Source organism: Klebsiella sp. w6 (assembly GCF_033100215.1).
Classification (GTDB): domain Bacteria; phylum Pseudomonadota; class Gammaproteobacteria; order Enterobacterales; family Enterobacteriaceae; genus Klebsiella; species Klebsiella variicola.
Genome location: NZ_CP136907.1, coordinates 5,418,732 through 5,476,101, shown reverse-complemented (window position 1 = coordinate 5,476,101; position 57,370 = coordinate 5,418,732). Strand labels below are relative to the sequence as shown.

General features: G+C 58.3%; 52 protein-coding genes (2 of these 52 only partly in view). 22 read left to right on the top strand and 30 right to left on the bottom strand.

Annotated elements, in window-relative coordinates; all coding sequences use genetic code 11:
• The 3 genes from R0140_RS26595 to R0140_RS26585 all read left to right on the top strand — a co-directional run.
• Positions 1–758, top strand: partial view of a substrate-binding domain-containing protein gene (locus R0140_RS26595; RefSeq protein WP_012969229.1) — the 3' portion only. It extends 238 nt beyond the left edge of the window; the window shows 758 of its 996 coding nt (coding positions 239–996); the start codon falls outside the window, past its left edge; the stop codon is at positions 756–758.
• A gap of 115 nt (positions 759–873) precedes the next feature.
• On the top strand, positions 874–2,997 hold the full coding sequence (locus R0140_RS26590) for an alpha-galactosidase (RefSeq protein WP_032741516.1): 2,124 nt from the start codon (positions 874–876) through the stop codon (positions 2,995–2,997).
• 41 nt (positions 2,998–3,038) lie between these two features.
• Complete coding sequence (locus R0140_RS26585; RefSeq protein ID WP_023323425.1) at positions 3,039–4,304, top strand: MFS transporter; 1,266 nt, start codon at positions 3,039–3,041, stop codon at positions 4,302–4,304.
• Positions 4,305–4,341: 37 nt separating this feature from the next.
• On the opposite strand, the gene rhaM is transcribed toward R0140_RS26585, so the two are convergent.
• The 9 genes from rhaM to rhaB all read right to left on the bottom strand — a co-directional run bounded on the left by rhaM (position 4,342) and on the right by rhaB (position 14,394).
• Positions 4,342–4,656, bottom strand: a complete 315-nt coding sequence (gene rhaM / locus R0140_RS26580; RefSeq protein WP_002882870.1) for an L-rhamnose mutarotase — start codon at positions 4,654–4,656, stop codon at positions 4,342–4,344.
• Entirely contained in the window at positions 4,653–5,801 is a 1,149-nt protein-coding gene (gene fucO / locus R0140_RS26575; protein WP_032741517.1) for a lactaldehyde reductase, read from the bottom strand. Before fucO ends, rhaM begins: the two co-directional genes overlap by 4 nt.
• A gap of 157 nt (positions 5,802–5,958) precedes the next feature.
• Positions 5,959–6,963 (bottom strand): ABC transporter permease, encoded by a 1,005-nt coding sequence (locus R0140_RS26570; RefSeq protein WP_016162046.1) that lies wholly within the window; start codon positions 6,961–6,963, stop codon positions 5,959–5,961.
• Complete coding sequence (locus R0140_RS26565) at positions 6,960–7,967, bottom strand: ABC transporter permease (protein ID WP_172601084.1); 1,008 nt, start codon at positions 7,965–7,967, stop codon at positions 6,960–6,962. Before R0140_RS26565 ends, R0140_RS26570 begins: the two co-directional genes overlap by 4 nt.
• On the bottom strand, positions 7,964–9,475 hold the full coding sequence (locus R0140_RS26560) for a sugar ABC transporter ATP-binding protein (RefSeq protein ID WP_012543274.1): 1,512 nt from the start codon (positions 9,473–9,475) through the stop codon (positions 7,964–7,966). Before R0140_RS26560 ends, R0140_RS26565 begins: the two co-directional genes overlap by 4 nt.
• Before the next feature lie 146 nt (positions 9,476–9,621).
• On the bottom strand, positions 9,622–10,608 hold the full coding sequence (gene rhaS, locus R0140_RS26555) for a rhamnose ABC transporter substrate-binding protein (RefSeq protein ID WP_008807884.1): 987 nt from the start codon (positions 10,606–10,608) through the stop codon (positions 9,622–9,624).
• 81 nt (positions 10,609–10,689) lie between these two features.
• A complete protein-coding gene (rhaD, locus tag R0140_RS26550) occupies positions 10,690–11,520 on the bottom strand; it encodes a rhamnulose-1-phosphate aldolase (RefSeq protein ID WP_008807883.1) in 831 nt (276 codons plus the stop codon).
• Between the two features lie 151 nt (positions 11,521–11,671).
• Positions 11,672–12,931: an L-rhamnose isomerase gene (rhaA, locus tag R0140_RS26545; RefSeq protein WP_032741520.1), complete on the bottom strand. Its 1,260-nt coding sequence runs from the start codon at positions 12,929–12,931 to the stop codon at positions 11,672–11,674.
• Entirely contained in the window at positions 12,928–14,394 is a 1,467-nt protein-coding gene (gene rhaB / locus R0140_RS26540; RefSeq protein WP_032741523.1) for a rhamnulokinase, read from the bottom strand. The genes rhaA and rhaB overlap by 4 nt, the downstream gene beginning before the upstream one ends.
• 310 nt (positions 14,395–14,704) lie before the next feature.
• Here rhaB and rhaS (R0140_RS26535) point away from each other — a divergent pair, with 310 nt between their 5' ends.
• Entirely contained in the window at positions 14,705–15,541 is an 837-nt protein-coding gene (rhaS, locus tag R0140_RS26535) for an HTH-type transcriptional activator RhaS (protein ID WP_008807880.1), read from the top strand.
• A gap of 73 nt (positions 15,542–15,614) precedes the next feature.
• Complete coding sequence (gene rhaR, locus R0140_RS26530) at positions 15,615–16,460, top strand: HTH-type transcriptional activator RhaR (RefSeq protein WP_008807878.1); 846 nt, start codon at positions 15,615–15,617, stop codon at positions 16,458–16,460.
• A gap of 32 nt (positions 16,461–16,492) precedes the next feature.
• Here rhaR and rhaT read toward each other — a convergent pair whose 3' ends face one another.
• A complete protein-coding gene (gene rhaT / locus R0140_RS26525; RefSeq protein WP_032741526.1) occupies positions 16,493–17,527 on the bottom strand; it encodes an L-rhamnose/proton symporter RhaT in 1,035 nt (344 codons plus the stop codon).
• A 288-nt stretch (positions 17,528–17,815) separates the two neighbouring features.
• Here rhaT and sodA point away from each other — a divergent pair, with 288 nt between their 5' ends.
• Positions 17,816–18,436, top strand: coding sequence for a superoxide dismutase [Mn] (gene sodA, locus R0140_RS26520; RefSeq protein WP_004203668.1), 621 nt, complete (start codon positions 17,816–17,818; stop codon positions 18,434–18,436).
• A gap of 72 nt (positions 18,437–18,508) precedes the next feature.
• Positions 18,509–19,183 (top strand): 6-hydroxyaminopurine reductase, encoded by a 675-nt coding sequence (yiiM, locus tag R0140_RS26515; RefSeq protein WP_032741527.1) that lies wholly within the window; start codon positions 18,509–18,511, stop codon positions 19,181–19,183.
• Between the two features lie 63 nt (positions 19,184–19,246).
• Here yiiM and cpxA read toward each other — a convergent pair whose 3' ends face one another.
• Positions 19,247–20,620: an envelope stress sensor histidine kinase CpxA gene (gene cpxA, locus R0140_RS26510; RefSeq protein WP_008807874.1), complete on the bottom strand. Its 1,374-nt coding sequence runs from the start codon at positions 20,618–20,620 to the stop codon at positions 19,247–19,249.
• On the bottom strand, positions 20,617–21,315 hold the full coding sequence (gene cpxR, locus R0140_RS26505; protein WP_002882901.1) for an envelope stress response regulator transcription factor CpxR: 699 nt from the start codon (positions 21,313–21,315) through the stop codon (positions 20,617–20,619). The genes cpxA and cpxR overlap by 4 nt, the downstream gene beginning before the upstream one ends.
• A gap of 149 nt (positions 21,316–21,464) precedes the next feature.
• Here cpxR and cpxP point away from each other — a divergent pair, with 149 nt between their 5' ends.
• From cpxP to pfkA, 3 genes are all read left to right on the top strand, one after another.
• Positions 21,465–21,968 (top strand): cell-envelope stress modulator CpxP, encoded by a 504-nt coding sequence (gene cpxP, locus R0140_RS26500; protein ID WP_004178004.1) that lies wholly within the window; start codon positions 21,465–21,467, stop codon positions 21,966–21,968.
• Between the two features lie 158 nt (positions 21,969–22,126).
• The gene (gene fieF, locus R0140_RS26495; protein ID WP_008807873.1) at positions 22,127–23,029 is read left to right on the top strand and encodes a CDF family cation-efflux transporter FieF; all 903 of its coding nucleotides are present in this window, start codon (positions 22,127–22,129) and stop codon (positions 23,027–23,029) included.
• 196 nt (positions 23,030–23,225) lie between these two features.
• Positions 23,226–24,188 (top strand): 6-phosphofructokinase, encoded by a 963-nt coding sequence (gene pfkA, locus R0140_RS26490; protein ID WP_002882911.1) that lies wholly within the window; start codon positions 23,226–23,228, stop codon positions 24,186–24,188.
• A 61-nt stretch (positions 24,189–24,249) separates the two neighbouring features.
• Here the strand turns inward: pfkA and rraA are convergent, their stop codons facing one another.
• The 7 genes from rraA to priA form a co-directional block, all read right to left on the bottom strand.
• Positions 24,250–24,735 (bottom strand): ribonuclease E activity regulator RraA, encoded by a 486-nt coding sequence (rraA, locus tag R0140_RS26485; protein WP_002882913.1) that lies wholly within the window; start codon positions 24,733–24,735, stop codon positions 24,250–24,252.
• Between the two features lie 92 nt (positions 24,736–24,827).
• Positions 24,828–25,748, bottom strand: a complete 921-nt coding sequence (gene menA / locus R0140_RS26480) for a 1,4-dihydroxy-2-naphthoate polyprenyltransferase (RefSeq protein WP_032741529.1) — start codon at positions 25,746–25,748, stop codon at positions 24,828–24,830.
• Positions 25,749–25,817: 69 nt separating this feature from the next.
• Positions 25,818–27,152, bottom strand: coding sequence for an HslU--HslV peptidase ATPase subunit (gene hslU / locus R0140_RS26475; RefSeq protein ID WP_008807871.1), 1,335 nt, complete (start codon positions 27,150–27,152; stop codon positions 25,818–25,820).
• Positions 27,153–27,161: 9 nt separating this feature from the next.
• Positions 27,162–27,692: an ATP-dependent protease subunit HslV gene (hslV, locus tag R0140_RS26470; RefSeq protein WP_002882918.1), complete on the bottom strand. Its 531-nt coding sequence runs from the start codon at positions 27,690–27,692 to the stop codon at positions 27,162–27,164.
• Positions 27,693–27,783: 91 nt separating this feature from the next.
• Positions 27,784–28,746, bottom strand: a complete 963-nt coding sequence (gene ftsN, locus R0140_RS26465) for a cell division protein FtsN (RefSeq protein WP_071599441.1) — start codon at positions 28,744–28,746, stop codon at positions 27,784–27,786.
• Between the two features lie 93 nt (positions 28,747–28,839).
• Positions 28,840–29,868, bottom strand: coding sequence for a DNA-binding transcriptional regulator CytR (gene cytR / locus R0140_RS26460; protein ID WP_004203676.1), 1,029 nt, complete (start codon positions 29,866–29,868; stop codon positions 28,840–28,842).
• Positions 29,869–30,018: 150 nt separating this feature from the next.
• A complete protein-coding gene (gene priA, locus R0140_RS26455) occupies positions 30,019–32,214 on the bottom strand; it encodes a primosomal protein N' (protein WP_016162052.1) in 2,196 nt (731 codons plus the stop codon).
• Between the two features lie 252 nt (positions 32,215–32,466).
• Here priA and rpmE point away from each other — a divergent pair, with 252 nt between their 5' ends.
• Positions 32,467–32,679 (top strand): 50S ribosomal protein L31, encoded by a 213-nt coding sequence (rpmE, locus tag R0140_RS26450; RefSeq protein ID WP_008807868.1) that lies wholly within the window; start codon positions 32,467–32,469, stop codon positions 32,677–32,679.
• A gap of 102 nt (positions 32,680–32,781) precedes the next feature.
• On the opposite strand, the gene metJ is transcribed toward rpmE, so the two are convergent.
• On the bottom strand, positions 32,782–33,099 hold the full coding sequence (gene metJ / locus R0140_RS26445) for a met regulon transcriptional regulator MetJ (RefSeq protein ID WP_004107547.1): 318 nt from the start codon (positions 33,097–33,099) through the stop codon (positions 32,782–32,784).
• Positions 33,100–33,366: 267 nt separating this feature from the next.
• Here metJ and metB point away from each other — a divergent pair, with 267 nt between their 5' ends.
• Together metB and R0140_RS26435 are read left to right on the top strand one after the other, a co-directional pair.
• A complete protein-coding gene (gene metB, locus R0140_RS26440; RefSeq protein WP_008807867.1) occupies positions 33,367–34,527 on the top strand; it encodes a cystathionine gamma-synthase in 1,161 nt (386 codons plus the stop codon).
• Between the two features lie 2 nt (positions 34,528–34,529).
• Positions 34,530–36,962: a bifunctional aspartate kinase/homoserine dehydrogenase II gene (locus tag R0140_RS26435; RefSeq protein WP_032741533.1), complete on the top strand. Its 2,433-nt coding sequence runs from the start codon at positions 34,530–34,532 to the stop codon at positions 36,960–36,962.
• A gap of 38 nt (positions 36,963–37,000) precedes the next feature.
• On the opposite strand, the gene R0140_RS26430 is transcribed toward R0140_RS26435, so the two are convergent.
• A complete protein-coding gene (locus R0140_RS26430; RefSeq protein ID WP_008807865.1) occupies positions 37,001–37,372 on the bottom strand; it encodes a carboxymuconolactone decarboxylase family protein in 372 nt (123 codons plus the stop codon).
• Between the two features lie 91 nt (positions 37,373–37,463).
• On the opposite strand from R0140_RS26430, the gene R0140_RS26425 reads away from it, so the two are divergent.
• Complete coding sequence (locus R0140_RS26425; RefSeq protein WP_049153279.1) at positions 37,464–38,372, top strand: LysR family transcriptional regulator; 909 nt, start codon at positions 37,464–37,466, stop codon at positions 38,370–38,372.
• A gap of 2 nt (positions 38,373–38,374) precedes the next feature.
• On the opposite strand, the gene R0140_RS26420 is transcribed toward R0140_RS26425, so the two are convergent.
• Both R0140_RS26420 and R0140_RS26415 read right to left on the bottom strand, forming a co-directional pair.
• The gene (locus tag R0140_RS26420; RefSeq protein ID WP_032731553.1) at positions 38,375–39,391 is read right to left on the bottom strand and encodes a substrate-binding domain-containing protein; all 1,017 of its coding nucleotides are present in this window, start codon (positions 39,389–39,391) and stop codon (positions 38,375–38,377) included.
• A gap of 91 nt (positions 39,392–39,482) precedes the next feature.
• On the bottom strand, positions 39,483–40,982 hold the full coding sequence (locus R0140_RS26415; protein WP_032736927.1) for a PTS transporter subunit EIIC: 1,500 nt from the start codon (positions 40,980–40,982) through the stop codon (positions 39,483–39,485).
• 356 nt (positions 40,983–41,338) lie between these two features.
• On the opposite strand from R0140_RS26415, the gene metF reads away from it, so the two are divergent.
• The gene (gene metF / locus R0140_RS26410) at positions 41,339–42,226 is read left to right on the top strand and encodes a methylenetetrahydrofolate reductase (protein WP_002882952.1); all 888 of its coding nucleotides are present in this window, start codon (positions 41,339–41,341) and stop codon (positions 42,224–42,226) included.
• 90 nt (positions 42,227–42,316) lie between these two features.
• Here the strand turns inward: metF and R0140_RS26405 are convergent, their stop codons facing one another.
• The 3 genes from R0140_RS26405 to R0140_RS26395 form a co-directional block, all read right to left on the bottom strand.
• Positions 42,317–43,420 carry a bifunctional L-1,2-propanediol dehydrogenase/glycerol dehydrogenase gene (locus R0140_RS26405; RefSeq protein ID WP_016162055.1) on the bottom strand — a complete coding sequence of 368 codons (1,104 nt, stop codon included), beginning with the start codon at positions 43,418–43,420 and terminating at the stop codon, positions 42,317–42,319.
• Positions 43,421–43,474: 54 nt separating this feature from the next.
• Positions 43,475–44,137 carry a fructose-6-phosphate aldolase gene (gene fsa, locus R0140_RS26400; protein ID WP_012543262.1) on the bottom strand — a complete coding sequence of 221 codons (663 nt, stop codon included), beginning with the start codon at positions 44,135–44,137 and terminating at the stop codon, positions 43,475–43,477.
• 205 nt (positions 44,138–44,342) lie between these two features.
• Entirely contained in the window at positions 44,343–45,329 is a 987-nt protein-coding gene (locus tag R0140_RS26395; protein WP_162494413.1) for an AraC family transcriptional regulator, read from the bottom strand.
• 24 nt (positions 45,330–45,353) lie between these two features.
• Between R0140_RS26395 and zinT the strand changes: the two genes are divergently transcribed.
• Positions 45,354–46,004 carry a metal-binding protein ZinT gene (zinT, locus tag R0140_RS26390; RefSeq protein ID WP_032731556.1) on the top strand — a complete coding sequence of 217 codons (651 nt, stop codon included), beginning with the start codon at positions 45,354–45,356 and terminating at the stop codon, positions 46,002–46,004.
• Between the two features lie 48 nt (positions 46,005–46,052).
• Here the strand turns inward: zinT and ppc are convergent, their stop codons facing one another.
• Together ppc and argE are read right to left on the bottom strand one after the other, a co-directional pair.
• Positions 46,053–48,704, bottom strand: a complete 2,652-nt coding sequence (gene ppc, locus R0140_RS26385; protein WP_032741540.1) for a phosphoenolpyruvate carboxylase — start codon at positions 48,702–48,704, stop codon at positions 46,053–46,055.
• 258 nt (positions 48,705–48,962) lie between these two features.
• Complete coding sequence (gene argE, locus R0140_RS26380) at positions 48,963–50,114, bottom strand: acetylornithine deacetylase (RefSeq protein WP_032741542.1); 1,152 nt, start codon at positions 50,112–50,114, stop codon at positions 48,963–48,965.
• Between the two features lie 113 nt (positions 50,115–50,227).
• Between argE and argC the strand changes: the two genes are divergently transcribed.
• From argC to oxyR, 4 genes are all read left to right on the top strand, one after another.
• Positions 50,228–51,232 carry an N-acetyl-gamma-glutamyl-phosphate reductase gene (gene argC, locus R0140_RS26375; protein ID WP_025710967.1) on the top strand — a complete coding sequence of 335 codons (1,005 nt, stop codon included), beginning with the start codon at positions 50,228–50,230 and terminating at the stop codon, positions 51,230–51,232.
• Positions 51,233–51,238: 6 nt separating this feature from the next.
• Positions 51,239–52,015: an acetylglutamate kinase gene (gene argB / locus R0140_RS26370; RefSeq protein ID WP_087805116.1), complete on the top strand. Its 777-nt coding sequence runs from the start codon at positions 51,239–51,241 to the stop codon at positions 52,013–52,015.
• Between the two features lie 98 nt (positions 52,016–52,113).
• Complete coding sequence (gene argH, locus R0140_RS26365) at positions 52,114–53,487, top strand: argininosuccinate lyase (RefSeq protein ID WP_032741544.1); 1,374 nt, start codon at positions 52,114–52,116, stop codon at positions 53,485–53,487.
• A gap of 259 nt (positions 53,488–53,746) precedes the next feature.
• Positions 53,747–54,664 carry a DNA-binding transcriptional regulator OxyR gene (gene oxyR, locus R0140_RS26360; RefSeq protein ID WP_008807853.1) on the top strand — a complete coding sequence of 306 codons (918 nt, stop codon included), beginning with the start codon at positions 53,747–53,749 and terminating at the stop codon, positions 54,662–54,664.
• On the opposite strand, the gene sthA is transcribed toward oxyR, so the two are convergent.
• Positions 54,647–56,047, bottom strand: a complete 1,401-nt coding sequence (sthA, locus tag R0140_RS26355) for a Si-specific NAD(P)(+) transhydrogenase (RefSeq protein WP_032731557.1) — start codon at positions 56,045–56,047, stop codon at positions 54,647–54,649. The two genes, oxyR and sthA, sit on opposite strands and share 18 nt — an antisense overlap.
• Positions 56,048–56,243: 196 nt before the next feature.
• Between sthA and fabR the strand changes: the two genes are divergently transcribed.
• Together fabR and R0140_RS26345 are read left to right on the top strand one after the other, a co-directional pair.
• On the top strand, positions 56,244–56,879 hold the full coding sequence (gene fabR, locus R0140_RS26350; RefSeq protein WP_004151856.1) for an HTH-type transcriptional repressor FabR: 636 nt from the start codon (positions 56,244–56,246) through the stop codon (positions 56,877–56,879).
• Between the two features lie 15 nt (positions 56,880–56,894).
• Positions 56,895–57,254: a YijD family membrane protein gene (locus R0140_RS26345; RefSeq protein WP_004203691.1), complete on the top strand. Its 360-nt coding sequence runs from the start codon at positions 56,895–56,897 to the stop codon at positions 57,252–57,254.
• Positions 57,255–57,307: 53 nt separating this feature from the next.
• On the opposite strand, the gene trmA is transcribed toward R0140_RS26345, so the two are convergent.
• A protein-coding gene (trmA, locus tag R0140_RS26340) for a tRNA (uridine(54)-C5)-methyltransferase TrmA (RefSeq protein WP_004203692.1) crosses the window boundary here: on the bottom strand, positions 57,308–57,370 show its end. Its footprint extends 1,038 nt past the window's final position; the window shows 63 of its 1,101 coding nt (coding positions 1,039–1,101); its start codon lies off the right edge, out of view — the gene reads right to left on this strand; the stop codon is at positions 57,308–57,310.

Sequence of the window (57,370 nt, the reverse complement as noted above, 5' to 3'; positions counted from 1 at the left end):
TGGTTGGGGAGATCAGCCATGAGCTGGCGCGCCATGACATTGATTTGTTGCTGATCGCCGATGATGAACAGGCGGATAAACATGGCTATATGCGCATGGTGCAGGGCCGTCGCGTCGACGCTTTAATCGTGGCCCATACCCTGGATGACGATCCGCGGCTGGCGCAGCTGCAGGCCTCTGGCTTTCCGTTTCTGGCGCTCGGCCGTAGCCGCCTGGCGCAGCCCTACGCCTGGTTTGATTTCGATAACTATGCCGGCACCTGCCGCGCCACCCGCCATCTGATTCAACAGGGCCACCAGCGTATCGCTCTGCTGGGTGAGAACAACAATCAGGCGTTTATTTTGCAACGGCGTAACGGCTATCTCGATGCTCTGCGCGAGGCGGGGTTATCCGATGCATGGCTGCGTAGCGTGCCGGCGACGCGCCGAGGCGGCTATCAGGCCACGCTGGAGTTGCTGCGCCTGCCGGAGCCGCCTACCGCGATTATCACCGACTGCAACACCCATGGCGATGGCGCCGCGATGGCGCTCGCCCATCTGGGGCGTTTGACCGGTGACAACCGCGTCGCCTTAGTAGTGTATGACGGCTTGCCGCAGGACAGCATCATTGAGACCGACGTTGCCGCGGTGATCCAGTCCACGCGGCAGGGTGTGGGACGGCAGATTGCCGATATGGTCCGCCGCTTAATTGCTGGCGAGGATCTGGCCTCGCTGCAGGTGCTCTGGCAGCCCGAATTCATCCCCGGCGAAACTGCCTGACCTGACCCCTTTTTAACCCGTAATTCTGAAGCCGATCACGGATCCGAAACGTTTTGGTTGGCATCCGAAACGTTTCGGATCAACAGTAAGACATTCCTTGTTATGGAGATGTCTGATGTCTGATTTGCTGATTCACCTGCAAAGTGCCGGTGCCGATGTTGTCATTAAAACTCGCCCTTTCGCCGAAATTGTCTACTGGGGGCCACATTTAAGCCACTTTTCACCGCAGGATGCCGACAGCCTGACGCGCCCGGTCGCCAACGGCAGACTGGATGTCGATTCGCCAGTGACCTTAATGGCGGAGCTGGGCCATGGCCTGTTTGGTGCGCCGGGCATTGAAGGCCATCGTCAGGGTCTGGATGCCTCTCCGCTGTTCACCACCAGCGAAGTGCGGCACGAGGGCCAGACGCTGACCTTGGTCAGCGAAGATCCACAGGCCGGCCTGCGTCTGCACAGCGAGATCGCGCTGGATGCCAGCGGCGTGCTGAGTGTGCGCCATGGCGTGACCAATCTGCGCGCCAGCCCATGGCAGGTGGATCGCCTGGCGGTCACATTGCCGGTCGCCGAACGCGCTCGCGAGGTGATGGCTTTCCATGGCCGCTGGATCCGCGAGTTTCAGCCTCACCGCCTGACGCTGGAGCACGACAGCTTTGTGCTGGAGAACCGCCGCGGGCGCACCTCTCACGAACATTTCCCGGCCCTGATCACCGGCAGCCGCGCCTTTAGCGAGATGCAGGGTGAAGTCTGGGGCGTACATCTGGCCTGGAGCGGTAACCATCGCCTGCGGGCAGAGGTGAAAACCGATGGCCGCCGCTATCTACAGGCCGAGGCGCTCTATCTGCCGGGTGAAATGGCGCTGGCGGAAGGGGAAACCTTGTGGACACCGTACCTGTATGCCAGCTACTCGGCGAACGGGCTGAACGGCATGAGCCAGCAGTTCCATCGTTATCTGCGCGAACGGATTATTCGCTTCCCGGGCAACAAGCCGCGTCCGGTGCATCTCAACACCTGGGAGGGGATCTATTTCGACCACGACCCGGACTACATCATGCGTATGGCTGACGAGGCGGCGGCCCTGGGCGTCGAGCGCTTTATTATCGATGACGGCTGGTTTAAAGGGCGCAACGACGACTGGGCGGCGCTTGGGGACTGGTATCTTGATGAGAAAAAATACCCCTACGGCCTGACGCCGGTTATCGATCATGTGAAATCGCTGGGGATGGAATTCGGTATTTGGGTGGAGCCGGAAATGATTAACCCGGACTCCGATCTGTACCGGGCGCACCCGGACTGGGTGCTGGCGCTGCCGGGCTATACCCCGCTGACCGGCCGCCATCAGTTTGTCCTGAATCTCAACATTCCGGAAGCGTTTGATTATCTGCTGGAGCGGATGAGCTGGCTGCTGGGCGAGCACGCGGTGGACTACGTGAAGTGGGATATGAACCGCGAGCTGGTGCAGCCTGGGCATCAGGGACGCGCCGCCGCGGACGCGCAAACGCGCCAGTTCTACCGCCTGCTGGATACGCTGGTGGCCCGTTTCCCGCACATTGAATTTGAATCCTGCTCCTCCGGGGGCGGGCGGATCGATTATGAAGTCCTCAAGCGCAGCCATCGCTTCTGGGCGTCTGACAATAATGACGCCCTTGAGCGCAACACCATCCAGCGCGGCATGAGCTACTTCTTCCCGCCGGAGGTGATGGGCGCGCATATTGGCAATCGCCACTGTCATGCCACCTTCCGCCAGCACAGTATCGCCTTCCGCGGCCTGACGGCGCTGTTTGGTCATATGGGACTTGAGCTGGATCCGGTGAGCGCTGATGAAGAAGAGCGCGCCGGATACCGGAAATATGCGGCCTTACATAAACAGTGGCGCGACGTGATCCATCACGGCGTGCAGTGGCGGATGGATATGCCGGACGCTACCACCCTTGCCCATGGCGTCGTCAGCCCGGATAAAGCGCAGGCGATTTTCCTCGTCAGCCAGCTGGCGATGCCGGACTACACCCTGATGGCGCCGCTGCGCCTGGCGGGGCTGGAGGCGAGCGCCCGCTATCAGGTGACGCTCCTCGATCATCCGAACATTCAGATAACCGGCGAGGGTGGCCACACCATGCGGAAGCTGCCGGCATGGATGACGACGCCGCAGACGGTGAGCGGTGAGTGGCTACAGCAGGCGGGGCTGGCGCTGCCCATCCTCGACCCGGAAAGCGCCATTCTGATTGGCCTGCAACGCGTGTGATGGTATCGGGCCGCGTCGCGGCCCTTCTTGAGGAAAATATAATGAACCCGACCGTCTGTACCCACAAAAACAACCCCAACTTCTGGATTTTCGGGCTGTTCTTCTTTCTCTACTTCTTCATCATGGCCACCTGCTTTCCGTTTCTGCCGATCTGGCTGTCGGACGTCATCGGCCTGAATAAAACCGAAACCGGCCTCGTTTTCTCCAGCCTGTCGCTGTTCGCCATCTGTTTCCAGCCGGTCCTCGGGGTGATCTCTGACAAGCTGGGGCTGAAAAAACACCTGATGTGGATCGTGACTGTTCTGCTGGTGCTGATTGCTCCCTTCTTCCTCTATGTTTTCGCTCCGCTGCTGAAAACCAACATCTGGCTCGGGGCGCTGAGCGGCGGCGCCTATATCGGCTTTGTATTCTCCGCAGGTGCCGGCGCGATGGAGGCCTATATCGAACGGGTAAGCCGCAACAGCGGGTTTGAATACGGCAAGGCGCGCACCTTTGGCTGTCTGGGATGGGCGCTGTGCGCGACCACCGCCGGAATGCTGTTCAGCATTAATCCCGAATGGGTATTCTGGATGGGGTCGGCCGCCGCGCTGCTGCTGGTGGTACTGGTGGCCATCGCCAAACCGCAGGCCAGTCAGTCCGCGCAGGTGATGGATTCGCTCGGCGCCAATCGCCCGGCGATCGATTTAAAAACGGCGGTGCGCATGTTCCGCCAGCGTAAGATGTGGATGTTTATTCTGTATGTCATCGGCGTGGCCTGCGTGTATGACGTTTTTGATCAGCAGTTCGCCACCTTCTTCAAATCGTTCTTCGCGACCCCGGAAGCGGGCACCCGCGCCTTTGGTTTCGCCACCACCGCGGGAGAAATATGTAACGCCATCATTATGTTCAGCTCGCCGTGGATTATTAACCGCATCGGGGCGAAGAATACCCTGCTGATCGCCGGGATGGTGATGGCGGCAAGAATGATTGGCTCTTCCTTCGCCACTACGGCCGCGGAAGTCATAGCGTTGAAAATGCTCCATGCGCTGGAGGTGCCGTTCCTGCTGGTGGGCGCCTTTAAATACATTACCGGTGTGTTTGATGTCCGGCTGTCGGCGACCATTTACCTGGTGGGCTTCCAGTTCGCCAAGCAGGTGGCGGCGATCTTCCTCTCCGCCTTCGCCGGCAATATGTACGATCGGATCGGCTTTCAGGATACCTATATGATCCTCGGCGGTATTGCCCTGACGGTTACCTTAATCTCAGCGTTTACGTTAGCGGGTAAGGCGAAAACCGAGCCGCTTCGGGATAATGCGATGACCGTTTAATCGACCGGCCTCCCGTCTGGAGGGAGGCCGGTTATTTTCACGCCAGATAAAACACTTCTTTGAGCTCCGCGCTCAGCGGGCTGTTATCTGGGTTGCTGGGCATCACCTCGCGCATGTATTTCCACCAGCGCTGGCACACTTCCGTGCTGGCGACCGCCTCCCAGCGGGCTTCCGACTCAATCTCCACCGTCGCGAACAGCAGATGGCGTTCTTTATCGAGATAAATGGCGTAATGGTGCGCGCCGTGGTCCTTCAGCACTGCCTCCAGTTCTGGCCAGATGGGGTTATGGCGGCGCTGGTACTCCTCGTGCGCGTCGGGGTTCACCTGCATGACGAAGGCTTTACGGATCATAAGGCCTCCAGATAGAGCTCGCGAACCTCATCGCGGCTGGCGGAGCGCGGGTTACACGGCGCGCACGGGTCGGCCAGCGCTTTATCCAGCCAGCCTTCGATATCGGCTTTGCTGACGCCAAGCTGGCTGAAACCCTGGGGGATCCCTACGCGTTTGCTCAGCGCGCGGATGGCGTTGATGGCCTCCATGCTGGCAGCCTCATCGTTCATGCCGCGGGTATCGACGCCCATCGCCTGCGCCACGCGGGCGAAGCGCGCCACCGCGTTCGGGCGGTTAAAGTTTTCGATGATCGGCAGCAGGATGGCGTTGCACACCCCGTGCGGCAGGTTGTGGGTGGCGCCAGGCTGATGGGCCAGGGCGTGTACCAGCCCGAGACCGGCGCTATTGAACGCCATGCCCGCCAGGTATTGGCCAAACGCCATCTGCTCGCGGGCCTGCAGATCGTGACCATCGTCTACCGCTTTCGGCAGCCACAGGTTGATCAGGCGAATGGCCTCGAGGGCGTTGGCGTCGGTCAGGGGATGGGCGCCAACGGAGACAAAGGCCTCGATGGCGTGGGTCAGGGCATCCATGCCGGTGGCGGCGGTAACGGCTGGCGGGATGTCGAGCATCACGCTGGCGTCGTCGACGGCGATATCCGGGATCAGGTTCGGGTCGATAATCACCTCTTTTACCTGCCGCTCGCTATCGATAATCACGGCGTTGCTGGTCATCTCCGCCGCCGTGCCGGCGGTGGTGTTGATGGCCACCAGCGGCACGCCAGCGTTTTTCACTTTGCCGACGCCGGAGTATGCGGTGGAGGGACCAGGGTTGGCGGTGAGGATTTTTATCGCCTTGGCGGTATCAATCGGGCTGCCGCCGCCGAAGGCGATCAGGTAATCGCAGCGGGCCGCCTGGTACGCCGCGTAGCCTTGCTGCACCAGCGCTTCGGTGGGATTGGGGTACACGCCGTCAAACAGCTGATAAGCCATCTGCTGTTCATCCAGCGCAGAAAACAGACTGTCCAGCAGGCCCAGCTTCACCAGTTGACCGTCGGTGACGATCAGCGCCTTGCCCCATTGTTTGCCCGCTACCAGCTTGACCATATCACCGATAGCGCCTGCGCCGTGGAGGCTGATTTTAGGTAGTGCCAACATAAAACTCATGATAATTCTCCTTAATGTTGATTTTGGAAAATCCGTTTCCCCTCACCCCAGCCCTCTCCCGCAGGGAGAGGGGGAAAACCGGTCCCGGACTACAGGCTGCCTGCGTGCGCCGGGCAGTCCCCTCTCCCTTGGGGAGAGGGCCTGGGTGAGGGGGAAATTAACATCGTCTTCGCTGCATCATCCGCCGGGTCATAATCGGCAGGGAGATCACCACGATCAGCATGGCGCCGATAATCACCGACATCACGATGCCGGGGACGTTCAGCAGGCTCAGGCCGAAGGTCACCAGCCCCATCAGAAAGGCGGCAATGATCACCCCGGGCATGCTGCCGGAGCCGCCGAGAATATTGACGCCGCCGAGCACCGCCATGGTGACAACCGCCAGCTCCCAGCCCATTGCCAGGGTAGGGCGGGTACTGCCGAGCCGTGAGGTCAGCAGGACCGCCGCCAGCCCGGCCATCAGCCCGACCAGCGCGAACAGCACCAGGTTATGACGCTTAACATTGATCCCCGAAAACCAGGCGCCGGTCGGGTTATTGCCGATGGCGTAGGTCCGGCGACCAAAGTTGGTTTTATGCAGCAGGAAGGTGAAGGCGGCCGCGAGGAGGATAAACAGCGCAAACTCAAAAGAGAGCGCCCCCCACACGTAGCCCTGGCCGAACCAGGCGAAGCTCTCCGGATAGTGATTGAGCGCCTGATCGCCCAGCAGGATATAGGTGATGCCGCGATACAGGCTCATGGTGCCGATGGTGATCACAATGGACGACAGGTTAAAGCGAGTCACCAGCAAGCCGTTGAACAGGCCGCACAGCAGACCTACGCCCAGGCCGATGACCACCAGCAGCGGCGTGTCCACCCCCGCTGCCGCGCAGAGGCCCATCACCGTTGAGCTGAGCGCCATCGTCGAGGCCACCGACAGATCGATTTCCCGGGCGATAATCAGCATCGCCATCGGCAGGACGACGATCGCCTTCTCGGTAAAGGTAAAGGTCGCGTCCGAGAGGTTCCAGATATTGAGGAAGTACGGGGAAGCCACCGCGTTGCCGATAAATACCGCCAGGGTGACCGCCAGTAAAAACCCTTCCCAGCACAGCAGGCGGCGCAGCGGCGACGGCGCGGCCGGGGCGTTTTTCATCTCTTCAGATACCATCATCTTGCTCATGATTTCACCGCCTGTTTCTGTCGGGCTAACGCCGCGTTGCGCAGGATTAACCGCCCGTGACCGCGATTGCCGCGCTCGTTGAGCAGCACCGCCATGACGATCACCGCCCCGGAGATCGCCATTTGCCAGAAGGGCGAGATGCCGATCACCGGCAGGGCGTTATTGATGACCCCGAGGAACAGCGCGCCGCACAGGCAGCCCAGCACCCGTCCGCTTCCGCCCATGGTGCTGATACCGCCGATCACGCAGGCCGCGACCACCTGCAGTTCAAAGCCGTTCGCCACGTCGACATAGGCGACGGCGAAGCGCGAGATCCACAGATAGCCGCAGAAGCCGGCCAGCGCGCCGGAGAGACAGAAGCTGACGAACTGCATTTTTCCGGCGTTAATGCCGGTGTAGTACGCCGCCGTCGCGTTGCCGCCTGCGGTGTACAAGGCCCGGCCGGTGCGGCTGTAGCGCAGGAAATAACCCACCAGCAGCAGCGCGGCGATGGCGCACCAGCTCAGCAGCGGCAGCCCCAGGAGCGTGCTGCGCGGCAGACTGAGAAAATCAGCGCTCATCTGATGTGAGTTAACCCAGCCGCCGTCAGTCAGCAGGAAGATAATGCCGCGATAAATGCTCATGGTGCCGAGGGTCACCACGATGGCGGGAATGCCGAGGCGCCAGACCAGCAGGCCGTTAACCATCCCCATCAGCAGGCCCAGCAGGGTTGCCAGCGCCAGCAGCACTACTACCGGAATACCCGGATAGTGGGCGTTAAGCAGGGCGACGATCATCCCGGTCAGCGCCAGGTTGGCGGCCATCGACAGATCGATGCCTTTGGTGAGCAACACCATCATCTGGCCGAGGGCGAGGATGATAAGGATGGCGGTATCGTTAAACATCTCCACCAGATTGCCCGGTGAAACGAACGACGGCGCCCGGCTGCCGATGGCGCCGATCATCAAAATGATGACCAAAGCCAGCAGCGCTTCGCGATGTTTAAGCCATGCGTGTCCCATCATGCCGCCTCCTGGCCGATGCCGCTGGCCGCGCTAACGATGGTTTCCGCTGTCGCTTCACCGGCCTGGTATTCGGCGACCATCAGCCCTTCGTGCATCACGATAATCCGGTCGGCCATGCCCATCACTTCCGGCAGCTCTGACGAGACCATAATCACCGCCAGTCCCTGGCTGACCAGCTCGGACATAAACTGATGCACGGCGGCTTTTGAGCCGATATCAATGCCTTTGGTCGGCTCGTCGAGGATAATCACCTCGGGATGGGTCGCCAGCCATTTGCCGATCACCACTTTCTGCTGATTGCCGCCAGAGAGGGTCTCCACCGGCTGCCGCCAGCTGAAGGCTTTAACCTGCAGGCGCGAGGCGTACTCGTCCGCCAGCCGCCATTCCCGGGCGTCGTTCAGGACGCCGTTAGGATTGAGCTTGCTGAGCTGCGGCAGACTGATGTTCTGGGCGATGGACAGGGCGATGATCGCCCCCTGTTTCTGCCGCTCTTCCGGCACGCAGACGATGCCCGCGCGGATGGCGTCGGCGGGCTGGCGAAAGCGCATGGGGCTGCCGTTCAGGCGGATCTCGCCGGAGGAGGGACGCGAGACACCGGAGAGCGCCTGCATCAGCTCGGTGCGTCCGGCGCCCACCAGGCCGTAAAAGCCGAGAATTTCGCCCTTGCGCAGGCGGAAGCTGATATGGGCAAACTCGGTAGGATGACAGAGATCGGTCACCTCCAGCACCGTTTCTCCGGGCGTGCAGCCGACTTTCGGGTAGGTTTGGGTGATCGCCCGGCCCACCATCATCGACACCATCCGCTCTTCGGTGATGTCGCTTATCGCCCCGGAGCTGACGTACACCCCATCACGCAGGATGGTGTAATAATCGGCCAGCTCGAAAATTTCATCGAACTTATGCGAGATAAACAGGATCGCTTTGCCGTCCTGCTTCAGACGCTCAACGATGTGATAAAACTCCAGGATTTCATGCTGGGAGAGGGCGGCGGTCGGCTCATCGAGGATCACCACCTGGGCGTCGAAAGCCAGCGCCCGGGCAATCGCCACCATGTGCCGCTGGGCGATGCTGAGGGTTTTCAGCGTGGCCCGCGGGTCGATCTGGACTTCCAGCCGGGTGAGGATCTCGCTGGCTCTGCGGTGCATCGCCGGCCAGTCGAGCGTTTTTAACAGTCCCTTATACAGATACTGGCCGACGAAAATATTTTCACTGACCGAGAGTTCGTCAAACAGCACGGTTTCCTGGTGAATGGCGGTGATCCCTACCTTATGCGCCGATTCCGGCGTTGGCAGATGAATAGGGATCGCTTTATAGAGGATCTCGCCCTCTTCGGGCTGATAAATACCGGTCATCACTTTGACCAGCGTGGATTTCCCCGCGCCGTTTTCGCCGATTAAGGCGGTCACTTTGCCGGGCCAGAGATCAAGCTGCACGTTCTCAAGGGCGCGCACACCGGGAAAAATCTTGGTGATCCCCTTCAGCGACAGCAGTGGCGTTGATGCTGACATGATAGTTCTCCACAAAAATCACCCCTCACCCTAACCCTCTCCCCAAAGGGGCGTGGGTACGGTCCGGCGTCCGCTGGCCACATCGTGCAGAGGACCAGCCTTTCCCCCTCTCCCTCCGGGAGAGGGCCGGGGTGAGGGAACAAGGGTTAGAAAATTTTCGAGAACTTATCGATGTTGCTCGCATCGTAGACGAACGGCTCGGCCATCGCGCCATTCCCCTCAGCATCCAGCTTCACTTTGCCCAGCTTGCCCATACTGGCTTCGGTTTTGGTCGCCGTGCCTTTGACTAAATCGTCGGCCAGATAGGTGGCGGCGTAGCCCAGGTCAATCGGGTTCCAGATGGCGAAGCTTTTGCTGGCGCCGGACTTGATCGCGCCGGCCATTTCCGACGGCAGCCCCAGCCCGGTGACATAGACTTTGCCGATTTTGCCCTGATCCTTCACCGCCTGCGCGGCGGCAACAATGCCCACCGACGACGGCGAAACAATGACTTTCAGGTCCGGATATGATTTCAGCAGGCCCACCGCTTCGCGGTAGCTTTTATCCGACAGATCGTCCCCGTAGGCGACGGTGACCAGCTGTACGGACGGATACTGCGGCAGCACCTTTTTCATCTCCTCAATCCAGATGTTCTGGTTAGTGGAGGTTGGGGTGGCGCTTAACACGGCCACCTCGCCTTTCTCAACGTTCAGCGCCTTCAGCGCATCGGCGGCGAGCTTGACGTTGGTTTCGCCAATTAAGGCGTTATTCGAGGGGTTAAGATGGATCTGGCGGCCTGCCGGCGCCACGCCGGAGTCCCACGAGACCACCTTGATGCCGCGCTGCATCGCTTTTTTCAGCACCGGTACCACGGCGTCCGGATCGTTGGCGGAAATGGCGATCGCATCCACGCCCTGGGCGATCAACCCGTTCAGCACATCGATCTGCGCTTCGGCGGTGGTAGTGGTCGGGCCGGTGTAGATCACTTTGACATCACCTAACTCTTTGGCTGCCTGTTGGGCGCCAACGTTGGCGGCTTCGAAGAAGCCATTTCCCAGCGATTTCGCCACAAGGGCGATCTTAACTTCTGCTAAGGCGGAACCGGACAACGCCAGGGCGGCAACGGTGAGGATCAAGCTTGTCTTTGTTTTCATTGCTTTTACTCCACATGAGTTAGTTTTGTAGGGTTTGCAGGTGATGTTTCGCCCCGTCTCGGTGAGCGGGGCGCGATGTTGTTATGGATAAAGATCTAAAGCGGACTGCAGCGGCTGCACGTTGAAGCGTTTGCCAAGGGCGATAAGCTCTTCGCGGGTGATGGTCTGCTTCATCCCGCCCATGGACAAGACTTTCACCAGCACTTCGGCGGACTTCTCGGCGGTGTCGATCAGGCCGAAGGTCTCATCCAGCGTGGGGCCGCTGCCGAAGACGCCGTGGAATGGCCACAGCACCAGCGAGTGTTTTTGCATGGTTTCGGCGGTCGCCTGGCCGATTTCATCGGTGCCCGGCACCATCCACGGCAGAATGCCGACGCCGTCCGGGAAGACCACCAGACATTCGGTGCTACCTTCCCACAGCTTGCGGGTGAACAGATCGCTGTGGTTCTCCAGAACATAGGTCAGGGCGATCAGGTTGGTGGCATGGCAGTGCATGATCACCCGGTCTTTGCCGCCGGTCAGTTTGATGCGCTCGCTATGCGACAGGAAGTGTGCCGGCAGCTCGGAGGTCGGTACGGCATCCTCGGTGAGGCCCCACAGGATATGGTATCCCGCGCCATCGCTGTCGACCTTTACCACGCCGAGGTTAGCGGCCGGGTCGAGCTGGACGTTACGGAAGAATTTGCCGGAGCCGGTGACGATAAATGGCTGGTTGGCCAGGATTGGCATCGGCTGGCTGAGGGCGATGTAACGCGGTTTGGCGTGGAAATCCGCCGCATAAGGTTCGATATCCGCTTCATCCAGACGCAGCGTCAGGTTGCCGCCGTTGCGTTCGTCCCAGCCTTTCAGCCAGGCGTCGGAGGTGGCTTTGATCATGCCCTGGACGAACCAGGCGTCGATAATGGTCTGCATAGTCTTGTCTTTCCTGTTGATTTGGTGGGGGTAGCCCCTCACCCTAACCCTCTCCCCACAGGGGAGAGGGAACTGTTCGGTGCGCTCTGGCAACATCGCGCAGTTCGTAGCCTGGGTAAGGCGTCAGCCGCGACCCGGGAAAGCCCGTGCATTACCCGCGCTGGCTCAGAACCGCATTCTCATAAGCCCGTACGTTGTCCAGCCACTGACTGCCCGCCGGCGTGTCGTGACGCTGACAGTACATCTCCCAGATGGCCTGCCATGGCAGCGATTTTTGCTCTTCGAGCAGCGCCAGGCGGGCGGTGTAATCGCCGTCGTTCTCCAGCTGACGAAGCTGAGCGGTCGGTTCCAGCAGGGCGCGCAGCAGCGCTTTTTTCATATTGCGGGTACCAATTACCCAGGCCGCGATGCGGTTGATGGAGGCATCGAAGAAGTCGAGGCCGATGTGCACGCGGTCAAACAGGTTGTGGCGAATGATTTCACTGGCGATGGCCTGGGTTTCATCATCCAGCAGCACCACGTGGTCGCTGTCCCAACGTACCGGGCGGCTGACGTGCAGCAGCAGGCGCGGGATGTAGAGCATGGCGGCAGAGATTTTGTCGGAGATCACTTCCGTCGGGTGGAAGTGGCCGGCATCGAGGCACAGCGCCGTCTGGCGGCTGGTGGCGTAGCCCATATAGAACTCGTTGGAGCCGACGGTGTAGCTTTCGGCGCCGATGCCGAACAGCTTGCTCTCCACGGCGTCAATATGGTGCGCCGGATCGAATTTCTCGCTGATCACCTCATCAAGGGCATTCAGCAACCGCTGGCGCGGCGCGAAGCGGTCAACGGTAATATCTTTCATGCCGTCCGGCACCCAGATATTCATCACCGATGGGGTACCCAGCTGTTCGCCAAAATAAGCGGATACGCGACGGCTGGCTTTGCAGTGGTCGATCCAGAACTGGCGGATCTCATCGTTGGCGTGCGACAGGGTAAAGCCGTCGGCGCTCAGCGGATGCGAGAAGCAGGAGGGGTTGAAATCCAGCCCCAGTTTGTTGGCTTTCGCCCACGTAACCCAGTTTTTAAAGTGCTCCGGCTTAATCTCATTGCGCGCTACCGGCGCGTCGGATTCCAGGTAAATAGCGTGCAGGTTGAGACGCTTTGGTCCCGGGATCAGGCTCAGCGCCTGCTCAAGGTCGGCGCGTAGCTCTTCAGCATTGCGCGCTTTGCCCGGGTAGTTGCCGGTCGCCTGGATGCCGCCGGTCAGGCTTCCCGCCGGGTTTTCGAAACCGGCGACGTCGTCACCCTGCCAGCAGTGCATGGAGACGGGCAGACGGTCCAGCTGGCGCAGGGCCTCCTCGACATCCACGCCGACGGCGGCGTAGCGCTGCTTAGCAATTTCCCAGGCTTGTTCAAGTTGAGTGGTCATGCGCAAAGCTCCTTGGTCTGTTGTGGCTGAAACTGCGCCACGAAACGGGCAATTTCACTATCAGGATTGGGGGTAAAAGCGGTGAGCGCCGCGTTGTCGCGCACCACTTGACGAAACTCATCGACATTGGCCAGCTCGTCGAGGGTCATTAACTGGATGCCGATATTGCCGAGGGTGGAGGCCTCCACCGGGCCGGCCACGACGGCGATCCCGCAGGCGTCAGCGCACAGCTGGTTAAGCAGCGCGTTCTGGCAGCCGCCGCCGACGATATGCAGCTGGCTGAAGGGCTGGCCGCGCAGCGCCGCCAGCTCGTTAAGCACCCGGGCGTAGAGCAGCGCCAGGCTGTCGAAAATGCAGCGCGCCAGCTCGGCATCGCTTTCAGGAACGGGCTGCCCGGCATCGCGACAGGCGGCCTGGATCTCGGCGCTCATACTGGCCGGGTTGATAAAGCGGTCATCGTTGCAGTCAATCATGAAGCGGCACGCCGGTAGCGCGGCGGTGCGGGCGATCAGCCCCTGCAGGTCGCTGACGTGTTGTTCTTTCAGCACCCGCTGCAGCAGCCACAGGCCCATGATATTTTTCAGCACCCGGTAGCGGCCTTCGGCTCCGCCTTCGTTGGTGATATTGGCCTGCAGCGCCGCGTCGCAGGTGTATGGAGTCAGGCTTTCAAACCCCATCAGCGACCAGGTGCCGGAGGAGAGATAGGCGGCATGGCGGTCGGCCAGCGGGGAGGCGATCACCGCGCTGGCGGTGTCGTGGCTGGCGACCGCGACCACCGGAATACGGTTGCCCTGCGGGCAGATCCAGTGACCAATCACATTGCCGGGGTGGGTCGGCGTTCCGAACCACGCCAACGGCGCGCCGGTCCAGTTCAGCAGCGTCTCATCCCAGCTATCGCTATTGATGTTAACCAGCTGGGTGGTGGTGGCGTTGGTATATTCCCAGTTCAGATTGCCGGTCAGGCGGAAGCTGAAATAGTCGGGGATCAGCAGGGCATGCGCGGCCTGACTGACCAGCTCCGGCTGCTGCTCCACCAGGGCGCGCAGCTGGTAAAGGGTGTTAAACGGCAGAAACTGAATACCACTGCGGCGATAGATCTCCGCCCGGCCCAGCTGTTCTTCAGCGTGACGTAGCAGGCCCTGGGTGCGGTCGTCGCGATAGGAGATCGGCAGTCCGACGCGCTGGCCCTGCTTATCCAGCAGGACATAATCCACCCCCCAGGTATCGATGCCGATACTGTCGATCAGGATGCCCTGCTCACACACTTTCTCCAGCCCGCGACGGATCTCGCCTTCCAGGCTATCCACATCCCAGCAGTCGAAGCCATCCACCTTCTGCAGGCTGTTGGTGAAGCGATGAATTTCCCGCAGGGTCAGGGCGCGTGGCCCGGACTGATAGCTGGCGAGCATCACCCGCCCGCTGGAGGCGCCTAAATCGACGGCGACACAATGACGAATACTCATGGAAAGACCCTTCTTAAAATCATTGTCCGCAGTCTAAAAAAGGCCGCTTACTGACACCTTCTCGCTACGGACAGTCAAAACTGGCCGCTGGCAAGAAAGCAAAGGTGACCGTGAGGGAAATCACAATTTGCGGTTTTAGGGGGTGGCGAGGGGGATGTGATGGCGTCCGCAGTTCCGTATCTTTCCGGCTGATTCTTGAAAAAGCGGCAGGATTTACGAATTTCATGGTCAAAAATTGAAGGCCGGATAGCCAACCCTTCATTACTATCAGCCGGTGACTGATAATTTTTCTCATTACGAGGGTGGCATCATGACCATATTGCACAGTACGGATTTCTTTAAGGCCGGGATCTCGACGGTGGCTATTGAACCCCGCCTCCCTCAGTCGGCCTTTCCGGAACATCACCATGATTTCCATGAAATTGTCATCGTGGAGCAGGGCACGGGTATTCACGTCTTCAATGGTCAGCCCTATACCATCGGCGGCGGTTCGGTCTGCTTTATTCGCGATCACGACCGGCATCTGTACGAGCATACGGATAACCTGTGTCTGACCAACGTGCTCTATCGCGCGCCGGATGCGTTTCGTTTTCTCGCCGGGGTCAGCCAACTGCTGCCCCAGGAGCAGGAGGGGAACTACCCATCGCACTGGCGGGTGAACCAGACGGTCCTGCAGCAGGTTCGGCATATCGTGGCGCAGATGGAGGCCATGGGGAGCGAAACGGATACCCATGCCGTCGCCAGCCGTGAGATCCTGTTTATGCAGCTGCTGGTGCTGTTGCGTAAAAGCAGTCTTGCGGAAGAGGCTACCAACAATGATGCGCGGCTGAATCAGCTGCTGGCCTGGCTGGAAGATCATTTTGCCCAGGAGATCTGCTGGGAGGAGGTGGCGGCGCAGTTTTCGCTGTCGCTGCGTACCCTGCACCGCCAGCTGAAGCAGCAGACCGGCCTGACGCCGCAGCGCTATCTTAATCGGGTGCGCCTGATGAAGGCCCGGCATCTGCTGCGCCACAGCGATGAAAGCGTGACTGATATCGCTTTTCGCTGCGGCTTCGGCGACAGTAACCACTTTTCGACGCTTTTTCGCCGCGAATTTGACTGGTCGCCGCGCGATATCCGCCAGGGCCGCGACGCCATTCTTCAGTAACGCGAGAAGAGTCAACGTATTGCGGGCTAAAAACGCGAATAATGCGCCCTTATCCGCGTTTGGAGTGTGAGCCGTGGCCGGTCTGATTCTACGTAAAGAGGAGTTTTTCCCTTCCGCCACGCAGGCAGTGGCGGTGGCTGACCGCTACCCGCAAAATGTTTTTGCCGAGCATACCCACGAGTTCTGCGAGCTGGTGCTGGTGTGGCGCGGCAACGGGCTGCACGTCCTTAACGATCGCCCCTGGCGCATTACCCGCGGCGATCTGTTCTATATTCGCGCCGAAGATAAACACTCCTATGCTTCGGTTAATGATTTAGTCCTGCAGAACATCATCTATTGCCCGGAGCGGCTGCAGCTCAATTTTGACTGGGCGGGGACGATCCCTGGCCTCTTTGGCACGCCGTGGAAGCCCCACTGGCGCATGGGCAGCACAGGTATGGCGCAGGCGCGCCAGGTGATTAGCCAGCTTGAGCATGAGTGCGCCCGGCGCGACGCGCAGGGAAATGCGATGGCCGAACTGCTTTTTGCCCAGCTGGCGCTGACGTTGCAGCGCCATCGCTACGCGACGGATGATCCCGCGGCGACGCAGCGCGAAGCGCTACTGGACAAACTGCTGGCCGCGCTGGCGGCCAGCCTCAGCCGCCCCTTTGTTCTGGAGCGTTTCTGCGAGCAGGAGGGCGGCAGCGAGCGGGCGCTTCGCCAGCAGTTTCGCCAGCAAACCGGGATGACCATCAATCACTATTTACGCCAGCTGCGGATCTGCCATGCGCAGTATCTGCTGCAGCATACCGAGCGCTTAATCGGCGATATCGCCATGCAGTGCGGCTTTGAGGACAGTAACTACTTTTCGGTGGTTTTTAGCCGGGAAATCGGCATGTCGCCGGGGCAGTGGCGGCAGCGCAGTCGCGCCGCCGCCTGAAGACCGTCGTTGTCTGGCTGATGACCCGGTGGTTAACTGGCCATCCCCAGACCGACGATATTGGCGGCGATGATGATCACCACGCAACCGAGGCTCAGGACGCTCACCGGACGACGACCGGCGTTGTTCCACTCCTTCAGCACCAGACCCACCAGACCGCCGCACAGCACGTAGAAACTCATGTGCAGCATCCAGCTCATATAGTCATACTGCGCCGGAATGCTGGCGTGGCCCCAGGCATAGAAGAAGAACTGGAGATACCACATCAGGCCGCCGAGGGCGGAGAGCAGAAGGTTGCTGATGATGAGCGGTTTGGCCAGCGAGAAATCGGCTTTGACTGACAGGTTCTTCACTTTCGCCAGACGAATAAAGCAGAAGCCGAGGTTGACCAGCGCCCCGCCGCCCATAATGACTACGTAGCTTGGCAGCGCCGCGTACAGCGGGTCGACGCCGAGCGCTGTGGCGGCGTCATGCATCGGTTTGGCGGCGTTCATCGCGAACGACATCCCTGCGGAGAAGATACCGCACATCACCGCCAGCAGAAGTCCTTTCTTCAGATTGAACTCTTCGGCTTTGATGCCCATTTTGCGCTCTTTCAGCTGGCCTGCGCGGGTGACGATGCCGACGCCAATCACCGCCACCAGCACGCCGAGCAGCGTCATTTGACCGCCCTGGGTGTGCATCAGCACCGAAAACTGACCGTTAATAATCGGCGTCATCAGCGTGCCGACAATCAGCGTGATGCCAATGGCGATGCCAATCCCCATCGACATGCCAAGATAGCGCATGGTCAGGCCATAGTTGATATTACCGATGCCCCACATAGCGCCGAACAGGAAGACCGGCAGCAGCGTGGAGGCGTTAAAGGAGCGGTAGTAGGCCCAGAAGTCGGGTAACAGCGTGGCGCTGATGGCCCAGGGCAGGATCAGCCAGGAGACGATCCCTCCAACCGACCACATGGTTTCCCACGACCAGTGTTTTACTTTTTTGAACGGGGCATAGAAACAGGCGGCACTGGCGGCCCCTATCAAATGCCAAAAAATACCCATCGTAATCGCGTGGTTCATTGATTTTATCCTCATCTTTTTTATCGGAGACGGCGGCTTCCGATGTGATGAGTGTAAAAATTAGCCGCTTTGGCCGCCTTCAAGCCGTTGCCACAGGATGGCGAACCCTGGCAACCATGGGCTTAATTAGTTGTTCTACATCACAAAATGACGGGTATTTCTTCTGGTTATATCCATATGAAAAATACGGCATTGATAAGCATTTTCAATACCATTTAATTAACTATAATGGACAAACTGCTTACGCGGCGTTAACACTTGAGCCGCTCGACAATAATGGAGATGATTATGAGCTATACCCTGCCATCCCTGCCGTACGCTTACGATGCTCTGGAACCGCACTTCGACAAGCAGACGATGGAGATCCATCACACTAAACACCATCAGACCTACGTGAACAATGCCAACGCCGCGCTGGAAAGCCTGCCGGAGTTCGCTAACCTGTCCGCTGAAGAGCTGATCACCAAGCTGGATCAGCTGCCGGCTGACAAAAAGACCGTACTGCGTAACAACGCGGGCGGCCACGCTAACCACAGCCTGTTCTGGAAAGGCCTGAAAACCGGCACCACCCTGCAGGGCGACCTGAAAGCGGCTATCGAGCGCGATTTCGGCTCTGTAGACAATTTCAAAGCGGAATTCGAAAAAGCCGCTGCGACCCGTTTCGGCTCCGGCTGGGCGTGGCTGGTCCTGAAAGGTGACAAACTGGCCGTTGTCTCCACCGCCAACCAGGATTCCCCGCTGATGGGCGAAGCCATTTCCGGCGCTTCCGGCTTCCCGATCCTGGGTCTGGACGTGTGGGAACACGCTTATTACCTGAAATTCCAGAACCGTCGTCCGGACTACATCAAAGCCTTCTGGGACGTAGTGAACTGGGACGAAGCTGCAGCGCGTTTTGCCGCTAAAAAATAAGGTTGCATTGCGCTAAGAGAGAAGCGAGTCTGATGACTCGCTTTTTTTATATCTGTAGCAAGGAGAGCAGCCATGCATTATCCGGTGAATGTCTTTGTCGGCAAAATCAGGGACTACGCGGGCAGTCGCCCCAGCGCGATCGGCAAAATCCAGGTCGATGGCGAATTGCAGCTCGGCGATCTCGGCCTCGATGGGGATGAGCAGGCGGAGAAGAAAATTCACGGCGGGCCGGACCGCGCGCTGTGCCACTATCCGCGCGAACACTATGCCGACTGGATCCGTGAATTCCCCCAGCAGGCCGAGCGCTTCTGCGCGCCGGCGTTCGGCGAAAACCTCTCCACCACCGGGCTTACCGAGCAAAATGTTTATATCGGCGATATCTTTCGCTGGGGCGAGGCGCTGATCCAGGTCACCCAGCCGCGATCGCCGTGCTTCAAGCTCAACTTTCATTTTGCGATCGGTGATATGGCGCAGCTGGTGCAAAACAGCGGGAAGACCGGCTGGTTGTATCGGGTGATTGCCGGGGGGCAAGTCTCCAGCGATGCGCCCCTCGAACTGGTTTCCCGGCTGAGCGATGTCAGTGTCCATGAGGCCGGGGCGATTGCCTGGCAGATGCCGTTTGATGATGATCAGTATCATCGTTTATTGTCGGCTGCGGGCCTGTCGGTGAGCTGGAGCAGAACGATGCAGAAGCGGCGTTTAAGCGGTAAGATCGAGGATAGTTCGCGGAGATTGTGGGGGAAATAATTCCCCCATATTGAGTATTTTCGGGGATGCTCCCGGCTTAGCGCAGCGCAAGCCGGGACAGAGTCAGGTGCGCTTATACAGCGGCAGCCAAAGGGTTAAGCGCAAACCACCCAGCGGGCTGTCGTCGGCCTTCACCCAACCGCGGTGTTGCTGAATAGCGGTTTCGACAATCGCCAGCCCCAGACCGGTGCCGCCGGACTCGCGGTCGCGCGCCTCGTCGGTCCGGTAGAATGGCCGGAAAATCTGTTCGCGATCTTCCGGGCTGACGCCCGGGCCGTCGTCGTCGACGTTAACCGTAATCCCGTCTTTATCCACCGAGAAGCTGACGGAAATCTTCGTGTGCGAGTAGCGCAGGGCGTTGCGGACGATATTCTCCAGCGCGCTTTCCAGCGCATTAGGGTTACCGTACAGCGGCCAGGGGCCCGGCGGATATTCAACGGTGAAAGATTTACCCATCTGCTCGGCTTCAAACGCCGCGTTGTCCAGCACTTCGCCCCACAGCTGATTGGCTTTCACCGTCTCGCTGACCAGGGCATTTTTGGCCTGATTGCGCGACATCACCAGCAGGTCGTTGATCATGCTGTCCAGCCGGTGCGCCTCGGTTTCGATGCGCTCCAGCTCCTTGCTCTCACCGCTGCGGCGACGCAGCAGGGCGGTGCCCAACTGCAGGCGCGTAAGTGGTGTGCGCAGCTCATGCGAGATATCCGACAGCAGCCGCTGCTGGCTGGTCATCATCCGCTCCAGCGCGGTCACCATCTGGTTAAAGCTGGCGCCAGCGGCTAAGAACTCCTGCGGCCCGGCTTCCAGCTCCGGATGCTGGCGCAGGTTGCCCTGGGCGACTTCGTCGGCGGCGTTTTTCAGCTTACGCGCCGGTTTCGCCAGGCTCCACGCCAGCCACAGCAGCAGCGGGGCGCTGACCAGCATCGTGACGATCAGCAGCAGCAGCGGCCGGTCAAACAACAGGTTGATAAAGTCGGATTGGGAGGTGCTGGCGGGACGAATCAGATAGAGCTGATAGTTATCCTCGCCGTCCCTGACGGAAAACGGGCCCACCATTTCCAGGCGGCCATAGCGTTTTTTCTGCGGATGATCGGCATTATCGGCCTGGCCGATAAAGTTACGAATGATCTGCATCTCGTTGCGTTCTGCGCCGATCACGCGGCCTTCGCTGGTCACCAGCAGCAGGCGTTGTCCCGGCGGCGCCCATTTATCAATGGCGCGAAACAGACGGCGCCACCACATCAGATCGTTTGGCGGATCGTTGGCCAGCTCGGCCTCGACGTGCTGCTCGATCATGATGCCCTGACGCTGCTCGCTTTCCAGCAGCTCGGTCATCTGCCGGGAATCCAGTTTGGGCAACATCAGCACCAGCATCAACACCAGCGCCAGCGTGAGCCAGAAGATGGCGAAGATGCGTGCAGTCAAACTTCCAATCATGAAGCGGAAACCATCAGATACCCGCGACCACGCAGCGTTTTAAACCATGGATGGCCATCTTTGCGCTCCGGCAGCTTACGCCGCAGGTTGGAAATATGCATATCGATGGCGCGGTCGAACGGCGTCAGGCGCTTGCCTAACACTTCCTGGCTTAAATGTTCACGCGACACTACCTGGCCGAGATGCTGCGCTAACAGATAGAGCAGGGTGAACTCGGTACCGGTGAGCTCCAGCGTCTGACCATCGAAATTGGCTTCCTGGCGGCCCGGGTTCAGGCTTAAGGCATCCACTTCCAGCGTTGGCGATCCGGCTTCGGTCGTCTGCTGCTGCTCGCTCCAGTGGGAACGGCGCAGAATCGCGCGTATACGGGCCACCAGTTCACGATCGTTGAACGGCTTAGGCAAATAGTCATCCGCGCCCAGCTCAAGGCCGAGAACGCGATCCAGCTCGCTCCCGCGCGCTGTTAGCATGATAACCGGGGTCTGGTGTGTCTGACGCAGCTCTTTCAGCGTATCGATACCGTTTTTCTTCGGCATCATCACGTCGAGCAGCAATAAATCAACGCTGTCGTCCAGAAGGGCCAGCGCCTGTTCCCCATCATGGGCCACCAGCACGTTAAAACCTTCCATATCGAGCAGCTCTTTTAACAGGGAGGTGAGCTCCCGGTCATCATCAACTAACAGGATTTTATTCATCTTTTAAATACCTCCGAGGCAGAAATTACGTCATCAAGGCCCGCTAATCCATGACTTTACGTTGTTTTACACCCCCTGACGCATGTTTGCAGCCTGAATCGTAGACTGTCTCTCGTTGAATCGCGACACAAACGTTTTGGGAGTATGTGATGCGCAATGTTATCGCTGCCGTCATGGCCTCAACGCTGGCGCTAAGTGCATATAGCCAGGCCGCTGAAGTCGTTACCAGCGTTAACTGGCTCCCCGGAGACGAAGGGGGACAGCGCGGTAGCCAGAGCCATATGTTTGACGGCATAAGTTTAACCGAGCAGCAACGTCAGCAGTTACGGGATCTTATGCAACGGGCACGCCACGACAGGCTCCCCGTTAATGTTAGCGAAATGGAGACAATGCATCGCCTTGTCACCGCAGAAAATTTTGATGAAAACGCTGTGCGCGCTCAGGCAGAAAAGATGGCGCAGGAACAGGTTGCTCGCCAGGTTGAAATGGCTAAGGTCCGCAACCAGATGTACCACCTGCTTACGCCAGAGCAGCAAGCGGTTTTAAATGCTAAGCACCAGCAACGTATGGATCAGTTGCGTGAGGTTGCAAGGATGCAGAAAGGCTCAGCAATGATGCTTTCGAGTAGTAGCAACACCCTGCAACCCCAGTAACAAACCCTGTTTTCCTTGCCATAGACACCATCCCTGTCTTCCCCCACATGATGTGGGGGTTTTTTTTGCCCTTTTTTCGGCAAATCAACTTCTTCGCGTATCCCGTGAGCGTCACAAGTTCAGGTTATACTAAGCGCAGTGCAGGAGAAGGAGCCTATATGAATCAATCTTATGGCCGGTTGGTCAGCCGCGCCGCTATCGCCGCGACGGCCATGGCCTCCGCGTTACTTTTGATCAAAATTTTTGCGTGGTGGTATACCGGTTCAGTCAGTATTCTGGCTGCGCTGGTGGATTCGCTGGTGGATATTGCCGCCTCGCTGACCAACCTGCTGGTGGTTCGCTATTCGCTGCAACCTGCTGATGAAGAACATACCTTTGGCCATGGCAAAGCGGAATCGCTGGCGGCGCTGGCGCAAAGCATGTTTATCTCCGGCTCGGCGTTGTTTCTGTTTCTCACCGGCATCCAGCACCTGGTGCGTCCGGAGCCGCTGCAGGCCGCTGGCGTCGGGGTCGTCGTCACGTTGATCGCCCTGTTCAGCACGCTGGCGCTGGTGACCTTCCAGCGCTGGGTGGTGCGAAAAACCCAGAGCCAGGCGGTGCGGGCGGATATGCTTCATTATCAGTCTGATGTTATGATGAACGGCGCTATTCTGGTGGCGCTGGGCCTTTCCTGGTACGGCTGGCATCGCGCCGATGCGTTGTTTGCCTTAGGAATTGGCATCTATATTTTATATAGCGCGCTGCGGATGGGCTATGAGGCGGTTCAGTCACTACTCGACCGCGCCTTGCCAGACGAGGAGCGTCAGGACATTATCACCATCGTGACCGCATGGCCCGGCATCCGCGGGGCGCACGATCTACGAACGCGGCAGTCAGGGCCGACCCGCTTTATTCAGATTCATTTGGAAATGGAAGATAACCTCCCGCTGGTGCAAGCCCACGTGATTGCAGACCAGGTGGAGCAGGCGATTCTGCGCCGTTTCCCGGGTTCCGATGTCATTATCCATCAGGATCCCAGTTCTGTGGTGCCAGCGGCGCAGCAGGGCTTTTTTGAGCGTTAGGTTATAGTCTGTAAACTCGATGTAAAAATGTGGGGCAGATCGGCATTTTTTGTATAAATTACCGCCGTTTGGTCTGACCTGAATCAATTCAGCTTGAGGCGTTTGATATACTATTGTCATTAGCGTCGTGCACTCCTGGTGAGGGAGCGCTTCAGGCAACAGAATTATTTTTTGCTTCCTAAGTTCAGAGGTAGTCATGATTAAGAAAATCGGTGTGTTGACAAGTGGCGGTGATGCGCCGGGCATGAACGCAGCAATTCGTGGCGTTGTGCGCGCGGCATTAACGGAAGGTCTGGAAGTTTTTGGAATCTATGACGGTTACCTCGGATTGTATGAAGACCGTATGGTTCAGCTCGACCGTTACAGCGTTTCCGACATGATCAACCGCGGCGGCACCTTCCTGGGCTCCGCTCGCTTCCCGGAATTCCGCGAAGAACACATTCGCGCTGTGGCTATCGAAAACATGAAGAAGCGCGGCCTGGATGCGCTGGTGGTTATCGGTGGTGACGGATCCTATATGGGGGCAATGCGCCTGACCGAGATGGGCTTCCCGTGCATCGGTCTGCCGGGCACCATCGACAACGATATCAAAGGCACTGACTACACCATCGGCTTTTTCACCGCCCTGAGCACCGTGGTGGAAGCGATTGACCGTCTGCGCGACACCTCTTCTTCACACCAGCGCATCTCAGTGGTGGAAGTGATGGGCCGTTACTGCGGCGACCTGACCCTGGCGGCGGCGATTGCCGGCGGCTGTGAGTTCATCATGGTGCCGGAAGTGGAATACACCCGTGACGATCTGGTGGCCGAAATCAAAGCCGGTATCGCGAAAGGTAAGAAACACGCTATCGTGGCGATCACCGAGCACATGTGCGACGTTGACGAGCTGGCAAGCTACATCGAGAAAGAAACCGGGCGTGAAACTCGCGCCACCGTCCTCGGCCACATTCAACGCGGCGGTTCCCCGGTTCCTTACGACCGCATCCTGGCTTCCCGCATGGGCGCCTATGCAATTGAGCTGCTGCTGCAAGGCCATGGCGGCCGTTGCGTCGGCATCCAGAACGAGAAGCTGGTGCACCACGACATCATCGATGCCATCGAGAACATGAAGCGTCCGTTCAAGAACGACTGGCTGGATTGCGCGAAGAAACTGTACTAAGTTGCGCGTCGGATAAACAAAAGGCCTTCTCATGGAGAAGGCCTTTTTTATGGGGGAGGGTTTATTCGATATCCAGCGGGTCTTCCGACAGGATCATCCCGGTGTTATCGGCATACAGATGGTCGCCGGAGAAGAAGGTCACCCCGCCGAAATTGACGCGCACGTCGCTTTCGCCGATGCCTTCGCCAGCCGCGCCGACCGGAATAGCCGCCAGCGCCTGGATGCCGATGTCCAGTTCCTCAAGGTCGTCAACCTGGCGCACCGCGCCATAGACCACTAACCCTTCCCATTCATTCTGTACGGCCAGACGCGCCAGGTCGGCGTCAATTAACGCGCGTCGTACTGAGCCGCCGCCGTCGATCAGGAGAATATGACCACGGCCGTTCTGCTCGAGCAGATCATAGAGCAACCCGTTATCCTCGAAACATTTTACCGTAATGATTTGTCCACCAAACGACGACCGTCCTCCAAAGTTAGAGAACAGCGGTTCCACGACGTTGACATCTTCCTGGTAGATGTCACAAAGCTCGGAAGTATCGTATTTCATAGGCTTAACGTTCAGTTGCTGCGAGAGTTTTTAGTATATCCCGCGAATCCCATTGTTGGCAAAATCATCAATTGTTAATTGATATTTGTCAGTTAAGCCATCAGCTTACTGGCAATAATTCCGATGACAAACAGCAGGTTGGTCAGTAAGGCCCCTTTAACCGTCTTTTCGAGCATCGGCCGCATCGCCAGCGGATCGGATTCGCGCAGGACGTAGCGCGCCTGTTTCACCAGCAGCGGCGTGGCGAGAATAAACAGCCAGCCCCAGGCTGAATGCAGCGCCAGCAGATTAAACAGCGCCAGACACAGCAGGGCGCCGAACAGCAGGCAGGCATGATAGCGGCGGGCATTGACCGGGCCCAGGCGCACGGCGAGGGTGTTCTTCCCGTTCTGCCGGTCGCTATCAATATCCCGCAGATTATTGATGTTCAGCACGGCAGTCGCCAGCAGACCGCAGGCCGTCGCCGGCAGAAAAATGGCCGCTTCCACATTATGGGCTTGCAGATACCAGCTGCCGAGGACGCTCAGCCAGCCGAAGAAAACGAGTACTGAGATATCACCCAGACCAATATATCCATAGGGGCGGGTGCCCACCGTGTAGGTGATGGCGGCCACGATGGACAGGCCACCCAGCACAAGGAAGCCGATAAAATCGCCGACACTCTGCCAGGCGGCGCACAGCAGCGCCAGACCAAACAGACAGATCAGCGCGACGGTGACGATGAGAGCGCGCTTCATCTGCTGGGGGGTAATCACCCCTTTCTGCATGCCGCGCAGCGGCCCGATGCGATCGGGTTTATCGCTCCCTTTGACTGCGTCGCCATAGTCATTCGCCAGGTTAGAAAGAATTTGCAGCAAGCCAGCGGTGATCAGCGCCAGCAGAGCAACCCAGGGATCAAAATGGCCCTGCTGCCAGGCAAGGGTGGTGCCAACAATAATCGCGGCAAACGCCAGCGGTAACGTTTTAGGACGCAGGCTTTCCAGCCATGCCCGAGAACGGCTGATATCAGTCATAGTTATTTTAGCCAATAAAAATGGGGGCTATAGCCCCCATCAACAGTGATGAAAATGCATTGCACCGGATTATAGGATAAAACGGCTCAGATCTTCATCTGCCACCAGAACATCCAGGTGTTTACTCACATATTCGGCATCGATAATGACGGTCTGGCCGTTCATCTCGCTGGCATCATAGGAAATATCTTCCACCAGACGCTCCAGCACGGTGTGCAGGCGACGCGCACCGATGTTCTCGGTGGTTTCGTTTACCTGCCACGCGGCCTGGGCGATACGCTTGATACCGTCTTCGGTGAATTCGATATTCACCCCTTCGGTCGCCATCAGCGCTTTGTACTGCACGGTGATGGAGGCATTCGGCTCGGTCAGGATGCGCTCGAAGTCATGGGTGGTCAGCGCTTTCAGCTCAACGCGGATCGGCAGACGCCCCTGCAGCTCAGGGATCAGATCGGACGGACTGGCCACCTGGAACGCGCCGGAGGCGATAAACAGAATGTGGTCGGTCTTAACCATCCCGTGCTTGGTGGAGACGGTGCAGCCTTCAACCAGCGGCAGCAGGTCGCGCTGTACGCCTTCGCGAGACACGTCCGGGCCGGAGGAGTTGCCGCCGCGCTTACAGATTTTGTCGATTTCGTCGATAAAGACGATACCGTGCTGTTCTACAGCGTCGATGGCTTCCTGCTTCAGCTCTTCCGGGTTGACCAGCTTGGCCGCTTCTTCTTCAATCAGCAGCTTCATCGCGTCTTTGATTTTCAGCTTACGCGGTTTTTGCTTCTGGCCGCCGAGGTTCTGGAACATGGACTGCAGCTGGCTGGTCATCTCTTCCATGCCCGGAGGGGACATGATTTCAACGCCCATCGGCGCCGCAGCGAGATCGATTTCAATCTCTTTATCGTCCAGCTGGCCTTCACGCAGTTTCTTGCGGAACGCCTGGCGCGCAGCAGAGGGTTCCTGCGGCTGTTCAGCCTGGCCCCAGTTGTTTTTCGCCGGTGGGATCAGCACGTCAAGTACGCGCTCTTCCGCCAGCTCTTCCGCGCGGTAACGGTTTTTATCGATGGACTGCATGCGAACCATTTTGATCGCCGCATCGGTCAGATCGCGGATGATCGAGTCCACTTCTTTACCAACATAGCCCACTTCGGTGAACTTGGTCGCTTCAACTTTAATAAACGGCGCGTTGGCCAGTTTCGCCAGACGACGGGCAATCTCGGTTTTACCGACGCCGGTTGGGCCGATCATCAGAATGTTTTTCGGCGTGACTTCATGACGCAGCTCTTCGTTAAGCTGCATACGGCGCCAGCGGTTACGCAGGGCAATAGCAACAGAACGCTTGGCGGCGTCCTGGCCGATAATGTGTTTGTCCAGTTCGCTGACAATTTCGCGTGGGGTCATTTCAGACATGGGAGATCCTTACGCTTTAGAAGGTAATTCTTCGATGGTGTGGAAATGGTTGGTATAGATGCAGATATCACCTGCAATATCCAACGCTTTCTCGGCGATGTCGCGCGCGCCCATATCGGTGTTTTCCAACAGCGCGCGGGCCGCGGCCTGGGCGTAAGGACCGCCGGAGCCGATAGCAATCAAATCGTTTTCTGGCTGTACCACGTCGCCGTTACCGGTGATGATAAGCGACGCGTTTTCGTCCGCGACGGCCAGCAGCGCTTCCAGCTTGCGCAACATCCGATCGGTTCGCCAGTCTTTAGCCAGCTCAACGGCGGCCTTCACCAGATGGCCCTGGTGCATTTCCAGTTTACGTTCAAACAGTTCGAACAGCGTGAAGGCGTCAGCGGTGCCGCCAGCAAAACCGGCAATCACTTTGTCGTTATACAGACGACGCACTTTCTTCACGTTGCCCTTCATCACGGTGTTGCCCAGCGTGGCCTGGCCATCACCGGCAATAACAACATGGCCGTTACGGCGAACACTTACAATTGTAGTCACGAGCAGACCCCTTGGTTGCAAAAGCGGAACAGGGGCCCCGCGCTGTCCGCGGGGCCGAATGCAATTATAGATGGGGGGGATTTTGAGGGTTTCAACCCCTGGCGGCGAGACGAATGCAGTTCGCGTGTCCGGCCATCTTCAGACGGGTGATCATCTCGTTGGCGCTTTCTTTGCCTTTCAGCGGGCCAATGACTACGCGGTTCCAGCCGTTGTTGGTGGTGATATGTGAAGCAAACCCTTCAAAAGCCAGCTGAGCGCGGACGGTTTCGGCCTGCTCGGCGCCTTTAAAGGAGCCGCACTGGATCATCCAGCTACGATCGTCTTTCTTCTCGGCGGCTTTCGGCGCTTCCTCCACGCGGGTTACCGGCGCGGCGGCCTGCGTACGTGGCTGCGTGGTATTGGTATGCGCCGGCGTCTGCAGCAGATCCTGGTACGGCTGCTGGTTCGACGCGGTCTGCTTCGGCTGTTGCTGTTGCACCGGCTTCGGCTGCTGGACGCGCGGCTGCTGCTGCACGGCCTGCGGCTGAGTTTGCGCCCACTGCTGCTGTTGCGCCTGCTGTTGCTGCTGTGCTAAACGCTGACGCTGCAGCGTCTGCTGGCGCTGTGCCGGGGTTTGTTCGTTCCACGGCACTTCGGTCAGCTGGGTCGGCTGCTGGCGCATATCGGCCTGCATCTGGGCGAGCAGCTGGCGCTGCTCGTCGGTCAGCTGTTCCGGTTTCATCACCTCGCCACCGGCGGTCGGTTCGGTCGGCGCGCGGACGCCAGGCTGGCGGCTTTCCAGCTCTTTGATATAGCGCCAGCGCTCTTCCGGTTTTGGCGGCAAGCCGTTACCGGCGGCCTGGCGATTTTGCATCGCTTCCGCTTCTTCTTTCTTATGGTGCGTAATGAAATAAAGTCCACCGATAAAGGCCACCAGCACCGCCGCCGCGATCGCCACCATCGCCGGTGAAATCGCCGGAAGGCTGCTTTGCTTATTCCTTGAGCTTCGGGTAGTGCTCTTTTTGCGCCGCGAAGAAGCCGGTTGGCTGCGGCGTACATAATCTCGTTGTGCCACTATCGTTTCGCTGTCTTATATTTGTTCGTCAGCCCGCCATGTTACTTAAGCGGCGGGCCTTTGACCAGAAGAGCAGGCCCGAAAGCCTGATGGTTATCGTCTGATTTTTTGCGTACTGCCGCGAACGATCAGTTCGCAATCGAGCAGACGCGAGCCGCTGTTCACATTATGACCCTGCATTTGCTCAAGTAATAGCAGCATTCCTTCACGGCCGATATCAAAACGCGGCTGTGAAACGGTAGTCAACGGCGGATCGCAAAATTCAGACAACGCGATGTTATCGAAGCCGACAATCGACAGGTCGTCCGGCACCTTCAGGCCGCGGCGTTTCGCCAGCGACAAGGCGCCCAGCGCCATCACATCACTATGGCAGAAGACCGCGGTGGGCGGCACCGGCTGTGACAGCAGCTGCTCCAGCGCATTGGCGCCGGCTTCAAAGGTAAAATTGCCGCGAGCGATATAGTGCGGATCGACGGTGATACCGCTGCGGCGCAGCGCCTGCACATAACCCTGCAGGCGATAATGGCACAGCGGCATATCTTCCGGGCCGGCGATACAGCCAATACGCTGGTGTCCCAGCTCATGAAGATAGTTCACCGCGTTAAAGGCCGCCGTCAGGTTATCGATGTGGACGGTGGGTAACTCCAGCTCCGGCGCGAATTCGTTCGACATGACCATCGGCGGCAAATTGCGCTGCTCTTCCACGCTGGCGTCGAACGGCAGGCGCGAGCTGAGCAGCACCATGCCGTCGATCTGCTTGGTGATAATAAGGTCAATAAAGGTTTTTTCTTTCTGGTTCTGGTGGGCGCAATCGCCGATTAACACCAGATAACCGTGCTCGGCGGCCGTGACTTCAATTCCGCGGATGACTTCACTAAAAAAGGGATCGCAGATATCCGGCACGATCACGAGGATCGTCCGCGATTCGTTGCGCTTCATATTTCGCCCGAGCGACTGCGGTAAATAGCCGACTTCCAGCGCCGCCTGCTCGACCCGGTTACGGGTGGCTTGCGACACCTTATCAGGGTTCATCAACGCTCGGGACACGGTTGCCGTGGAAACGTTTGCCTTGAGGGCGACGTCTTTCATGGTGGCGGCAACCACTTGTTTTTTGGGCTTCACCTGGTTTCTCCTCGCTGAATGGCGCTGACATTTCCCTTGCGCGCTAACTGCTGCATCATTTTTATCAGATAGTCGCGGCAGTGAGTTACAGAATTTTCATGAAAAACGTGATGCTTGTTGAATTTTTCGATCCGGCTCGCAAGAGAAGCCTTACCCTTCAATAGGATCGACATCCAGCACCCATTTCACTTTTCTCGCCTCCGGTAGCGTATTGATTAACGCCAGCGTACCGCTGACGATGTGCTGCAGGCGCACCCGCGAAGGGTGCTGCAGCAATATTTGCCAGCGCCAGCGGCCGCCGCGCTTCGGCGCCAGCGCCGGAACCGGACCGAGCACCCACAGTTTATCGTCGGCCAGCGGGCTGGCCTGCAAGAGATTACGTAACTGCTGTAAAAACAGCGGCGCCTGCTGGTTGTTATGGTCTTCAGCACGTATCAACACGTGACTGGTCCACGGCGGTAGCTGCATCGTCTGGCGTTCGGCCAGCGCCTGCTCGGCAAAGGCGTCGTAGCCTTTATACAGCAGGGTCTGCAGCAGAGGATGCTCCGGATGGTGGGTTTGCAGGATCACTTCGCCCTGTTTTCCTGCCCGGCCCGCTCGTCCGGAGACCTGGGTATAGAGCTGAGCGAAACGCTCTGCGGAGCGGAAATCAGCGGAAAATAGCGCCCCGTCGACGTCCAGCAGGGAGACGAGGGTCACGTCCGGAAAGTGGTGGCCTTTGGCCAGCATTTGGGTGCCGATCAAAATGCGCGCGCCGCCGCGGTGGACTGCGGCGAGATGTTCCTCAAGCGCCCCTTTACGGCTGGTGGTATCGCGGTCGATACGCGAGATAGGCACGCCAGGGAACAGCGGCGTCAGGGACTGCTCCAGTTGCTCGGTGCCGATACCCACCGGCACCAGATGTGTGGAACCGCAGGAAGGGCACTGGCGCGGGACAGGGCGCTGACTGTCGCAATGGTGGCAGCGCAGATGGTGCTGCGCCTGGTGCAACGTATAGTAGCTGTCGCAGCGCGGGCACTCCGCGATCCAGCCGCAGTCGTGGCACAGCAGCGCCGGCGCAAAGCCGCGGCGGTTAAGAAACAGGATCACCTGGTTATCCGCCTGCAGATGCTGGCGCATGCGGTTGATCAGCGCGGGTGACAGACCCGCCTGCAGCACCTGTCCTTTCAGGTCGAGCACGTGCTGCTGGGCTGGACGCGCGTTGCCCGCGCGTTTGCTTAAGGTTAACTGCCGATATTTGCCCTGGCGGACGTTGTGCAGGGTCTCCAGCGCCGGCGTCGCCGAGCCGAGAATAATCGGGATCTGTTCGCTGTGAGCGCGCCATACCGCCAGGTCGCGGGCGTGGTAGCGCCAGCCTTCCTGCTGTTTGTAGGAGCTGTCATGCTCTTCGTCGATGACGATGACGCCGAGATCTTTAAACGGCGTAAACAGCGAGGAGCGAGTGCCTATCACAATGGCCGCTTCGCCGTTTTTCGCCTTCAGCCAGGCCGAGAGACGTTCGCTGTCATTGAGTCCGGAGTGCAGCACTTCCACCGGCGCATTAAAGCGCTGGCGAAAACGGGCGATAGTTTGCGGCGTCAGGCCGATCTCCGGCACCATCACCAGCGCCTGGCGCCCCTGCGCCAGTACATTCTCCAGCACGCTCAAGTAGACTTCCGTTTTCCCTGAGCCTGTGATGCCTGCCAGTAGCCAGGCGGAGAAGCGATCGGCAGCGCTGTGGATCGCCCCGACGGCGGTGGCCTGTTCGGTATTCAGACGCAGGCGCTCGCCGGCAACCGAATACGTGCTGCGCCAGTCGGTGAGGACGGGCGCTTCACAGGCCAGCTCCGCCAGCCCTTTGCCACGCAGCGCCTGCAGCGCCGCTTCATTAAATTCCAGTTCGCTAACCTGATGACGCCAGATCTTTCCCTGGCGCAGCGCCGCCAGCGCCTGCTGCTGCTTTGGGGAGCGTTTCAGACCGTTGAGGTCGACAGCCTGCCCCTGCTCGGTGGCGAACCAGTACCACAGCGGCGTCGCGCTGGCGGGTTTGCCCTGGCGCAGCAGAATGGGCAGCGCATGGAACAGCACATCGCCAATCGGATGATGGTAATACTCAGCCGCCCACATCAGCAGTCGCCAGACGGTGCCAGAGAAGACCGGCTCGTCGTCCAGCGCTTCGGCGACCGGTTTGAGTTCATCCAGCGGCAGCTCGCTGCGCTCGCTCACCGCCGCGACAATGCCGATCCGCTCCTGTTTGCCGAACGGCACCCGCACCCGACAGCCCGCTTTGACCGTCATGCCATCAGGCAGCAGATAGTCAAAGGTGCGCGGTAGCGGAACGGGTAGGGCAACGTGGGCGACGGGCATGTCATCTTCCTGACTTGAAATCTGGCGGGATAGTATACACATTACGATAAGGCGGCGCGGATCAGTTTGCATATGCTGGTCAAATTCTGTATGATTCGCCGCCTTCAATGCACTTTATACCGCATTGGAGATTGACCATTACCGTACGCTTCGCGCTGTCAGCAGCGTGGAAGACGACGGGAAATTATTAATATCGCGTGGTGTCTGGCGTTAGGGCTGGAAGAGCGACGCGGCCTTAACTGAGGTTCTCCCATGAAAAAAGGTATTCACCCAAAATACGAAGAAATTACTGCTACCTGTTCTTGCGGTAATGTCATGAAAATCCGTTCCACCGTTGGTCACGACCTGAACCTCGACGTGTGCGGTAAATGCCACCCGTTCTTCACCGGCAAACAGCGTGATGTTGCTACCGGTGGCCGTGTTGACCGCTTCAACAAGCGCTTCAGCATCCCGGGCAGCAAGTAAGTTGCCAGAAAAAGCCGCCTCAGGGCGGCTTTTTTGTGCCTCTCGCCAGCCTGCGCGGGACACAAAAAAGGGCGGAAGATTGCTTCCGCCCTTTTTATCAACTCAGTATTCCCACGTATCCGGGTCGATCCCCAGTTCACGCATAATCTCTTTCGCCGCTTCCGGGATCTCATCGCTGCGCTCTTTACGCAGGTCTTCATCGTTAGGCAACGGTTGTCCGGTAAAGGCATGCAGGAACGCTTCGCACAGCAGCTCGCTGTTGGTCGCGTGACGCAGGTTGTTCACCTGACGACGCGTGCGTTCATCGGTGAGGATTTTTAACACCTTCAGAGGAATGGAAACCGTAATTTTCTTTACTTGCTCACTCTTCTTACCGTGCTCAGCGTATGGGCTGATATATTCGCCGCTCCATTCAGCCATGAGATACCTTAATCCTCTGTTTATTAGTGAAGGGCCAGAATATTCCGCCCGGGCTATAATTGCGCGTAGTTTACCGTATGAGCGCGCTTTCTAACATGAGATAAGCCGCTACCGACGTGCGCTAATGCATATAATTTTAACGGCTATTTGCACTTTGCTCAATCTATACGCAAAGAAGTTTAGATGTCCAGATGTATTGACGTCTATTGTGACAATGTTTACTCTGGAGCCTGACTTTTCACCGATTCAGCCCAGGAACTTCCCAACATGACGCGTAAACAGGCCACCATCGCAGTGCGTAGCGGTTTAAATGACGACGAGCAGTACGGTTGCGTTGTCCCGCCGATCCACCTTTCCAGTACCTATAACTTCACCGGCTTTAATGAACCTCGCGCCCACGACTACTCCCGCCGCGGCAACCCGACGCGTGATGTGGTGCAGCGCGCCTTAGCGGAGCTGGAAGGTGGCGCCGGCGCGGTGCTGACCAATACCGGTATGTCGGCGATCCTGCTGGTGACGACGGTGTTCCTTAAGCCGGGCGATCTGCTGGTGGCGCCGCACGACTGCTACGGCGGCAGCTACCGTCTGTTCGACAGCCTGGCGAAGCGCGGCTGTTATCGCGTCCAGTTCGTCGATCAAAATGATGAGCAGGCGCTGCGGGCGGCATTGGCGGAAAAACCGAAGCTGGTGCTGGTTGAAAGCCCAAGTAATCCATTGCTGCGGGTGGTGGATATTGCGAAAATCTGTGGTCTGGCGCGTGAGGCAGGCGCGGTGAGCGTGGTGGACAACACCTTCCTGAGCCCGGCGCTGCAAAACCCGCTGGCGCTGGGCGCCGACCTGGTGTTGCATTCCTGTACTAAATACCTGAATGGCCACTCCGATGTGGTTGCGGGGGTGGTGATTGCCAACGATCCGGCGACTGTCACCGAACTGGCATGGTGGGCGAATAATATTGGCGTCACCGGCGGCGCGTTCGACAGCTATTTGCTGCTGCGCGGTCTGCGGACGCTGTCTCCGCGTATGGAGGTGGCGCAGCGTAATGCCCTGGCGATTGTTGAGTATCTGAAAACCCAGCCGCTGGTGAAAAAGCTGTATCATCCGTCGCTGCCGGAAAACCAGGGGCATGAAATTGCGGCGCGTCAGCAAAAAGGTTTTGGCGCAATGTTAAGCTTCGAGCTGGACGGTGACGAGCAGACGCTGCGCCGTTTCCTGAGCGGGCTGTCGCTGTTTACACTGGCGGAATCGCTGGGGGGCGTTGAAAGCCTGATTTCCCATGCGGCAACGATGACGCATGCCGGCATGGCGCCTGAAGCGCGTGCCGCCGCCGGAATTTCAGAAACGCTTCTGCGTATTTCAACCGGTATTGAAGATGGTGAAGATTTAATTGCCGACCTGGAAAATGGCTTCCGGGCAGCAAACGAGGAATAAAAATGAGTGTGATTGCGCAGGCAGGGGCGAAGGGTCGTCAGCTGCACAAATTTGGTGGGAGTAGTTTAGCGGATGCGAAATGTTACCTGCGCGTCGCGGGGATCATGAAGGAATATTCGCAGGCGGGCGACATGATGGTTGTCTCCGCCGCTGGCAGCACCACCAACCAGCTGATCAGCTGGCTTAAACTTAGCCAGAGCGATCGCCTTGCTGCGCATCAGGTTCAGCAGTCGCTTCGCCGTTATCAGACCGAGCTGATTGGCGGTCTGGTGGAGCCGGCGGCGGCTGACACGTTAATTGCCGCCTTCATCCATGACCTTGAGCGTCTGGCAGGGCTGCTTGATGGCGGGGTTACCGAAGCGGTTTATGCGGAAGTGGTCGGCCATGGTGAAGTCTGGTCCGCACGCCTGATGGCGGCGGTTCTTAACCAACTGGGTATGGAAGCGGCCTGGCTGGACGCGCGCGCTTTCCTGCGTGCGGAACGCGCCGCGCAGCCGCAGGTGGATGAAGGATTATCTTATCCACTGCTGCAACAGCTGATGGCGCAACATCCTAATAAGCGTCTGGTGGTGACCGGCTTTATCTCCCGCAACCAGGCCGGGGAAACCGTCCTGCTGGGCCGTAACGGGTCTGACTACTCCGCCACGCAGATCGGTGCGCTGGCGGGCGCCTCTCGCGTCACCATCTGGAGTGATGTCGCCGGGGTGTACAGCGCGGATCCGCGTAAGGTCAAAGATGCCTGTCTGCTGCCGCTGCTGCGTCTGGATGAAGCCAGCGAGCTGGCGCGTCTGGCCGCTCCAGTGCTCCACGCCCGCACGCTGCAGCCGGTGTCCGCCAGCGATATCGATCTGCAGTTACGTTGCAGCTATACGCCGGAACAGGGTTCTACGCGCATTGAGCGCGTGCTGGCTTCGGGTACTGGCGCGCGGATTGTCACCAGCCATGATGACGTCTGTCTGGTGGAGTTCCAGGTGCCGGCCAGCCATGATTTCAAACTGGCGCATAAAGAGCTGGACGCCCTGCTCAAACGCGCCCAGCTGCGCCCGTTAGCCGTTGGCGTCCATGCCGACCGTAAGCTGCTGCAGTTCTGCTATACCTCCGAGGTCGCCGACAGCGCGCTGAAGCTGCTCGATGAAGCGGGTCTGCCGGGCGAGCTGCGTCTGCGTCAGAAGCTGGCGCTGGTGGCGATGGTGGGCGCGGGTGTCACCCGTAACCCACTGCACTGCCATCGTTTCTGGCAGCAACTGAAAGGGCAACCGGTGGAGTTCACCTGGCAGTCCGAAGAGGGGATCAGTCTGGTAGCCGTGTTGCGCGCCGGACCAACGGAAAGCCTGATCCAGGGTCTGCATCAGACCTTGTTTCGTGCAGAGAAGCGTATTGGCCTGATGCTGTTCGGCAAAGGGAACATTGGCTCCCGCTGGCTGGAGCTGTTTGCCCGTGAACAAACTACGCTGTCGGCGCGCACTGGCTTCGAGTTTGTTCTCGCCGGCGTAGTCGACAGTAAACGCAGCCTGCTGAACTACGACGGGCTGGATGCCAGCCGGGCGCTGGCCTTCTTCAACGATGAAGCGGTGGAGCAGGATGAAGAGTCGCTGTTCCTGTGGATGCGCGCGCATCCGTACGATGATTTAGTGGTACTGGACGTCACCGCCAGCGAACAGCTGGCCGACCAGTACCTTGATTTCGCCAGCCATGGCTTCCACGTGATCAGCGCCAACAAGCTGGCGGGCGCCAGCAGCAGTGATAAATATCGCCAGATCCACGACGCGTTTGAGAAGACGGGTCGCCACTGGCTGTATAACGCTACGGTTGGCGCGGGTTTGCCGGTGAACCATACCGTGCGCGATCTGATCGACAGCGGCGATACCATCCTCGGTCTGAGCGGTATCTTCTCGGGAACGCTCTCCTGGCTGTTCCTGCAGTTTGATGGCACCGTGCCGTTCACCGACCTGGTGGATCAGGCCTGGCAGCAGGGGCTGACCGAGCCGGATCCGCGCGTCGATCTGTCCGGTAAGGATGTGATGCGTAAGCTGGTGATCCTCGCGCGGGAAGCGGGTTATGACATCGAACCGGATCAGGTCCGTGTGGAATCACTGGTCCCTGTCCACTGCGAAGAGGGGTCGGTCGATCACTTCTTTGAAAATGGCGAAGAGCTGAACGAGCAAATGCTGCAGCGCCTGGAGGCGGCCCGCGAGATGGGGCTGGTGCTCCGCTACGTGGCGCGCTTTGATGCTAACGGCAAAGCACGTGTCGGCGTGGAAGCGGTACGCGAAGAGCACCCGCTGGCGGCGCTGCTGCCGTGCGATAACGTGTTCGCCATCGAAAGCCGCTGGTATCGCGATAACCCGCTGGTGATCCGCGGACCCGGCGCCGGGCGCGATGTGACCGCCGGAGCGATCCAGTCGGATATTAACCGTCTGGCGCAGCTGCTGTAGTTCCGAGAAAAAGACCAGGCGCTGCCTGGTCTTTTTTGTTAGTGCGCCGCAAAAACCGCTTTAGCGGCAAACAGGCCGTTGAGCGCCGCCGGGAATCCGGCGTAGACCGCCATCTGCATGATCACTTCCGTAATCTCCTCTTGTGTCAGGCCGACATTTAATCCTGCGGCAATGTGTACTTTCAGCTGTGGCGCGGCGTTACCCAGCGCGGTGAGCGCGGCAATAGTAGCGATTTCCCGGCTGCGTAAATCGAGCCCCGGCCGGGCGTAAATATCGCCGAAGGGGAACTCAATCAGATAGCGGGCGAAATCGGGGGCGATATCCTGCAGGCTGTCGACGACGGCTTCCCCGCCGTGGCCATCCACCCGCTGCAGCATTTCCTGACCGGTGATATAACGTTCGCTGGACATCATTTTTTCCTCTCTGTGATGAAGCGTTGAGAGGAAGGGTAGGGAAGTGTGCCGGACTTGAGTAATACCCTTTTCGTGATACCTTTTCAGTATGACAACTTCGCGATTACATTCCCTGGATATTCGCCTGCTGCGCGCCTTTGCCGTGGTGGCGGAGGAAAATAACATCAGCCGGGCGGCGCAGCGGTTATTTATCTCGCAGCCGCCGCTGACCCGCCATATCCGCCATCTGGAAGCGCAGCTGGGGGTGACGCTGTTTCAGCGCCACAGCAAAGGCTTGATCCTGACCGACGCGGGTAGAGAGGTGCTGGAGATGATTCAACCTCTGCTGACGCTCCAGGAACGCACGCTGGCGGCATTGAGTGAGCTCGCCGCCCACTCGCCGCCGTCTCTGCGTCTGGGCGTGACGACGGCCTTCGAACAGGGCATTTTCGCCGCCGTTGAATCTGCGCTGAGCGATCATACCCGCACGTTGCATATTACCCGCCACGCCTCACCGGCGCTGGCTCAGCAGGTACGCAAAGGCAAACTCGATGCGGCGCTGGTCGCGCTGCCGCTGAATACCGAAGGGCTGCACCTGCATCCTTTGCCGTATCAGGAGCCGCTCATCGCGGCATTGCCTGCCTCCTGGCCGGAAGCCGCCAGACCAGCGTTAACGCTACGCGCGCTCAATCATCGGCCGCTGTTCTGGTTTAAACGCGAGCGCAATCCCGATTTCTTTGACTACACGCGACGTATTTTCGACCGGGCTGGTTATACCCCCGCTTACGTGGAAGAGCCTGCCGAACATGATGTGCTGCTGGCGCGTATTGCGCGTGGCGAAGGCATGATCCTCCTGCCGGCGTCCTTTTCCGCGATCCAGCGTCAGGGGGTGGTGTTCTGTCCTGTCGCTGAAGGCGACAGCATGCCGTTAAGCCTTGGCGTGGTCTATGCGCCTCACCAGGCAGAATCCGTGCAGCAATGGCTTCCTCTGCTGGATGACCATCTGACGACTGGCTAGCCTCAGGCTGACTCTCGAGCCACCAGCTGTCCGGAAAGGGTAATGCGCTGGGTCGGCAGGGCAGGTTCTTTGATCTTGCGGATAATGAGCGAGGCAACCTGACGTCCTGTCTCTTCGCTGGCGGAAGAGACGTAAGTGAAGGATGGCGAGGTTAAATTCACGTGCATCATGTCTTCGAAACCCACCAGCGCCACCTGCTGAGTGAGAAAGACATCTTTTCCCACCGTGCGTCCAACCTGATGAATGCCGCTGAGGCAGCCAATCATTGCATCAGGCGAGTGGCACAGCAGGGCGGTAATGGCATTATTTTTTTCCAGCAGCTGGCGGGTGGCGATACTGGCGGCCTGGGTGTTGTCGCTGCAGGCGGGGGCAAATTCTTCCCGCACCGTCATGCCGTTCTTCTCCAGTGTGCTGAATAAGCCAAGCAGCCGCTGCTGACGGATCAGGTCGTTATCCTGTCCGCCGATGTAGGCAATGTAACGATGGCCGCGCTCAATCAGATAACGGGTGGCGATGCTGGCGGCCTGGCGGTTATCGCGGACCACCTGATCATGGTGGCCGGTGAGCAGCGTTTGCGAGACCGCGACCAGCGGCAGCGGACATGCCTGTAAGGCCTCGGGCAACGCATTGCTGGTGGTGTCGGCATCAAGATATATCACGCCGGCGACGCCCTGCTGTTTAAACGACAGCAGGCAGCGGGCCAGATAGTCATGATCGTCGCGCGGCTGGCCGAGAATGACCATATAGCCCTGCTTTTCGAGCTCCTGGACGATATTCGCCATCACCTTGATGGAAAAGCTGTCGTTGAAGTCGCGCAGGATCAGGCCGATCAGGTTGGTGGTGTTGGCGCGGAGATTAGCGGCGGCAACGTTATGCACATAGCCAAGTTCCTGGATGGCCGCGTTGACTTTTTCGATGGTCGCGTCGGAGATCTTCCCTTTCTGACGTAATACCAGCGAGACCGTCGAAACGGAGACGCCGGCCAGTTTCGCCACATCTATAATGCTGACTTTCTTCAAAATCGCTCCATGACAACGCGTGTATAACCGTCAGATCGCAGACATAGGCTTACCCACGGCAAGCCTATTTCCACACCATAACACCTTCTTGTTATTTGCCAATCATCCCCGACATGGTTTGTGCGATAAATTGCGCTCTGGCGCCAAAAATAATCTGGATGCCGTTATCGCCGACGAAGACCACCCCGCGCGCGCCGATGCCGTTGAGGCCATCTTTATCAACCGCATCGCGCTCAGCCACTTCCAGGCGCAGGCGGGTGATGCAGGCCCCGACGGAATCGATATTTTGTGAACCGCCGAGAAGATTGACGATCTCGGTCGCCAGCTCCGCATCGGTTTTATCGTCGGCAGTGACCGTGATATCGGTGCGGCCCGGCGTTTTCACATCGAAACGGCGGATAACGAAGCGGAAGGTGAAATAATAAATCAGCCCCATCGGCACGCCAACAATCACCGCGTTGAGGAAGTGGGTTTGATAGCCGTTGAGCGACGGCAGAATACCGAAGGAGATATAGTCGATAAGCCCTGCGGAGAAAGATTTAGCGATATGCGCATGCAGGAGATACATCGTCATGTACGAGAGCCCCGCCATGATGGCGTTGAAGACGTACAGGATCGGCGCCACGAAGATAAAGGTAAATTCTACGGGCTCGGTAATGCCGGTCAGGAAACAGGTCAGCGCGGCGGAGAACAGAATACCGGCCGCGATTTTTTTATTCTTAGTATGCGCTTCGTGATACATCGCCAGACAGGCGGCCGGCAGCGCGAACAGCATCAGCGGGAATTCCCCCTGCATAAATTTACCGGCGTTTTGGTAGCTGTCGGAGCTAAAGGATTTCACCCCTTCTTCCAGCATCTTAAACCAGATGGTCTGGTCGCCGTGGATCACCTGGCCTGCCTGGGTGGTGTAATCGCCGAAAGAGTACCAGAAGGACGGATACCAGATGTGGTGCAGCCCCAGCGGGATCAGCGCCCGTTCAACGAGGCCGAAAATAAAGGTCGATGCGGCCTGGTTGTCGCCATTCACCACCATCGACAGTGAGTCGATACCGGCCTGGATATGTTGCCAGACATAAGGCAACAGCAGGCCGAGAATAAACGAGAGAAACGCCGTGGCGATCGCCACGAAGCGCTTACCGGAGAAGAAACCGAGGAATTCAGGCAACTGCATCGCATGGAAGCGGTTATAGCACCACGACGCGAGAATACCGCAGATAAGCCCGCCGAAAACCCCCATCTGCAGCGTCGGGATGCCAACGACCATGGCGTATTTTCCGCCCTGAGAGGCCATCTCCGGGGTAATGCCGAGCACAGTGCTGATGGTGATGTTGGTGATAAAGACGGAAACGGCTGCCGACAGCGCAGCGATGCCCGATTCTGATGCCAGCCCCACAGCGGAACCAATCGCGAACAGCATTGGCAGGTTATCAAAAATGATGCCGCCGGCGTTCATCATTAGCGGCATATGGAATTTATCCCCGAAGGCCAACAGTAAGCCGGCGGCCGGGAGAAGCGAAATCGGCAGCATCAAGGCGCGGCCGATCATCGACAGTTTTGATAATGATTTTATGAACCCTGACCACAGACTCATGGTGATATCCCCGAATAGATTTTATAAGCATTATTGCGTAAGTAGAACGTTCTAGTAGAACGTTCTACTTAATGTGAACCAAGCTATAAGCGGCTGCAATCACAATCGCTCTGGCAATCATGGGGAGATGTTGGTTTTTTGAACTGCTTCAAATTTCATCGGGTCGAATTCTTCCTGCACGGCATCAGTTCTGGTCGGAAGATGAATTTTTTTCATTTTAGAGGCCTATTCCTCACTCTTTACGCAGATTTTTCTATTGACGCCCGCGCGCTTTTCCGTCATTTTTACATCTGGACGTCTAAACGTATAGAAGTTCGCAATATAACAGCCATTACATGCGATTGATGAGGTAAGGTATGAGCTTTTTTCACGCCAATCAGCGGGAAGCCCTGAATCAGAGCCTGGCGGAAGTCCAGGGCCAGATTAATGTGTCTTTTGAATTCTTTCCGCCGCGCACCAGTGAAATGGAGCAAACCCTGTGGAAATCCATCGATCGCCTGAGCAGTCTGAAACCGAAGTTTGTTTCGGTAACCTATGGCGCGAACTCTGGCGAGCGCGATCGCACGCACAGCATCATCAAAGGCATTAAAGAGCGAACCGGTCTGGAAGCAGCGCCGCACCTGACCTGTATCGATGCCTCTCGTGATGAGCTGCGTACTATCGCTCAGGATTACTGGAACAACGGTATTCGCCATATCGTCGCCCTGCGCGGCGACCTGCCGCCGGGCAGCGGTAAACCGGATATGTATGCCGCCGATCTGGTGACGCTGCTGAAAGAGGTGGGCGATTTCGATATCTCTGTCGCCGCGTATCCGGAAGTGCATCCGGAAGCGAAAAGCGCACAGGCGGATTTGCTGAACCTGAAGCGTAAAGTCGAGGCGGGCGCCAACCGCGCGATCACCCAGTTCTTCTTCGATGTGGAAAGCTACCTGCGTTTTCGCGATCGCTGCGTTTCGGCGGGCATCGACGTGGAAATCATTCCGGGTATCCTGCCGGTCTCCAACTTTAAACAGGCGAAAAAGTTTGCGGATATGACCAACGTCCGTATCCCGGTGTGGATGTCGAAAATGTTCGAAGGGCTGGATAACGACGCCGAAACCCGTCAGCTGGTGGGGGCGAATATCGCCATGGACATGGTGAAGATTTTAAGCCGGGAAGGGGTAAAAGACTTCCACTTCTACACCCTGAACCGCGCCGAGATGAGCTACGCCATCTGCCATACGCTGGGCGTGCGTCCGGCCTGAGTGCTTGCCGTTTCGCGCAGCCGGTGGGCGACGCGTCCGGCAGATAAACATAAAAAAACACCCGGCTGATACCGGGTGTTTTGCTCTGGTTTATTCCCATTCCTGCAGGAAGCGCTGGCCGTATTGGTCGGCCACCAACAGCGCGGCGTAGACCTGGTCTGAATCGACGCCGCCCGGCATATTGTGAATGGTTTCGCCTTCAGCGCAGGCGGCTTCCGCCACCAGGCGCATTTTGGTCGGGATATCACCTTTGATATCCAGCTGCGCCAGGGTGATCGGCAGCCCAACGCTGTGGCACAGCGCGGCGACGGTCTCTATTTCGTCCACCGGCGCATTTTCCAGCACCAGCTGCGTCAGGGTACCGAACGCCACTTTTTCCCCGTGATAATAGTGGTGGGCGTCAGGGATGGCCGTCATGCCGTTATGAATCGCGTGCGCCGCCGCCAGACCGCCGCTTTCGAAACCAACGCCGCTCAGGTAGGTGTTGGCTTCCACCACTCGCTCCAGCGCCGGGGTGACCACGTGCTGTTCGGCGGCCAGCATCGCTTTTTCACCTTCTTCAAGTAAGGTGTTGTAGCACAGCTCGGCCAGCGCCAGCGCCGCCTGAGTGCATTTCCCACCCGCCATGGTGGTGGCGCCGCTGCGGGAGCAGGCGCGGGCTTCGAACCAGGTGGCCAGCGCATCGCCAATCCCGGCGGCCAGCAGGCGAGCTGGCGCACCGGCAACAATCTGCGTATCGACAATGACCATGTTGGGGTTGTGCGGCAGCATCAGGTAGCTGTCGAACTCCCCTTCGTCGGTGTAAATCACCGACAGCGCGCTACACGGCGCATCGGTGGAGGCGATGGTGGGGGCGATCGCCACCGGCACATTCATAAAGTGAGCCAATGCTTTTGCGGTATCCAGCGTTTTACCACCGCCGATCCCCAGCACGGCGGTGCACTTCGCGCTGCCGGCGATATCGCGCAGGCGATTGATTTCATTATGCGAACACTCGCCGCCAAACGGCGCAATTTCGGCCGCCAGGCCAGCGTCGGCCAGGCTTTTACGCAGCATCTCTTCCGCAAACCCCAGTACGAACTTATCGCCGACTACCAGCCAGCGTTCGGCCAGCGGCTTCAGATAGTCGCCGAGGCGCTTGATGGCGCCTGCGCCCTGAATGTATTTGCCTGGTGATTGAATAATGCGATCCATTTCGATTCCTCCTCGATGACCGTGCTGCCGCCCGCAGGCGACTCGCAGGTCCGGTTACAGGTTCAGCGTGCCAAAGGCGTTATTCCAGTCCTGTTCAAACTTCTCTATGGCTGACTCTACCGCAGGGGTGCCGAGCATTTGTTGCGCTACATCTAATGGAAGGGTGATGGCTTCGCAACCGGCCAGCAGGCAATCCAGCGCCTGACGGGGCGTTTTGAAGCTCGCCGCCAGCACTTTGCTCTCGGGCGCATGCATTTCCAGCAGAGATTGCAGCTCCTGCACCATGCGGATACCGTCCCCGCCCTGGGCGTCAACGCGGTTAACGTAAGGCGCGACGTACTTTGCGCCGGCCAGTGCGGCCAGCAGGCCTTGCGAAGCGCTGTAGACGGCGGTGCCAAGAGTCGGGATGCCTTCCTTCTTCAGCATTTTGATAGCGGCGAGGCCTTCGGCGGTCACCGGGATTTTGACCACGATGCCCGGCACGGCGTTGCTCAGGCGTTTAGCTTCTTCCACCATGCCCAGCGCATCGCGGCTCATGGTCTGCGCGAAGAGGGTGCCCTCCGGACCGATGGCTTTCTGCAGGCGTGGGAGCACGTCCCATACCGGGGTTTTACCGGCGGCGATAATGCTCGGGTTGGTGGTTACCCCGGCCAGCGGGTAAATGCGGGCCAGGCGTTCCACTTCGGCGACGTTGGCGGTATCCAGATAGAGTTCCATCGTGTTTTCCTCAATGCTTAATTCGATATTGTCGTTGAGGTAAGCATACGGCTTTCGTTCGAAGGACTGCCAGATGACAAATTTGCCAAAAACTGGATAAATGTACGCATCACGATTAAGGATGATTTAGATCACATTTATCGGCGATGGTGGGGTTGGGCAGCAATAAAAGCGCGCACAAAAGTCAGGTTTAACACACAAAAATCTAGGTTTTGGCCGGAGAAGATATTTCCGTTAACTGGCTATGATACTGACGGCGGTATTCAGACGGCGAGCGCTCGGTGGTTTTGCGAAACAGGCGGCAGAAATAATTGCTGTCGGCGAAGCCGCAGGCGTGGGCGATATCTTTCACTTTCATATCGTGGCCCTTCAGCAGCATACGGGCCTGTTCAAGACGAATATGGTTTAGATATTCATTGAAGCCCATTGGCCCGCATTTCTGGAACAGATGAGAAAGATAGTTGGGGGAGAGATAGAACGCCTGGGCCACCGATTCCCGGCTCAGCGGCTCCGCGTAATGGACGTCCATGTACTGGCGGATCGCCTCAAACAGCGCCTGGCTGCGCGAAGAAGTTTGTGCCTGGCTGCCGAGAAGGTCATGGCAGTGGCTGAGCAGGCTGACGACAATGCTGCGGGCGGTTCGCTGCTCCTGCGGCTGCATCCGGAGCTCATTGAGCGCCTGCAGCAGAAATGAACCGACGCGCGGCCCGCGGCGCAGCGCCTGCCGCTTTTCGACAACGGTTATCGCCTTGCCATTCCAGTGCTGCAGCGAGCACTCCAGCCGCTGCTTATCGAACAGGAGACTTAACAGCAGGCAGGGCGCCTGCCACTGGGGGCAGTTCCAGCTATCGCCAGGGATATAGAGCACGTCGTTCGCCTCAAGAGGGCTGGCGTTTTTGCCGAGTGCCCGGTCGGGCAACTGCCCATTGAGGATGATGTTCAGACGGGGAAAATCAACCTGCACTACCGGCTCAGCAGGCGAGCGCATCTCGCCGGCAAAATAGACCCGGCCGATACCATTCTGTTTTTTTAGGAATGAATCAATAAGTTGATTGATATCGTTGTCCATCATTCTTCCGTTCAGCGCATCACCTCTTTCATCATACCGGACATTTTTCCAGCGGTAAAAGCGCTTGCCAGTCACGCTTGCTTCCCAGATAAGATATGTTATATCGTAACAATTTGTCACCATTGATAGCAAACTCAGGAGAGAGTAATGACCAGAAAGATCCCCCTGCTGGCCTTTGGATTCGGCATGGTGCTAGCCAGCGCCCAGGTGTTTGCCCACGGCAATCATAACCATGGCCCGGCGTTAACCGACGTCGAGCGTCAGGCCAGCGAAGGCATTTTTGCCGATAAAGATGTGCAGGATCGCGCGCTGAGCGATTGGGAGGGCGTCTGGCAGTCGGTAAACCCGTATCTGCTCAACGGCGACCTTGACCCGGTGCTGGAGCAGAAGGCGAAAAAGCCCGGCGGCAAGAGCGTCGAGGAGTATCGCGCCTATTATAAGAAGGGCTACGCCACCGATGTGGAGCAGATTGGCATTGAAAATGATGTGATTGAGTTCCACGTTGGCGATGTCGTCAACAGCTGCAAATACCGCTATTCAGGCTACAAAATTCTGCATTACGCCTCCGGCAAGAAAGGCGTACGTTACCTGTTTGAGTGCCAGCAGGGCAATGCCAACGCGCCGAAATTTGTGCAGTTCAGCGACCATATCATTGGCCCGCGTAAATCGCAGCATTTCCATATTTTCATGGGTAATGAATCACAGGAGGCGTTGCTGAAAGAGATGGATAACTGGCCGACCTATTATCCATATGCGCTGCATAAAGAGCAGATCGTTGATGAGATGCTGCACCACTAGAACAGGTGAAAATCCCCCGACCGGGCGGCCGGGGGAGAGAGACTTCGATTAGCCGGTGTTACGCATACCGGCGGCAACGCCGGCGATGGTGACCATCAGCGCTTGTTCAACGCGCGGATCCGGGTCCTTGCCTGCTTCTTCGGCCTGGCGTGAACGGTGCAGCAGTTCCGCCTGCAGGACGTTCAGCGGGTCGGTATAGATATTACGCAGCTGGATAGACTCGGCGATCCACGGCAGGTCGGCCATCAGATGGGAGTCGTTGGCGATGGCCAACACGACGTTGATGTCGGCAGCCAGCAGCTTACGCAGCTCGGTACCCAGCGCCCACAGCTCCGGCTTCACCAGGCGCTGATCGTAGTACTCCGCCAGCCACAGGTCGGCCTTCGAGTAAACCATTTCCAGCATGCCAAGGCGGGTGGAGAAGAACGGCCAGTCGCGACACATCGCTTCCAGTTCACTCTGTTTTCCACCTTCGACCACCTTCTGCAGCGCGGCGCCAGCGCCCAGCCAGGCCGGTAGCATCAGGCGGTTCTGGGTCCAGGCGAAGATCCACGGAATGGCGCGCAGCGACTCGACGCCGCCGGTCGGGCGACGTTTTGCCGGACGCGAACCCAGCGGCAGTTTGCCCAGCTCCTGCTCCGGAGTCGCAGAGCGGAAGTAAGGCACGAAATCTTTGTTTTCACGTACGTAGCCGCGATACATCTTGCAGGAGACGTCGGACAGCTCAGCCATGATGTCGCGCCATTCGGCTTTCGGTTCCGGCGGCGGCAGCAGGTTGGCTTCCAGAATGGCGCTGGTATACAGCGACAGACTGCTGATGGTCACTTCCGGCAGGCCGTACTTAAAGCGGATCATCTCGCCCTGCTCGGTGACGCGCAGGCCACCTTTCAGGCTTCCCGGCGGCTGCGAGAGCAGCGCCGCGTGGGCTGGCGCGCCGCCGCGGCCGATGGAACCGCCGCGTCCGTGGAACAGCGTCAGTTCGATACCGGCTTTCTCACAGGTTTTGATCAGCGCGTCCTGCGCCTGGTACTGCGCCCAGGAGGCGGCCATCACGCCAGCATCTTTGGCGGAGTCAGAATAGCCAATCATGACCATCTGCTTGCCCTGGATAAAGCCGCGGTACCAGTCGATATTCAGCAGCTGAGTCATGACATCGTTGGCGTTGTTCAGGTCGTCCAGCGTTTCGAACAGCGGGGCCACCGGCAGAGCAAAACCAATCCCGGCCTCTTTCAGCAGCAGATGAACCGCCAGCACGTCGGACGGCGTTTTGGCCATCGAGATCACGTAGGCGGCGATCGATCCGCGCGGCGCCTCGGCGATCACTTTGCAGGTATCGAGGACTTCACGGGTCTCTTCGCTTGGCTCCCACTGACGCGGCAGCAACGGACGTTTGGAGTTCAGTTCGCGGATCAGGAAAGCCTGTTTGTCGGCTTCTGACCAGCTTTCGTAATCGCCGATCCCGAGGTAACGGGTCATTTCGCCCAGCGCTTCGGTATGGCGAGTGCTTTCCTGACGGATATCAATACGCACCAGTGGTACGCCGAAAGACTTCACGCGGCGCAGGGTGTCGAGCAGTTCGCCGTTGGCGATAATGCCCATGCCGCAGGCCTGCAGCGATTTATAGCAGGCGTACAGCGGTTCCCACAGCTGCTTGTTCTGAGTGATCAGTCCCGCCGGTTTCGGCAGCTTCTGACCTTTCAGGCGCGCTTCCAGCCAGGCCTGGGTCTCCATCAGCTGAGTGCGCAATTTCTTCATCAGATAACGGTACGGTTCCTGAGCACCCTCGGCGCCAGCCAGCGCGCGAAGTTCGTCGGTACACTCCACCATCGACAGCTCGGAGATCAGCACCTGCACGTCTTTGAGGAACAGATCGGTGGCTTTCCAGCGGCTGAGCAGCAGCACGTAGCGAGTGATGTCGGCGGTCACGTTCGGGTTGCCGTCGCGGTCGCCGCCCATCCACGAGGTGAAACGCACCGGGACGAAGTCCACCGGTAGCTGATAGCCAAGGTTGGCTTCCAGCTGTTCGTTCAGCTCGCGCAGATAGTTAGGCACCCCTTCCCACAGGCTGTTTTCCACCACCGCGAAGCCCCATTTGGCTTCGTCGACCGGAGACGGGCGGTATTTACGGATCTCGTCAGTATGCCAGGACTGGGCGATCAGCTGGCGCAGACGGCGCATCAGCTGATGGTGTTCGTAGTCGGCGATGTCTTTATTGTCCAGTTGCTTGAGGCAGCTGTTCACTTCCACCATTTTATGGATCAGCGTCCGGCGGGTGATCTCGGTCGGGTGGGCGGTTAATACCAGCTCCAGAGACAGAGATTCCACCGCTTTTTTGATGGTGTCTTCGTTGAGATTGGGTTGGTCTTTGAGCTTTCTCAGGGTACGCGCAATGACTTCCGGATTGCTGGCCGCTTCGCCATTCGGCGAAATGCTGTGATACTGCTCAGCGGTGTTCGCCAGATTCAGAAACTGGCTGAAGGCACGGGCAACCGGCAGCAGTTCGTCGTTAGACAAATTCTGCAGCGTGGTCAGCAGCTCCTGGCGGTTAGCTTCGTTGCCGGCGCGTGAAGATTTGGACAACTTACGGATAGTTTCGACACGATCAAGAATATTTTCTCCCAATGCATCCTTGATGGTATCGCCCAGCACCTTGCCGAGCATACTGACATTACTACGCAATGCGGAATATTGTTCGTTCATGTTACCCCAGACACCCCATCTCATTTTATTTTGTTATATCCGCTGCGCTGGAACGTGAGCAACGGATAAGCAACCCGTCTTTTATAAAGCCACGTAAATACCCCCACGTCAATTACTGCGAAATCGCTTCAGCAAACGAGTAAATCGCCGTAATTTGCGAAATTTAATTCAGGGGGCGCTGGATAAGCATCGCTTATGGAAATGTGACGATCGTCACCGTTCCGCCCCGGGAGAACGGGGCGGAAAAAGAGGGCGATTTTAGTGCCAGCAGAAGTGGTGGACGACCTGGCTAATCAGCTCCCGGGTCGGCTTGATAAAGCGCGTCTCCAGATACTCGTCAGGCTGATGGGCCTGGTTGATGGAGCCTGGGCCAAGAACCAGCGTCGGACATAGCGTCTGGATAAACGGCGCTTCGGTGCAGTAGTTCACCACGTCGGTCCGCGCGCCGAGCAGTTTCTCAACCACCTGGACCAGCTTATGGTCCGGCGGGCATTCGTAGCCGGGGATCGGCGGGTGCAGCTCTGAGACCGTCAGGCGGCCCGGCCAGCGCTCACTGACGGGCGCCAGCGCTTCGCCCAACAGACCATTAAGATCGTTGAGGGTCATCCCCGGCAGCGGGCGGATATCCATATGCAGTTCGCAGCAGGCGCAGATACGGTTTGAGGCATCGCCGCCATGGATAGCGCCCAGGTTAAGGGTCGGGTAAGGGACCGTGAACGCCTCGAAGTGGTAGCGCTCTTTTAGCAGATCGCGCAGCTGCATAATGCGGCCGATGGCGTCGTGCATAAGCTCAATCGCGTTAACTCCGCGTGCCGGATCGCTGGAGTGGCCGGACTGGCCCTGAATACGGATCGCGTTGGACATATGTCCTTTGTGGGCGCGGATCGGCTGCAGGGAGGTGGGCTCGCCGATGATGGCGCAGTCCGGGCGCAGCTGGGTGGTTTCGGCAAAATAGCGCGCGCCGGCCATGCTGGTCTCTTCGTCGGCGGTGGCCAGAATATACAGCGGTTTTTTCAGCGTGGTGACGTCGACATCGCGCAGGGCGTCGAGAATAAAGGCGAAGAAGCCTTTCATGTCAGCCGTGCCGAGGCCGTAGAGCTTGTTATCGTGTTCGGTGAGGGTGAACGGATCCCGCGTCCAGCGGCCATCATCGAATGGCACGGTATCGGTATGCCCGGCGAGCAGCAGGCCGCCGGCGCCGTGTCCGGTGCTGGCCAGCAGGTTGAATTTATGGCGCGTATCCGGCACCGGCTGTATCTCAACATTGAAGCCGAGATCGCGGAACCAGCCTGCCAGCAAATTGATTAAAGACTCATTGCTTTGATCGAGAGCCTCTTCGGTCGCGCTGATGGACGGTGTGGCGATCAACGCGCGGTAAATCTCGATAAAGGGCGGTAAATTGTTTTTCATTGTTGACACACCTTGGGTCGTGATAGTATCAATATTCATGCATTTATTGTGAATAAAAATACAATATCGTTGAGCGTAAGAAAACCCATCGAATGTAAGGAGATGCGCTTCCAATGTTAAATACGCTGATTGTGGGTGCCAGTGGTTATGCCGGCGCAGAGCTGGTGACCTATATCAATCGTCATCCGCATATGAACATAACCGCTTTGACGGTCTCCGCGCAAAGCAATGATGCGGGAAAATTAATTTCCGACCTGCATCCGCAGCTCAAGGGCATTGTCGATATGCCGCTGCAGCCGATGTCCGATATCAGCGAATTCAGCGCTGGCGTGGATGTGGTGTTTCTCGCTACCGCGCACGAAGTGAGTCACGACCTGGCGCCGCAGTTCCTTGCCGCCGGCTGCGTGGTGTTCGATCTCTCCGGCGCCTTCCGCGTTAACGATGGGGCGTTCTACGAAAAATACTACGGTTTCACTCATCAGCATCCCGACCTGCTCAAACAGGCGGTGTATGGTCTGGCGGAGTGGAGCGCGGATGCGCTTAAAGAAGCGCAGTTAATCGCGGTGCCTGGCTGCTACCCGACGGCGGCGCAGCTGTCGCTGAAGCCGCTGATTGATGCCAGTCTGCTGGATCTGAACCAGTGGCCGGTGATCAACGCCACCAGCGGGGTGAGCGGCGCGGGTCGTAAAGCCGCGATCGGCAACAGCTTCTGTGAAGTTAGCCTGCAGCCGTACGGCATCTTTAACCATCGTCATCAGCCGGAGATTGCCAGCCACCTCGGGGCGAAGGTGATTTTTACTCCGCACCTGGGCAATTTTAAGCGCGGTATCCTGGAAACTATCACCTGCCGCCTGAAGCCGGGCGTCGGCCACGCGCAGATCGCGGCGGTTTACCAGCAGGCTTACGCCGATAAACCGCTGGTACGTTTATATGATAAAGGCGTGCCCGCCTTGAAAAGCGTCGAGGGTCTGCCATTCTGTGACATCGGTTTTGCCGTTCAGGACGATCATCTCATCGTCGTCGCGGCAGAAGATAACCTGCTGAAAGGCGCCGCAGCGCAGGCGGTGCAGTGCGCGAATATTCGTTTCGGCTTCGCTGAGACGCAGTCTCTTATTTAAGGTGTGATGATGAACCCATTAATTATCAAACTCGGCGGCGTATTACTCGATAGCGAAGAAGCGCTGGAGCGCCTGTTTACCGCGCTGGTTAACTACCGTGAAGCGCACCAGCGCCCGCTGATCATCGTCCATGGCGGTGGCTGCGTGGTGGATGAGCTGATGAAGCAGCTTAATCTGCCGGTGCAAAAGAAAAATGGTCTGCGTGTGACGCCTGCCGATCAGATTGACATCATTACCGGCGCGCTGGCGGGAACCGCCAACAAGACGCTGCTGGCGTGGGCGAAAAAGCATGGTCTGGCCTCTGTCGGCCTGTTCCTCGGCGATGGCGATAGCGTGAAGGTCACACAGCTGGATGCCGAGCTTGGCCATGTCGGGCTGGCGCAGCCGGGTTCCCCGGCGCTGATCAACACCCTGTTGGCGGGCGGTTACCTGCCAGTGGTGAGCTCTATCGGGGTGACCGATGAAGGCCAACTGATGAACGTCAATGCTGACCAGGCGGCGACAGCGCTGGCGGCCACCCTGGGGGCGGATCTGATCCTGCTGTCTGATGTCAGCGGTATCCTCGACGGTAAAGGACAGCGCATTGCCGAGATGACCGCCGAGAAAGCGGAGCAGCTGATCGAGCAGGGCATTATCACTGATGGCATGATTGTTAAAGTGAATGCGGCCCTTGACGCCGCACGTGCCCTGGGCCGTCCGGTGGATATCGCCTCCTGGCGTCACGCCGAGCAGCTGCCAGCGTTATTTAACGGCACGCCGATCGGCACACGTATTCTGGCTTAAGATTTCATGCCCGGCGGCACGTCGTCAGCCGGGCTTACAGACTGTAGGCCGGGCGGCACAATGCCGCCGGCAGAACTAACGAATAAAGGAAGCATGTTATGGCACTTTGGGGCGGGCGTTTTACACAGGCAGCAGATCAACGGTTCAAACAGTTCAACGACTCGTTGCGCTTCGACTATCGTCTGGCGGAGCAGGATATCGTTGGCTCTGTCGCCTGGTCGAAAGCGCTGGTAATGGTCGGCGTTCTGAGTGCCGCTGAACAGCAGCAGCTGGAAGAAGCGCTGAACGTGCTGCTGGAAGAGGTGCGCGCCAATCCGCAGCAAATCCTCGCCAGCGATGCCGAAGATATTCACAGCTGGGTGGAAGGCAAGCTGATCGATAAAGTGGGCCAGTTGGGCAAGAAACTGCACACCGGGCGCAGCCGTAACGACCAGGTCGCCACCGACCTTAAACTATGGTGCAAAGATACCGTTGTCGAACTGCTGTCGGCGAACCGCCAGCTGCAGAGCGCGCTGGTGGAGACTGCCCAGCATAACCAGGACGCGGTGATGCCGGGGTACACTCACCTGCAGCGTGCCCAGCCGGTGACGTTCGCACACTGGTGTCTGGCCTACGTTGAAATGCTGGCGCGTGACGAAAGCCGCCTGCAGGACGCGCTGAAGCGCCTCGACGTTAGCCCGCTGGGCTGCGGCGCGCTGGCGGGGACGGCGTATGAAATCGACCGCGAGCAGCTGGCCGGCTGGCTGGGCTTTGCCTCTGCCACCCGCAACAGCCTCGACAGCGTTTCCGATCGCGACCATGTTCTGGAGCTGCTTTCCGATGCGTCTATCGGCATGGTGCATCTGTCGCGCTTTGCTGAAGATCTGATTTTCTTTAACTCCGGCGAGGCGAACTTCGTCGAGCTTTCTGATCGCGTGACCTCCGGCTCCTCGCTGATGCCGCAGAAGAAAAACCCGGACGCGCTGGAATTAATTCGTGGTAAATGCGGCCGCGTGCAGGGCGCGCTGACCGGCATGATGATGACCCTGAAAGGGCTGCCGCTGGCCTACAACAAAGACATGCAGGAAGATAAAGAGGGGCTTTTCGATGCCCTGGATACCTGGCTCGACTGCCTGCATATGGCGACTCTGGTGCTGGACGGTATCCAGGTGAAACGCCCGCGCTGTGCGGAAGCGGCGCAGCAGGGCTATGCCAACGCCACGGAGCTGGCGGATTATCTGGTGGCGAAAGGCGTACCGTTCCGCGAGGCGCACCATATTGTTGGTGAGGCGGTAGTGGAAGCCATTGCGCAAGGGAAACCGCTGGAGGCGCTGGCCCTGGCCGATCTGCAGAAATTCAGTCCGGTAATTGCGGACGATGTGTATCCGATTCTGTCCCTGCAGTCCTGCCTGGATAAACGCGCAGCGAAAGGCGGCGTTTCGCCGCAGCAGGTGGCGCAGGCTATCAGCGACGCAAAAGCGCGCCTGAGCTAATTCTCTGGCATCCGCCTCTCTGAACCCGGCCGAGCCTGATGACGCCGGGTTTTTTATGCAAAAAAAAAGCGGACACAAGGTCCGCAAAAGTTCACGTTGGCTTTAGTTGTTCGGGTAGAGAAACAGTGTGACGGGCCAATGATTTTCACAGGTATACCGTCTCTATGGGCGTATTATTGAACAGAAAGCTTGATAGGGATAATCGTTCGTTGCTATGCTATCTATCGCCATGGACTATCGTGGCGATGGAGGATGAATAATGAATATTCGCGATCTTGAATACCTGGTAGCGCTCGCCGAACACCGCCACTTCCGGCGGGCGGCTGACTCATGCCACGTGAGCCAACCGACGCTCAGCGGACAGATCCGCAAGCTCGAGGATGAACTTGGCGTCATGCTGCTGGAGCGCACCAGCCGTAAGGTTCTGTTTACCCAGGCGGGGCTGTTGCTGGTGGATCAGGCGCGTACCGTGTTACGCGAAGTAAAAGTGCTCAAGGAGATGGCAAGCCAACAAGGGGAAACCATGTCCGGGCCGCTGCACATCGGCTTGATCCCGACAATTGGCCCGTATCTGCTGCCGCAAATCATTCCGATGCTGCACCAAACCTTTCCGAAGCTGGAAATGTACCTGCACGAAGCGCAGACCCATCAGCTGCTGGCCCAGCTCGACAGCGGTAAGCTCGACTGCGCCATTCTGGCGCTGGTCAAAGAGAGCGAGGCCTTTATCGAGGTGCCGCTGTTTGATGAGCCGATGATGCTGGCTATCTATGAGGATCACCCGTGGGCGAACCGCGACCGCGTGCCGATGTCGGATCTGGCTGGTGAAAAGCTGCTGATGCTGGAGGATGGCCACTGTCTGCGCGATCAGGCGATGGGCTTTTGCTTTGAAGCGGGAGCGGATGAAGATACCCACTTCCGGGCGACCAGTCTGGAAACGCTACGCAATATGGTGGCGGCAGGCAGCGGCATTACCTTGCTGCCTGCGCTGGCGGTACCGCAGGAAAGAAAACGCGATGGCGTGGTCTATTTGCCGTGCATTAAGCCAGAGCCAAGACGAACCATCGGCCTGGTTTACCGTCCCGGCTCCCCGCTGCGCAGCCGCTATGAACATCTGGCGGAGGCCATCCGCGGTACGATGGATGGCCATTTCGACAAGGCGTTAAAACAGGCGGTTTAAGCCGTTCAGCGCGGCGACCCGATACGCTTCCGCCATGGTCGGGTAGTTAAAGGTGGTGTTGACGAAGTACTCAATGGTGTTACCACCACCTTTCTGCTCCATGATCGCCTGGCCGATATGAATGATTTCGGCTGCGCGTTCGCCAAAGCAGTGAATGCCGAGGATCTCCTTGGTCTCCCGATGGAACAGGATCTTCAGGGTTCCCACGCTCATGCCAACGATTTGCGCCCGCGCCAGGTGTTTAAACTGGGCGCGACCCACCTCATACGGCACTTTCATCGCCGTCAGTTGCTGCTCGGTTTTCCCGACGGAGCTGATTTCCGGAATGGTGTAGATCCCGGTTGGGATATCTTCAATCAGATGCGCCGAGGCTTCGCCTTTCACCAGCGCCTGGGCGGCAATGCGCCCTTGATCGTAGGCGGCAGAAGCCAGACTTGGATAGCCGATGACATCGCCAACCGCATAGACGTGCGGGAGGGCGGTCTGGTACATGCTGTTGACCTTCAGCTGGCCGCGGCTGTCAGTCTGCAGACCGATGTTTTCCAGCGCCAGGGTGTCGGTATTGCCGGTGCGGCCGTTGGCGTACAGCAGGCAATCGGCCTTCAGTTTTTTACCGGACTTCAGGTGCATGATCACGCCGTCATCCACCCCCTCAATTTTCTCATACTCCTCATTGTGGCGAATGACCACGCCGCTGTTCCAGAAGTGATAAGAGAGCGAGTCTGACATCTCCTGATCGAGGAAGGCCAGCAGACGATCGCGGGTGTTGATCAGATCGACCTTCACCTCCATGCCGCGGAAGATCGAGGCGTATTCGCAACCGATCACCCCGGCGCCGTAAATGATCACGTGGCGCGGCTCATGCTGCAGGCTGAGAATTGAATCGCTGTCATAGATGCGCGGGTGGTGGAAATCGACATCGGCCGGATGATAGGGGCGTGACCCGCAGGCGATAACGAATTTCTCCGCAGTCACCGTCTCGACCGTGCCGTCATGGCATTCCAGCGCCAGAGTATGTTCATCAACGAAGTGCGCATTGCCCTGCAGAATTTCACAGTGGTTGCGCTCATAGAATCCCTGGCGCATATGAGTCTGCTGGTTGATGACGCTGTCGGCATGGTTGAGGATGTCGGCGAAAGAAGAGCGAAGAAGGCGGGAGTGGTCGCTGTAGAGGGGGTTTTGGTTAAACTCGATGATACGGCTGACGGCATGGCGGAGGGCTTTCGACGGGATGGTGCCCCAGTGGGTGCAACCGCCGCCGACATTATGGTAGCGCTCAATGACGGCAACGCGTACTCCCTGTTTCACCAGTCCCATGGCGGCGCCTTCGCCGCCAGGGCCGGAACCAATCACTATTGCATCATAATCCCAAGAGTGTGACATGGCATTACTCACCTGTTTTATACATAAAATAAACACGATGATAACATTCGCTGCGCTTTAACCCAATTATCGTTGTGCTTTTTTGCGGCATAAAAGCAGAAACGGCTCGTAAACAATCATTCACAATCCAGTGCAAACCGATTAGTTTTAATCTCTGGTATAGTGCCAGCAGGGCTATTGGAAGGATTCATACATCGTGATGGGCGTAAGAGCACAACAAAAAGAAAAAACCCGCCGTTCGCTGGTGGAAGCAGCATTCAGCCAACTTAGCGCTGAGCGGAGTTTCGCCAGCCTGAGCTTGCGCGAAGTGGCGCGGGAAGCTGGGATCGCGCCGACGTCCTTTTATCGTCATTTTCGCGATGTCGATGAGTTAGGCCTGACGATGGTCGATGAGAGCGGACTGATGCTGCGCCAGCTGATGCGCCAGGCGCGCCAGAGAATTGCTAAAGGCGGCAGCGTGATCCGTACCTCGGTCTCCACCTTTATGGAGTTTATCGGTAACAACCCGAACGCCTTCCGCTTGCTGTTGCGAGAGCGCTCGGGAACCTCTGCGGCGTTTCGCGCCGCCGTCGCGCGCGAGATCCAGCACTTTATCGCGGAACTCGCCGACTATTTAGAACTCGAAAACCATATGCCGCGCGCCTTCACCGAAGCGCAGGCTGAAGCTATGGTCACCATCGTCTTTAGCGCTGGCGCGGAAGCGCTGGATGTCGGCCCTGAACAGCGCCGGCAGCTGGAAGAACGGTTGGTGCTGCAGCTCAGAATGATCTCGAAAGGCGCGTATTACTGGTATCGCCGTGAACAAGAAAAAATGTCACATCATTCCGAATAACGTGAAGGACGAGCAATGAAACACTCAGTTCAAGATAAAGGTACGCTGCTGCTGGCGCTGATTGCCGGGTTATCCATTAATGGCGCCTTTGCGGCGCTGTTCAGTTCGATAGTTCCGTTTTCCGTCTTCCCTATTTTATCCCTGCTGCTGACGGTCTACTGTCTGCATCAGCGCTATCAGAATCGCAGTATGCCCGTTGGGCTTCCGGGCCTGGCCGCCGCCTTTTTTATTCTCGGGGTGCTGTTGTACAGCACCGTCGTGCGTGCGGAGTACCCGGATATCGGCTCTAACTTCTTCCCGGCCGTTCTGTCCGTCGCGATGGTCTTCTGGATCGGCTACAAGATGCGTAACCGCAAAAATACGGCAGCCGAGTAAGCCGCCAGTGGTGTAAAAAAACCGGCAATATGACATTGCCGGTTTTTTTGGGCCTATTTCCGGGTCAGCAGAACGCCGCATTCCATATGATGGGTGTACGGGAACTGGTCGAACAG

Bases quoted from the DNA above. Each gene is read 5' to 3' on its own strand.
- R0140_RS26590 (WP_032741516.1), top strand. From the start codon at position 874: ATGTCTGATTTGCTGATTCACCTGCAAAGTGCCGGTGCCGATGTTGTC.
- R0140_RS26585 (WP_023323425.1), top strand. From the start codon at position 3,039: ATGAACCCGACCGTCTGTACCCACAAAAACAACCCCAACTTCTGGATT.
- rhaM (WP_002882870.1), bottom strand. From the start codon at position 4,656: ATGATCCGTAAAGCCTTCGTCATGCAGGTGAACCCCGACGCGCACGAG.
- fucO (WP_032741517.1), bottom strand. From the start codon at position 5,801: ATGAGTTTTATGTTGGCACTACCTAAAATCAGCCTCCACGGCGCAGGC.
- R0140_RS26570 (WP_016162046.1), bottom strand. From the start codon at position 6,963: ATGAGCAAGATGATGGTATCTGAAGAGATGAAAAACGCCCCGGCCGCG.
- R0140_RS26565 (WP_172601084.1), bottom strand. From the start codon at position 7,967: ATGATGGGACACGCATGGCTTAAACATCGCGAAGCGCTGCTGGCTTTG.
- R0140_RS26560 (WP_012543274.1), bottom strand. From the start codon at position 9,475: ATGTCAGCATCAACGCCACTGCTGTCGCTGAAGGGGATCACCAAGATT.
- rhaS (WP_008807884.1), bottom strand. From the start codon at position 10,608: ATGAAAACAAAGACAAGCTTGATCCTCACCGTTGCCGCCCTGGCGTTG.
- rhaD (WP_008807883.1), bottom strand. From the start codon at position 11,520: ATGCAGACCATTATCGACGCCTGGTTCGTCCAGGGCATGATCAAAGCC.
- rhaA (WP_032741520.1), bottom strand. From the start codon at position 12,931: ATGACCACTCAACTTGAACAAGCCTGGGAAATTGCTAAGCAGCGCTAC.
- rhaB (WP_032741523.1), bottom strand. From the start codon at position 14,394: ATGAGTATTCGTCATTGTGTCGCCGTCGATTTAGGCGCCTCCAGCGGG.
- rhaS (WP_008807880.1), top strand. From the start codon at position 14,705: ATGACCATATTGCACAGTACGGATTTCTTTAAGGCCGGGATCTCGACG.
- rhaT (WP_032741526.1), bottom strand. From the start codon at position 17,527: ATGAACCACGCGATTACGATGGGTATTTTTTGGCATTTGATAGGGGCC.
- sodA (WP_004203668.1), top strand. From the start codon at position 17,816: ATGAGCTATACCCTGCCATCCCTGCCGTACGCTTACGATGCTCTGGAA.
- yiiM (WP_032741527.1), top strand. From the start codon at position 18,509: ATGCATTATCCGGTGAATGTCTTTGTCGGCAAAATCAGGGACTACGCG.
- cpxA (WP_008807874.1), bottom strand. From the start codon at position 20,620: ATGATTGGAAGTTTGACTGCACGCATCTTCGCCATCTTCTGGCTCACG.
- cpxR (WP_002882901.1), bottom strand. From the start codon at position 21,315: ATGAATAAAATCCTGTTAGTTGATGATGACCGGGAGCTCACCTCCCTG.
- cpxP (WP_004178004.1), top strand. From the start codon at position 21,465: ATGCGCAATGTTATCGCTGCCGTCATGGCCTCAACGCTGGCGCTAAGT.
- fieF (WP_008807873.1), top strand. From the start codon at position 22,127: ATGAATCAATCTTATGGCCGGTTGGTCAGCCGCGCCGCTATCGCCGCG.
- pfkA (WP_002882911.1), top strand. From the start codon at position 23,226: ATGATTAAGAAAATCGGTGTGTTGACAAGTGGCGGTGATGCGCCGGGC.
- rraA (WP_002882913.1), bottom strand. From the start codon at position 24,735: ATGAAATACGATACTTCCGAGCTTTGTGACATCTACCAGGAAGATGTC.
- menA (WP_032741529.1), bottom strand. From the start codon at position 25,748: ATGACTGATATCAGCCGTTCTCGGGCATGGCTGGAAAGCCTGCGTCCT.
- hslU (WP_008807871.1), bottom strand. From the start codon at position 27,152: ATGTCTGAAATGACCCCACGCGAAATTGTCAGCGAACTGGACAAACAC.
- priA (WP_016162052.1), bottom strand. From the start codon at position 32,214: ATGCCCGTCGCCCACGTTGCCCTACCCGTTCCGCTACCGCGCACCTTT.
- rpmE (WP_008807868.1), top strand. From the start codon at position 32,467: ATGAAAAAAGGTATTCACCCAAAATACGAAGAAATTACTGCTACCTGT.
- metJ (WP_004107547.1), bottom strand. From the start codon at position 33,099: ATGGCTGAATGGAGCGGCGAATATATCAGCCCATACGCTGAGCACGGT.
- metB (WP_008807867.1), top strand. From the start codon at position 33,367: ATGACGCGTAAACAGGCCACCATCGCAGTGCGTAGCGGTTTAAATGAC.
- R0140_RS26435 (WP_032741533.1), top strand. From the start codon at position 34,530: ATGAGTGTGATTGCGCAGGCAGGGGCGAAGGGTCGTCAGCTGCACAAA.
- R0140_RS26430 (WP_008807865.1), bottom strand. From the start codon at position 37,372: ATGTCCAGCGAACGTTATATCACCGGTCAGGAAATGCTGCAGCGGGTG.
- R0140_RS26425 (WP_049153279.1), top strand. From the start codon at position 37,464: ATGACAACTTCGCGATTACATTCCCTGGATATTCGCCTGCTGCGCGCC.
- R0140_RS26415 (WP_032736927.1), bottom strand. From the start codon at position 40,982: ATGAGTCTGTGGTCAGGGTTCATAAAATCATTATCAAAACTGTCGATG.
- metF (WP_002882952.1), top strand. From the start codon at position 41,339: ATGAGCTTTTTTCACGCCAATCAGCGGGAAGCCCTGAATCAGAGCCTG.
- R0140_RS26405 (WP_016162055.1), bottom strand. From the start codon at position 43,420: ATGGATCGCATTATTCAATCACCAGGCAAATACATTCAGGGCGCAGGC.
- fsa (WP_012543262.1), bottom strand. From the start codon at position 44,137: ATGGAACTCTATCTGGATACCGCCAACGTCGCCGAAGTGGAACGCCTG.
- R0140_RS26395 (WP_162494413.1), bottom strand. From the start codon at position 45,329: ATGGTGACAAATTGTTACGATATAACATATCTTATCTGGGAAGCAAGC.
- zinT (WP_032731556.1), top strand. From the start codon at position 45,354: ATGACCAGAAAGATCCCCCTGCTGGCCTTTGGATTCGGCATGGTGCTA.
- ppc (WP_032741540.1), bottom strand. From the start codon at position 48,704: ATGAACGAACAATATTCCGCATTGCGTAGTAATGTCAGTATGCTCGGC.
- argE (WP_032741542.1), bottom strand. From the start codon at position 50,114: ATGAAAAACAATTTACCGCCCTTTATCGAGATTTACCGCGCGTTGATC.
- argC (WP_025710967.1), top strand. From the start codon at position 50,228: ATGTTAAATACGCTGATTGTGGGTGCCAGTGGTTATGCCGGCGCAGAG.
- argB (WP_087805116.1), top strand. From the start codon at position 51,239: ATGATGAACCCATTAATTATCAAACTCGGCGGCGTATTACTCGATAGC.
- argH (WP_032741544.1), top strand. From the start codon at position 52,114: ATGGCACTTTGGGGCGGGCGTTTTACACAGGCAGCAGATCAACGGTTC.
- oxyR (WP_008807853.1), top strand. From the start codon at position 53,747: ATGAATATTCGCGATCTTGAATACCTGGTAGCGCTCGCCGAACACCGC.
- sthA (WP_032731557.1), bottom strand. From the start codon at position 56,047: ATGTCACACTCTTGGGATTATGATGCAATAGTGATTGGTTCCGGCCCT.
- R0140_RS26345 (WP_004203691.1), top strand. From the start codon at position 56,895: ATGAAACACTCAGTTCAAGATAAAGGTACGCTGCTGCTGGCGCTGATT.